Genomic DNA, 56,300 nt, shown 5'->3' on the forward strand with positions numbered 1-56,300 from the left:
GGTAATCCAGAATCAAAGGGCAAGCATCACTGATTTTCAGACGGCTTTTAACTCGTAAGCCGGTCGCTTCCAGTTGCGTAACTTCCTTTTCCAAGGCTTCCGGAGCCAGTACCACACCATTTCCGATAAAGCATTCCACCTCTTCTCTCAAAATGCCGGATGGAATCAAATGCAGTACGGTTTTCTGGCCATCGATGACCAGCGTGTGCCCGGCATTGTGACCGCCTTGAAAGCGTACAACAGCCGCAACGCGGTCTGTCAAGAGGTCAACAATCTTGCCTTTTCCTTCATCGCCCCACTGAGTTCCTACGACGACAATATTTTTTTTAGCCATTTTTTTCTCTTTATAACGAATGAATTACGGTCACCTGCCCTGGCAGGATTACTTAACGGAGATTGTCCAGGTGCCAGACGTTTGCGCCAAATAAGAAGCGCCACTCGGCAATTCTGAAAAATCATAAAAACGTTTAACGATGGTGTGCTTCGCTTTCAAACCGTCGATTTCAGCCAATAGGTCGGCATCGTATGCGTTTGGGGCATAGACGACATCCTTTTTCATCGACATCGGTTGATCCAACAGATCCAACACGCCACGCAGATCCAGGCTGAAACCGGTCGCCGGTTTATCGACACCGAATTCAGAACCAATACCGTCGTAACGGCCACCACGAGCTAATTGATACATCTTGCGACCAGCCGCATAACAACTGAAAATCATCCCGGTGTGATATTGATAACCCCGGATATCGGCCAAATCGACATGAATGGTCAAATTACCAAACGCGGTGAAATGTGCCAAAACGGCTTTGAAGTGGGTTAAATGGGCGGCCATATCCTCCGACACATCGGCCAACACATCCATTTTCGCCATCACATCCTCGGCACTGCCGCACATGGACAACAATGCTTTGAAGGCATCCGTCAAAGCCGGCGACAAGGAAAAAGAGGCAACAAAATCGTCGTATTCCGGAATTGACTTACGCAACAGAATATCCACCATGGTTTCCTGTTGGCTTGCACTCAACCCGACTTGATTCATCAGGGTATCCACCACCGAAACGTGTCCCAGACTGAGGGTCAAATCGTTCAAACCAATACCGTTTAACGACGACACCATCAACTCGATGACCTCGATATCGCTTTCCACACCGGAGTGACCGAACAATTCCGCACCGACTTCAATCGGGCTACGGGAACCTTTTGCTCGGTTATTTCGGGTTTTCAGAACTTCCCCAACGTAACACAGACGTTGAATGCCTTTTTGCTTGATACGATTCGTGGCGATACGGGCGACTTGCGGCGTCATATCGGCACGAACCCCCATCATCTTACCGCTTTCCTGATCGGTAAAACGGCAGGTGTCCACAGCCAGGTGTCGACCTTTCCCGGTCAACAGCGAATCCGTAAATTCCGCAATCGGCGGCAGTACCAAATCGTATCCGGACAGTTCGAAACCATCCAATAATTGACGGCGATAGTACTCGAGCTTTTTTGCCTCGTCCGGCAATAAATCTTCGAGCCCATCCGGCGTAAACCAAATATTTTGTTGCATCACAGTCTTCTTACGTAAAAATAAATAATAAAATCATGCCGATGGAAATGCTGATCAAGCCCATCCACCTTAGCTTCTTGTCATCCAGCTGTATCAACTCCGCCATCGTGCTTCGCCAAACACGGGGAAACACAAACGGTAATAGCCCTTCAATGACGAATACCAGCGCTATCGCGCTGAGCAGTGCCTCAAACATGAAACCGCTCCCATCTTCCCGAAACCGACTGTCGAGAAGGCATAAAAAAGGTGGTCTGAACCACCTTTATGTCACATCAAATTGTTTTGGGTTCAACCATTCGATTATTTCTGCTGGTTGAAGAATTTGAAGAAATCGGATTTCGGATCCACCACCATCATGTCCATCTTGTTGTTGAAGGACTGCTGATAGGCATTCAGGCTTTGATAGAATGCGTAGAAATCCGGATCCTTGGAATAAGCTTTCGCATAAATATCGGCGGCAGTTCCATCCCCTTCACCGCGCACTTTTTCAGCATCACGGTAAGCATCCGCCAAAATAATCGTTCTTTGACGATCGGCATCGGCTCGAATACGCTCGGCCGCTTCAGAACCTTGCGAACGCAAGTCTTTCGCCACACGGTTACGTTCGGCTTCCATACGTTGATACACCGAATCACTGACGTCTTGCGGCAAGTCGACCCGTTTGATCTTAACGTCAACAATGTCGATACCAAAGTTACTGACCGATTCACCGGTGTTCGCTTGGATTTCTTTCACAATCACGCGACGGTCCTGAGAAATCACTTCCTGAACGGTACGGCTCCCGAATTCGGCACGCAAGCCATCTTTGATGATTTGCGCCAAACGCAAATTCGCCAAACGGATATCACCGTTCATGGCAGTATAGAACTTCTTGGCATCACTGATACGCCACTCAACAAACGAATCCACCAATAGGTTTTTCTTTTCACTCGTCAAGTAACGCTCCGGCTCAGCATCCAATGTCTGCAAACGGGCGTCAAACAAACGCACGTTGTTGACGAAAGGTGTTTTGAAATGCAACCCAGGCTTCAAGTTATCATCGACGATTTCACCGAAACGGAAAACCAGTGCGGTTTGACCTTGCTGGACGGTAAACAAGGCATTACTGCCAATAAACAGGACAGCCGCGATAAAAATAGTAATAACGGATTTCATCTTAGCGAAGCTCCCTTGTTCTCAAGTAGTCACGAATGTTGTTTTGCGACGGGTTCCGGTTAGAAGCCGAACCGCTGTTGCTGCTACTGGACGAACCAGTGCCCGATTGAGACGACACATCGTCCGGTACTTTGAACGGTACATTATTGCCTTGGCCGGACATCATCTTATCCAACGGTAAGTACAATAAATTGGTGCCACTGTCGGCCGCGACGAAGACTTTCGAAGTCGAACTGAACACGTTAGTGATGGCATCCAGATACAAACGCTCACGCGTCACGCGCGGCGCTTTTTTGTATTCCGCCATAATGCTTTCGAAACGGCTGGCCTGACCAGTAGCACGTGCGATGACTTCATCATGATAAGCACGGGCTTCTTCGATTTGACGAGCGGCTTGACCACGCGCTTTCGGCAAAATGTCATTTGAATAAGCTTCCGCTTCGTTGATCAAACGCTCTCTGTCTTCTCGCGCCTTGACCACATCCGCGAACGCGGACTGAACCTGTTCAGGTGGCTGGGCATCCTGCAAGTTCAAGGAGGTAATCACTAAGCCAGTGTTGTAGGCATCCAAATTTTCCTGCGTTAACGCGCGGACTTTGGACACCACTTCATCCCGCCCTTCGGTCAATACGAAGTCCATGGTATTTCGGCCGACAATTTCTCTCAGCGCACTTTCGGTCAAATCACGCATGGTGATATCCGGTGCGGCGACGTCGAACAGATATTTTTTCGCGTCACTGACTTTGTACTGAACGGCGATACGAATGTCGACGATGTTCTCGTCTTTGGTCAGCATCAAGGCTTCGGATGGCACACTGCCGTTGCGGTTGCGGCTGTCGGAACGGTAACCGATTTCAGCCGTACGAATACGATCCACATTCACCAAGGTGACGGTTTCGATCGGCCAAGGCAAGTGCCAGTGCAGACCGGCCGTGGTTTCATGAGTGTAGGCCCCAAAACGTTTGACCACCCCTCTTTCAGGAGAGTCGACCGTATAGATGCCGCTCAATAACCAAAGCGCAATCAATACGATGACAATCAAACCGGTTCCTTTGGCGCCACCGAACTTATCGCCCGTGCCGCCTAAAAATTCCTGGGCTTTTTTTAAGGCTTCCTTCAAGTCCGGATCCTGGTTCGATCCATTCGGTTTTCTTGAATTATTAGGACGGTTGTTGTTCCCCGAGTTGCCCCATGGGTCTTGTCCAGGTTTTCCCGGCTCATTCCACGCCATTATTTTCTCCAGAAAATTGAAAATCAGTGCGTCATTTTAAATTTTATCGAACGAAATGTCATCAATTAATCCCCTTGGCTTCGGGATTAATTTATTTAATTGGACATGGTTTTTGAATCCATGCATTGAAAAGCGGACAAAGCCGTCAGTTTTTCGACGATATCACTTGATATTCGAGGATTTCATCCCACTTTTGAATCTGCTCGGACTCCATCTCGGTCAAGGACATCTTGAAGACGCTGTTACCGGCCTCATCGAACCCTTCTTCCAAAATGGTGCCCAAGGTATACAGCTCGGAACGGCGTTTGCCCGCCTTGACATCCAACACCAGGCGAACCGTCAGAAATCGCCCGCGGAAATAAGCCGCGACGGCGTCCATCATCAACTCGATACCGGATTTCTCCCGGGCGGAAATCCAAACCCGCTCCGGCAAGCCTTCGTCGTTGAGATCGACATGCGGCGCCACCACCGGTTCCAAGCGATCGATTTTATTGAACACCAGTAACTGCGGCACTTCTTCAGCACCGACTTCTTTAATGACCTCGGCCACATCCGCCATTTTTTCGGCGCGGTGCGGATCGGCGGCATCCACCAAGTGAATCAGCAAATCGGCTTCGCTGGTTTCTTCCAAGGTGGAGCGAAACGCTGCCACCAAGTCATGCGGAATGTGCCGGATGAACCCGACCGTGTCCGCAAAAATAACCGGACCGGCACCCGGCAGGTGCACCTTACGCAGAGTGGAATCCAATGTTGCAAACAAACGGTCTTCGGCATACACACCGGCTTGCGTCATCTGGTTGAACAAGGTCGATTTTCCGGCATTGGTGTAGCCGATAATGGTCACAGTCGGTAAATCCGATTTCTGACGCGAACGGCGCCCCAGATTTCGCTGCTGACGCACCTTTTCAATCCGGGCTTCGAGCTGTTTGATTTTGCCTTGCACCAAACGCCGGTCGGTTTCCAACTGGGTTTCCCCCGGACCGCGCGCGCCAATACCGCCTTGACGGTCCAAGTGACTCCAGCCTTTGACCAACCGGGTCGACATACGTTTGAGTTGTGCCAATTCAACCTGCAACTTCCCTTCATGCGACCGGGCGCGTTGCGCGAAAATATCCAGAATCAAACCGACCCGGTCCAATACCTGACAATCAAGAAATTGGCTTAAATTGCGTTCCTGAGCCGGGCTCAACGCATGATTGACAATCACCACATCCGCTTCGTGCATTTCCACCGCGAGCTTAATTTCCTCGGCTTTGCCTTTGCCGATAAAAAATTTCGGGTCGGGCGACTGGCGCTTGGTGGTAATCAATTCCTTGACTTCGGCACCGGCGGAATCCACCAGTTCATAAAACTCTTCCAGCACTTCACGATCGGATTCATGATAAAAATCCACATGTACCAGTATCGCTTTTTCCAGTACTTTCTGTTCGAGTTTTCCAAATAATTCCATGCGTTAACAGACTGCTTTCAAGCACGCTTGAGGTGTGTAGAGGTGATGATCAAAAAAGGTTCGAAGTGTATCCGTGAAAAACCTGACTATCCGAACGGCATCCGGTTTTTCACGACAATATTGGACAGGCTCCGCAATGGAGCCTTGTTCGATCTTACTCGGCCGGCTTCGCTTCGGAAGCGTCCGACGTATCAAATTCATAAGCCTTAGGGTCTCTCGCCGGCACGATAGTCGAAATCGCGTGCTTATAAACCATTTGCGTCACATTGCTGCGCAACAGCACAACAAATTGATCGAAAGAATCGACACGGCCTTGCAGCTTCACACCGTTTACAAGATAAATCGCCACATTGATTTTTTCTTTTCTCAGCGCGTTTAAGTATGGATCTTGTATTGGTAAAGCCTTAGCCACTTTTTTTGTCTCCATGATTATTTCCTATTTTTGTATGAAGCTATGTTCTTATAGTGTTACGAATCATTCGCCGGATTCGCTCTTCAGCGGCCTAAAATGATAACGCCCTTGTGTATTCGTTACCGCCCCTGAAAGAATCAGATAATAACATAAACACTTTTCAATTTAAGCATTTTTATCACATCTAGCCAAGTACTCTAAAACCTCCTCCACACTTTTGTCAAGATTTGTGTGGTAAGGGTCAATGACGTGTAAATCCGTCTCTTTGCGCAGCCAGGTAATCTGCCGTTTGGCGAGCTGTCGAGTGGCGACAATGCTCTTTTCCACAAAAGTTTCATAATCGTAGGTTTGTTCGAAAAACAACCAGGCCTGGCGATAACCGACACTGCGTATCGCCGGCAGATCACCGTGTAAACCGGGTTGCGAAAAAACGGTTTCGGCTTCCTTCAAGAAACCATCGTTCAGCATGGCATGAAACCGTTCCTCAATCTGCTGATGCAACTGCCCCCGGTCTTCCGGCAACAAAGCCACCTTGACCAACTTGAAAGCCGTCAAACCCGCCCCTTGTCCTTCCTTTTGCAATTCGGTCAATGGCCGCCCAGTCATTTCATAGACTTCCAGCGCACGCACCAGCCGCTGCGGATCATTCGGATGAATGCGCTCGGCCGCTTCCGGGTCCACCGCTTTCAAGCGGTCGTGCACGGCTTGTGCATCTTCCAGCCAGGCCTGGTGAATTTCAGCACGCAGGGCTTCATCGGCCGAAGGCAGTTGCGCCATGCCTTTTTGCAGCGCGTTGAAATACATCATGGTACCGCCCACCAACATCGGCAACCGCCCCCGTTCAAAAATTTCCGCCACCAAGCGATGCACATCTTCCACAAAGTCGGCGGCGGAATAACTTTCACTGGGGTCGAGAATATCGATCAGGTGATGCGGCACTTTGGCCAACTCCTCGGCGGACGGTTTGGCCGTACCGATGTCCATGCCACGGTAAATCAATGCGGAATCCACACTGATTATTTCCACCGGCAAACGCTCGGCCAAGGCCATCGACAAACGGCTTTTGCCGGACGCCGTCGGCCCCATAATCGCCAAACAGCATTTTTGCTCGATTAATCGCTCGACATTCAAGGCCGGCACCATCGACATCATGTCACTCACCCTACTGTCCCCTCATAAACAAAGCATCGAGTTGTTCCATCGACAACTGCACCCAGGTCGGTCGGCCGTGGTTACACTGCGCGGAACTCTCCGTGGCTTCCATATCGCGCAACAAGGCATTCATTTCATCCACCGTCAAATGACGGTTGGCGCGCACCGAACCGTGACACGCCATGGTGCTGAGAATCTGATTGATTTTTTCTTCCACCAGCCGGGTTTCACCCGCCACCGCCAAGTCGGCAATCATGTCGTTGACCAAATGGGCCACATCCGATTTCGCCAATAACGTCGGCACACGGGTCAATTTCAATTGTTCCGGTCCAAACGGCTCGGCCTCGAAACCGAGTTTGTCCAATTCATCACGGTACTCGTCCCAGATGGCGATTTGCGAGGTTTCCAAGCTCACCACGATGGGCACCAGCAAGGGTTGTGACACCAATCGGTCCTGTGTCCATTGCTGCTTCATGCGCTCGTACACTATGCGCTCATGCGCGGCGTGCATGTCTACCAACACCAAACCTTGTTCGTTTTCCGCCAAAATGAACACGCCATGAATTTGCGCCTTGGCATACCCCAACGGGTGCTGCTGCTGGGTCGCCGATCGAGCCGAGTCGATTTGCGCACTCGACTCGGCTTGCGCCGCTTGAAATTGACGAATCAATTGCTCGCCCGGTTCCATGGCATAGGCCGGCACCGGCTCGTTCACCCCGTAAACATTCTCGTTTGACGTGTCACGGGTTTGAAATTGCATCGCCGCCTGATAAGCCGATTCGTTTGGCGTTGTCGCTTCAAAACGACCCGATGCTATCCCAACCTTGCCGACCGGAGCGGCCGCCTCGGCATGACCGCCCGACACGCCCACCGGGCGCGTCACGGCTTCCCGAACCGAACGGCGCAGAAAGTCATACACCCAGCGACCATTGGCAAAACGCACTTCATACTTGGCCGGGTGCACATTCACGTCCACCAGTTCGTGCGGAATCTCCAAAAACAACACATACGCCGGGTGCCGACCGTGATACAACACATCGGCATAGGCCTGCTTGACGGCATAAGACAGCAAACGATCCCGCACGATGCGGCCGTTGACGAACACGTATTGCATGTCGGTTTGACTGCGGTTAAACGTGGCTTGGGCCGCCCAACCCGACAAACGAATGTCCTGCGCTTCAAACTCCAGCGCCAGACTCTGTTCCACAAAAGGGCCTCCCATCAGTTGTTTTAAGCGCTGGACCAAAGCCGTTTCGTCCGATGCGGCCTGCACATGGCGCACCACTTTCTGGTTGTGTGTCAATTTAATGGTAACGTCCGGACGGCTTAGCATCACCCGCTTGACCAATTGTTCAATGTGCATAAACTCGGTGCGCGCGGCGCGCAGGAATTTCTTACGGGCCGGCGTGTTGAAGAACAAATCCTGCACATCCACTTGCGTGCCCTGCGGGTGCGCCACCGGTACCGGTTCCGACCAATTGCCTTCGCCCTCACCACGCAATTGCCAGGCGGCTTCTTCCTCCTTGAAACGGCTGGTCAACGTCAACCGCGACACGGAACCGATACTCGCCAAAGCCTCGCCGCGAAAGCCCAGTGTCGCCACAGCGGTCAAATCCTTGGCGGTTTGAATTTTACTTGTGGCATGGCGGCTCACCGCCAACTGCAATTGCGATTGTCGGATGCCGGCACCATTGTCCGACACCACGATGCGCTTTTCGCCCCCTTCTTCAATCTGAATATCGATTTGAGTTGCGCCCGAATCGAGCGCGTTTTCCAGCAGCTCCTTGACAACGGAAGCGGGTCTTTCCACCACTTCCCCAGCGGCGATTTGGTCGGCGAGATGTGAGGGCAATAAAGCAATGTCTTGCGGTTTGTTTTGCGGCATGAAAATTCTTAGTCGGTTTGTTTATGAAAGCGTTGTAATCGATATCCGATATCTAAATCCGGTTCATGGATTCGGACGGTTTTATGCTCGTCATTATAGCGATTTATGCGGGGATTATCAGCGGGGTTTTGAAAGCGAAAAAAGCCGGTTTGCAAAGCCCAAAAACGACCAGGCCTGGTAAAAAAATGCCAAGCTCCCTGAGAAGGGCCTGGCGAACGTGATATTACGTGATATTCAAAAAATGAATGTGGGTTGATTAAAATACGGTGTTTACAAGGAAGCAATCACATCCTCGGAAACCGGGATACGCAGTTTTTTGCCAACGTATAGGCGGTCCGCTTTTTGGATGTTGTTGATTTTTTTCAGCTTGTAAGTGGAAATATTGTAGTTTTCGGCAATTTCAGACAAGGTATCCCCTTTCTGCACACGGTAGTGAACGTAAAGCTGCTCACCCCAGCGAGGTTTGGTGGCGTTGCGTTTCACAAAACGATCCAGCCCGCTGACGATGGAGCGCGCCATTTGTGTTTGGAAACGATCCGAATTCAATTTTCTCGCTTCACCCGGGTTCGAGATGAACGCCGTTTCAATCAACAGCGATGGCATATCGATGGATTTCAAGACCGCGAAGTTAGCGGACTGAACCGATTTTTTATGCAAATGGACGTTTTTCCCCATTTCACCCAGAATCACTTGCCCCAGTTTACGGCTGGCACGGATGTTCGCGGAACGTGTCAGATCGGACAGGACGAAAGCCACATCGGCGTCACGCCCTTTCAACTTCACATCCTGCAAGGAAGCGTTTTCGGATTTCGCCAAAATACGCGCCATCACACTGCTGGCACCCGTTGTGGATAAAATATAAACTGAACCGCCACGGGCTTTCGGATTCGGGAAAGCATCGGCGTGCAGCGACAAGAAAATGTCGGCGTCTTTCTGGTGAGCGATGCGAACACGTTTATGCAATGGGATGAACACATCCTTTTCACGCGTCAAGACCGCACGCATGCCAGGTTTGGCATCAATGTATTTTTTCAGTTTTTTCGCCAATCGCAACACCACGTCTTTTTCGCGAAGGTTGTTGTGACCGATGGCACCGGTGTCTTTACCGCCGTGTCCGGCATCGATGGCGACGACTAATTCTTTATTTTGCGGCGCAAAAATGTCACTGTCCTTATTCAACAGGCTTTGCGTCTGGGCATTGGTAGACATTTCTTTTTTCGCCGGCGTGACCTTGGCCACTTTCACCGTAGCTTTTTTCACCGTTTTCGGGGTTTCTTTTTGAGCGACTTTTTTCACCGCTTTTTCAGGCACTTTTTTGACAGCGACTTTCGTTACTGGCGTTGGTTTGGCTTTCGGCGCGGCTTTCTCAACTTTAGCGATGGTTTTAACCGGCTTGGATTCCGCTTTGGCTTTTTTCGCCAATACCGTCGATTGTTTGACGTTAGTCACGTCGATGACCACTCGCTCGGCACCGCGCTTGTTTTTTGCCAATGTGAAATAACGATAATCAAAGTCGTCGCGCAAATCCAATACCACACGAGTGCGCTTGGACTGGTTTTTGACGCGCGCCCCTTTGATGCGCGCGTCGAGGAATTTCATTTTCGAGAAGGTCAGTTGGTTATCCGCTTTGTAGAAATCGACCACAATACGGGCCGGGTTCTTCAACTCGGTGATTTCAAAACGGTGGTTTTTCTTGATTTCAAAGACCACACGGGTTTTATCGGTACCTTGACCCAAACGCATTTTGGTCAAGGACGCCGCCCAAGCGGTGGATGACATAACAATAACCATAACGACAACAAGCGCCGTAATGGTGTTTCTCAGGATGTTGGAGCTATTTTTTCTGATCATGGCACTACCCACTGTATTTTGTATTTTAAATATCACGTGACTAGTCATAATCAATTACCGTGCCAATTTTTTCGTCAGTTTTCTGACAAACGCTTCAAAAGCCGGTTTTATAGGGGTTATGGAGACTTTGCGTCCGGTATCTTCCGGAGCCAATTCAATGCGTAAATCCGCTTCCGGCAGAATTCCGGCGCCTTTGGACGGCCACTCTACCAAGGCGATAAACGGCGGCGTCATCAAGTCGCGAATCGCTAAAAATTCAAGCTCTTCCGGGTCGCATAAGCGATACAGGTCGAAATGCAGGATCGGGCCGTGTTCGGTCGGATAGGTTTCCACCAGCGTATAGGTCGGGCTTTTCACTTTTTGGTTCGGCAGAAAACATTGGATAAATGCTCGGGAAAAAAACGATTTGCCGGCGCCCAAATCGCCTTGCAGATAAACCACCAGGCCTGGCTGAAATGCGGATTCGTCACGACACAGCTGTGCACAGGCTTCGGCAAAGGCCTGAGTGGCAGCTTCATCCGCTAAATGCCATTCACATTTCACGGAAGTTCCGTCGTTTTTGCTAGAATGTGTCTCTGAATGAACCATTGGCAACCCCAATCCTGACTGTGACCGACCTTGGCGAACGGAAAGGATGTTTTATTAAACAATCGATGCGAGACCATTCTTCAAGATGCCGGAAGCGCCATTATACCAACTTGCCGAGAAGATTAAACACTGGGGCCAGGCGCTCGGCTTTGCCGACGTCGGCATCACCGATACGGATCTGTCTGCGTACGAAGCCGATTATTTCAATTGGTTGGGCGAGCATTACCACGGCGACATGGAATATATGGCGCGCCACGGCACCAAACGCACCCGCCCCGCCGAACTCGAACCCGGCACGGTCAGCGTCATCAGTGTGCGTTTGAATTATTTCGATCCGGACGCCCACTCCCCGGTCGAGCAATTGCAAGCCAACGGCCAGGCGTACGTTTCCCGCTATGCGCTGCACAAGGATTACCACAAGCTGATGCGCAAACGCTTGCAGCAGCTCGCCGCAAAAATTGAAGCCGAACTGGTGGAAAAAGCCGAATCGTTCCACTACCGGGCTTTTGTCGATTCGGCCCCGGTGTTGGAGCGCCCGCTGGCGGAGAAAGCAGGCCTGGGCTTTATCGGTAAAAACAGTCTGATTATTCATCCCCGCGCCGGTTCCTGGTTTTTCCTGGGCGAGCTTTACACCAACCTGCCGCTGCCGAGCGACCCGCCATTCGACAAACAAGGCTGCGGGCCTTGCACCGCCTGCATCGACGAATGCCCGACACAGGCCATCGTCGATAACGCCGTGGTGGATGCTCGCCGCTGCATTTCCTATTTAACCATCGAATACAAAGGTGTCATCGCCCCCGAGTTGCGTGAAAAAATGGGGAACCGTATTTACGGCTGTGACGACTGTCAACTGGTCTGCCCTTGGAATAAATTCACCGAAGCCACCGAAGAAACCGCTTTCAAGCCTAAACACGCGCTGGACTCTGCCAGTTTATTGGAACTGCTCGACTGGAACGAAGCCGAGTTCTTGAAGCATTTTGAAGGCTCGCCAATACGCCGAATCGGTTTTGAACAATGGCAACGCAACCTATGCGTCGCACTGGGCAATGCCCTGGAAGATAGCGACCTCAGCCGACGCATTGTACAAACGCTGGAAACCCTTTCGACCGATTCTGAGCTGGTTTTGGAGCACCGTGACTGGGCCCTGCAACGTCAAAAAGACGCCCTAAGCCTCTCCGGCAAAACGGCCAGGCCGTTATACCCTTTAGGAGGTGGCCGTTTTTCGAAACCATTGAAACCCGCCGTGGCGAAGAAGTACTATCTTCCAAAATAAGCCTTCAAGCTTCTTCCGATTCCTTTTTTTCTAAAAATCCAATAAGATAGATTCAAACCATTGACCGAAGGTTCCAGTATTCATGAAGCGTCTAAACTCTAATATATGGAGGCTTTTCTACCTGATACTCATCGCCAGTGTGGCCGTCTTCATCTCTTTGTCGGTTACCAAATACAACAGCATGAAAACCGAACTTTCCCGCGAACTCTCTGCGGACACCAGTTTGCTCAACCACATCATGCAAAGTACCTTGGTCGAAAACGAACTGCTGCTTGATTTGCTCGGTGCACAATTACTTCAAAACAACACCTATCAGGATCTGACAAAAACTCAACAACTGTTCGACAAAATGCTTTCGGCCAAACCTATTTTGGCGGGCTTTATCCTAGCCTCACCGCAAGGCGATATAATGGCCGCCACTTCCAACCTTAATATCCATGACATTTCCAATCTTTTGGAAAATGACATCACGCACGACTCATTCCAAAAAGCATTAAAAAGTCAAAAAATGATTCTCGGACGCACTTATTATACCCCCGCACTTAATACTTGGATTTTACCAATGCGCAAGGCACTGCATGATGATAGCGGAAAAATCATCGCCGTCATCACCACAGCTTTAAAAGTGGATGAAACCAACTTCCTCAACAATTTTCGTCTGGAAGAGTTCCGCCATGCCGATATCATCAGCGACTTGAACTATTACCGCCTGCTCGTGACTGGCATTTCGAAAAGCGATTATGACAAGTTCTATATGCACCCTCTGTCAAACAGATTACTGACAGACTTAAGACGCAAATACCGTGAACTCTATGGTTTAACGCTGGAAGAAATGAAACACTACTCAACCCCTTTCGCGTTCGATCTGGACTCAAAAGTTTTCAACAACAACATGTTAGGCAGCGTGGTCTATAACCAACGCTACGACCTTTGGGTCACCCTGTTCCAACCAATCAAAACCCTTATGCCCGAATTCAGTCGGGTAATGATGACTTACAGCACTTTTTTCCTGATTGCAATCATCATTACCTTCGCGCTGTTCCGAACCATCGCCAACTACGAAGAACGCACTCGCACCCGACTGCTGCATCAGGCCACGCATGATCCGCTCACCAATTTGCCCAACCGCTATTATCTGGACACCGAACTCAAACACCAACTGGAAAAAAACCCACACCATGAATACAGTTTGATGTTTCTCGACCTGGATAACTTCAAAAACATCAACGACAATTTCGGACACGAAACCGGCGATACTGTGTTGACCGAAGTATCGAAACGTTTCAAAGCCCTCTTGCACAAAACAGACTCGGTAATTCGCTTCGGCGGTGATGAATTCGTTATCATCGTGCATTCCACATCGAACGACGTATCAACACTGGCCCACAGCTTCATTAAGTCGCTTTCTCTGCCATTTCACATTGACGACATGCGCTTCAACCTTGGGATGAGTATCGGCATCGCACAATACCCGCAAGACGGCGACACCCTCAAAACCATTCTCAGCCGGGCAGACATGGCGATGTATCATGCCAAAAAGCATAAAAATGCCGTGGCATTCTTTTCCGAAACCATGCGTCAAAATACCCTGCACAAGGTTCATCTGGAACACAAGCTCCGTCAGGCCATCAAATACAACGAAATTTACGTGGTCTATCAGCCCCAATTGGACCGAAACCAAAAACTGCACGGCGTGGAGGCGTTGGCACGCTGGAAAAATACCACGTTTGGTGAAATATCACCGGCCGAATTCATTCCGATTGCCGAAGAAATCGGCTATATGCCGGAACTCGGTCATTACATTCTCGACACAGCTTTGCGACGTATGGCCGAATTCCAAAAAAACCACAACGTACGCTTCCGCCTCTCGCTCAATGTCTCGGCCCGCCAATTCATGAGTCATCGGTTCTATCATGACCTGACGGACGCCATCGAAAAAAATGGTTATCCCGCCGACCTGCTCACCATTGAAGTGACCGAGTCCTTGTTCATTGAAGATTTTGAATACGTCCATGACTTGTTGATTCGATTGCAACGGCGTGGCATCTGGTTATCGCTCGACGACTTCGGAACCGGCTTCTCATCCTTAAGCCTGCTGCGAAAACTGCCCTTTGATGAATTGAAAATCGATAAGAGTTTTATTGATAACGTGCTGAACAAACAATCCGACCATGGCCTGGTGGAAAGTATTATCGAAATCGGTCAGAAATTGAACATGCGCACTCTGGCCGAAGGCGTGGAAACCCTCGAGCAGCTACAACAATTATGCGATTATGGATGTGAATTATTCCAAGGTTACCATTTCTCAAAACCATTGAAATATAAACAGCTTGAAGAATTTATTTCAAGCCATTCCTAGAATTAAACCCTAGCCTAATCCCTTCTAGATACGGTCGAAAATCGACCCTTGCGAGGCCGTAAAAAACTTCTCATACATACGCGATGCATAGGTGTTGGTCATTCCGGCGATGTAATCGGAAATCACCCTTTGACGATCCCGTTCCGATTCGGCGCGGTCGTATTTCATAAAGGTGTTTCGCGGCAACAAGGCCTGCGGATTGGCGCGTAAGGACTTGAACAAATCCAAGGTAATCAGCTGGCCTTTATACTCCATGCCTTTTACTTCCGGCAAAGTGATGACGTGGACATACACGAAGGTTTTCAACAATTCCAACACCGTCATTTCCGCTTCGCCCAGCTTGGCCTGATAACGCAACAGCGGATGTTCGAACACTTCGTTTTCATCGATATGGACACTTTCCACCATAATGCCGACCATTTTACTGATGGCATGCTTACGGTCTTTGGAACGCGGACTGAACAGACGCTCCGTCATCACTTCATCCCACAATGGGTAGCGTTTGAAGTCCGGGTGCTCCATGACTTCGGCCTCCCAAAGCTCACGGTTCACCATCCCCATCGCCACCGCGTCTTCCAAATCGTGAATGCCATAGGCGATATCATCGGCCAACTCCATAATGGTGGTATCCAGTGCCTTATATTGGGTTTTGTGGAACCCTTTATCATTCGGCTTCAATTGTGTGAACAATTCTTTATCGGAGTCGGAAAACAAATCCAGTACCCACTCGAACTGGGCTTTCTCTTCCAAAAACACACTGGCTTTCGGCGGGTACCAACGGCTCATGTCCAGCGTTCTAAAGTCAAACGCATCCGGTTCCTGCATTTGGCTTTGATAGGCTTCATTCAGCGCAATCACTTCGTCATAAATCGCCGGGTATTTCAGAACGCCGAGCGTGGCGCGGCGTGACAAATCGATTCCGTTTTTCGGCGTATATTCTCCCAGGCGTGCCAGAATGCGTAAGGTTTGGGCATTGCCCTCAAACCCTCCATGCATGCGCATCATATAGTTCAAGGCCACTTCACCGCCATGACCGTAAGGCGGGTGCCCCAAATCATGCGCCAAACAAATGGCTTCAATCAGATAAAACGATGGCAACCAATCCAAATAATCCTTGCCATCGCCGACCGTAATCAACTGTTCCACCAGGCCTGAGCCAATTTGCGCCACTTCCATCGAATGAGTCAAGCGCGTGCGATAGAAATCGGACTCGTTCAAACCGAAAATCTGGGTTTTGGCTTGCAAGCGCCGGAACGAGGCCGAGTGAATCACCCGCGCCCGGTCACGTTGATACACAATGCGCGCTTCGCGGGAAGCCTGATTTTCCAGAAAATCGGTATAACGTTGTGTCCAATCTTTTTCTTCTTGAAGCGCGCGGTGCATGCCAACTCCTATAAACTTTATAAATTCGATTAATGAAACGAAAGTGCCTTACAGATGCCGCTATCATACTGAAAACCGGGACAGACCTCTAATAAAACATCCGAAATCAATTAATTAAGGCCCATCCCACGAATTTCAGCCCTGACATTTCGACGCCTTTTCGGCATTCATCCATTTAGTTTGACTATAAGTAAAATCACTTGTGAAGCCTGAGGGATTTGATACACTTAAGCTTTCAAGTTCATTCCGTTATAAAGGGATTTTCCATTATGCGTACCCTGGTTTCACGTTTTATTCTGGCGTCATTATTTACCACAAGCCTGGTCATGCTCAACGGCTGCGAGAACGCCGAGTTGCGCGAGTGTAAAGAAAAAGCCAGCCAGCTTTGGGACAGCACCAAAGACAACCCGAAAGACAATAAAGCTTACTGGGATGCCATTGAACGTTGTAAAGAAAAATACGGTTAACCCCCAACACATCAACCGCTAATCCAAAAATGAAATCCTTTAGAACCCTGCTCATCTACACGGCGAGCATTTTTGCCATTTCGCTCGCCTATTACTTTTATGCTCGCAACAGTCTGCCACCACAACGGGAAGATGAAACCTTTCTCACGGAAATCGGTGAAGGCTTCGGAGAAGTCGCACTTTGGCTGCTCTTGTTCATCTATGCCCGCACCCTACTGAAACTGCTGTTCGAAAAAGGCTCGGTCGCCGACCGGATGGTGCCGAACATGCTTTACCAGCCGACACAGTCCCTGGTTCAAAAACTTTTGGTGCCCTTGAATCGCACCCATGTCTATGTCGGCGTCGCCACCTTGGCGGTGACCTTCTTGCACATTTTGCTGGTTGGATTCCATTTTGAAATCCTGCTGTTTCAAGTTGTGATGCTACTGCTGTTTTGGCAAGGCCTGTTTGGCTTTTTCCTGCGTTGGAAATTTTCACCTCGTCAATTGCGCCAGTTTTCCTATCTGGTACACGCCCAATTCCTCACCGGCATTATGATTGGTATTTTTTCTTACGTCGGCCATCAAATGCTGGATTAGCAAAATTCCACTCAATCCCTCTTTACAACTGGGGTTATAAGGCGTATTTTAGTTTTTTAGCTTTCACGCCTGACACACCAAAAGAGAACTACGTGCCTAATAACGCCACACACGATTACAGTGTTTCCAAGGTGTTTGCCATCGCCATCGGCATGGCCGCCATTGCCGGATTCATCAACAGCATCATGTTGATTGAATTCGGCCTGCCCGTCAGCCAAATGACGGGCATTGCCTCCCATTTAAGCGACAGCGGTTTTCACCTCGATTGGGAAGCCTTCATCATCAGCTTATCCATTTTATTGAGTTTCATTGTCGGGGCCTTTTTGTCCGGCTTCATTATCGGCCACAGCCAATACAAAGAAGATAAAAGTTACGGCACCGCTCTGTTTCTGAATGCCATCATCCTGACCATCGCCGCCTTGATGGCGTATTCGATCAACATCCTGGCCCTGATGTTCAGCGCCTTGGCTTGCGGCTTGCAAAACGCCATGGTCGCCAGCTATAAAGGCCTGCAAATCCGTACGACTCACGTCACCGGCATCACCACCGATATCGGAGTCTCCATCGCCCACCGCTTTCGAACGCACACCCGGTTCACCTGGCGAACCTGGTTGTTATTCGCCATCCTGCTGGGCTTTATCCTCGGCGGACTGATCGGCATTTTTACATTCCATTGGTTCGGGTATTTATCTTTGCTGTTGCCGGCCGCCTTAAACGGTCTTTTAGCTTGGATATACTTTCATTCCCTGTTCAGAAAAGCCATGACACGCTGAAAACCGAGTTTTCACCAGGCCTGGGCCTTTTGACACCTGTGTACACTGGCTTTCATGTATTTTTCATGATGAGATGAAATGTATTTTGATACACTGAATTAACATTTTTAATTTTAGGGTACGCTGAAACGCATGTATTATTCCGAAAAATTCAACAGCATCACCCACCTGGTCGGCGCGGTTTTCGCGCTGATGGGACTGGGCGCCTTGATCGCGGTGGGTATTTTGCAGAACGATGCCTTGCTGTTTATCGGCTTCCTGACATTCGGCCTCACACTGGTCATGCTTTACAGCTTCTCAACGCTGTATCACAGCTTCAAGCACCCGCTGCCGAAACGCATTTTTCAAAAACTGGACCACATTTCCATTTACCTGCTGATTGCCGGCACCTACACCCCTTTCACGCTGGTGACCTTAATCGACAGCAGCGGTTTATGGATTTTGATTATCGTCTGGTCGCTGGCCATTATCGGCATCCTGCTAGACCTGTTCATCAAAGAACGCATCGAATGGCTACAACTCGCCATTTACCTGATTATGGGGTGGATGGTCATGTTTGATTTCAGCCACTTAAAAGAAGCTTTGCCGACGGCCGGCCTATACTGGCTGGCGATTGGCGGCATCGCCTACACGGCCGGTATCATATTTTACATTCTCGACGACAAGAACCTGCTTCGCCACGCCCACGGCATCTGGCACTTGTTTGTACTGGCCGGTTCCGTCTGCCATTTCATCGCCGTCATCGGCTACATTCGTTAAGCGAATCCCGACCAGGCCTGGCGGGATTTTCGGTTTCCCCTTTCGCCATTCATGCTAGAATAGCCGCTTTGTTTATCCGATTAAAAATTCACCAAGAAGGGTTTGATTTCGCACCATGAAAACATCATCGCTTTTACTCGCCACCACCCGTGAAACCCCAGCCGATGCTGTGGTCATCAGCCACCAGCTCATGCTTCGTGCCGGCTTGATTCGACCGCTGGCCGGCGGTTTGTACACTTGGTTGCCGTTGGGTGTCCGTGTGTTGCGTAAAGTGGAAGCGATTGTGCGTGAAGAAATGAACCGTTCCGGCGCGCAGGAATTATTGATGCCTGTGGTTCAACCACTGGAGTTATGGGAAGAGTCCGGTCGTGCCGAAGATTACGGCCCGGAATTGCTGCGCTTCAAAGACCGCCACCAGCGTGACTTTGCGTTGGGGCCAACCCACGAAGAAATCATCACCGATTTGGTACGCAAGGAAATCCGCAGTTACAAGCAACTGCCCGCCAATTTTTACCAAATCCAGACCAAGTTCCGTGACGAAATTCGTCCACGCTTTGGGGTGATGCGCTCGCGTGAATTCATTATGAAAGACGCCTACTCTTTCCACATGAATCGCGACAGTCTGCAAACCACTTACGACGAAATGTACGATGCTTACAACCGTATCTTTTCACGCATCGGACTCGACTTCCGTCCGGTTCAGGCCGACACCGGTTCCATTGGCGGCGACGGCTCGCACGAATTCCACGTGCTGGCCGATTCCGGTGAAGACGACATCGCTTTTTCCACCGAGTCCGACTTCGCCGCCAACGTCGAACTGGCGGAAGCCTTGGAACCACGTGGAGAACGCCCGGCGCCGAGCGAAGACCTGACCAAAGTCGCCACGCCCGGCAAGCACAGCATTGAAGAAGTCTGTGATTTCTTACAGGTCAAGAAAAAGAAAGTCCTGAAAACCTTGATTGTCAAAGGCGCTACCGACGAGAATCCAGTCGTTGCATTGGTGGTGCGTGGCGACCATGAACTGAATGAAATCAAAGCCGAAAAACTGGCATTGGTCGCCGAACCGCTTGAAATGGCCAGCGACGCGGAGATTCTGGACGCCGTTGGTTGCAACGCCGGTTCCATTGGTCCGGTTGGCTTGAACATTCCGGTCATTGTCGACCGCACTGCGGCACACGCCGTGGACTTTATCTGCGGCGCCAACGAAGACGGCTTCCATTACACCGGCGCCAACTGGGATCGTAACGCTAACCCAACCCTGGTCGCCGACATCCGTAATGTCGTCAAAGGCGATCCAAGCCCATGCGGAAAAGGGAAAATCGAAATCCGCCGTGGCATTGAAGTCGGCCACATCTTCCAACTGGGCAACAAATATTCCAAAGCCCTCAACGCCACCGTGCTGAATGAAAACAGCCGTGCGCAAGTATTGGAAATGGGCTGTTACGGTATCGGCGTCACTCGCGTGGTCGCGGCCGCCATCGAACAAAACCACGATGACAAAGGCATTATCTGGCCGGAAGCCATTGCGCCTTTCCAGGTGTGTATTGTGCCAATGCAGATGCACAAGTCGCCCCGCGTGGCGGAAGCCGCCAATAAGCTCTATGACGAACTGACCGCCAAAGGCATCGAAGTGCTATTTGACGACCGCAGCGAACGCCCGGGCGTGATGTTCAACGACATGGAACTGATCGGCATTCCACACCGCATCGTCATCGGCGAACGCGGTTTGGACAACGGCATGATTGAATACAAACACCGCACCGATGAAAAAGCCCAAGATATCGCCGAAGCGGAGTTTATGGATTTCTTGCTCGCCAAGCTCAACGCTTAAGCCCAGTTCGGCCTTACGCCCATTCATAAAAACCACCAGGCCTGGTGGTTTTTTTGTTTTGACGATAAAAAATACATTCTTTGGCTTCAAAAGTCGTAAGATTAGGCTCTTAATTACACAGGCGTCGTAAAAGTGTCCATCGAACATTATTCCATCTTTTTCATCACCACTTTTTTGTTGATTTTGGTGCCCGGTCCATCCGCGATGACCGTTGCTTCACAAGGGGCATCACTGCAATCCAAAAAAGCATTTTTAGGTGTCTTAGGCATTGCCACAGCGGATTTGCTTTTCTTCGCACTGTCTGCGACGGGTATTTCCGCGTTGATTGTTGCGTCCAGCTTAATGTTTACCATCATCAAATGGCTAGGGGTGGCGTTTTTGGTTTACCTAGGCCTGACAGTCCTGTTCAGTAAAGGTTCGGCCATTCAATTTAGCCCAAAAAAAACCGACCACCACGCGCTTAAGCTCTTCAGCCAAGGATTGGTAATTCAGCTTGCCAACCCCAAAGCGTTAATGTATTTCACCGCTCTATTGCCACAATTCATCAACCCGAACGAACCGTTATTCATGCAATTGCTACTCATTGGGTTAACCTTTTTCTTTGCCGACACCTTTGTTTACAGCCTTTACAGTTTTATGGGTGCCCATATGGCAAGACGCAAACTGAAAGCCTGGGTGATTCAGCTAATCAATAAAGTAGCCGGCCTGACATTGATTTACACCGGCATCAAAATGGCTATGCTGGAAAACCGCAACCCTTGATTTACGACACAATCAGATCTTTTTAATACTTGGTTACGCATTACGCTAAAAACCGCCAGTCCTGGCGGTTTCCCGAAAAATTTCTTCCCTCCTCTTCACCGTTACAACAAAGTAACATATAATATTACAATTATATGACAAGCTACATAACTGCTATACTTTGTTAACATTTGAATTGCAATATATTTTCAAAGCATGGCAATTACGAAAATAAAATATTGTGACGGCACCCATAAGATAAATAACAATGCATAGATTCACGCTTTCGCACTGGTGGGCACTACTGTTCATCCTCTTCTTCCCCTTTCTGGTGATGAGCCTTTATTCCGATTTTATTCGGGAATCGGAACTGAACTCACGACTGGGCTGGCTGGTGATGCTGGGCGGCTTTGCTTATTTGGCACGTCATCATGTTTACCCTTATCGTTTTTTACTCTTGATATTGGTTTTTATTACCTTTTCAGGCGCTATGGATTTACTCTATGCCGTGACTTTCGGTGGGGTTTTCACCTCTGCGTCATTCGAAGCCATTTCACAATCTGACCCCAGAGAAATTTATGAATTTCTAACCGTATACGCCAGTTATGAAAACGTGATGCTGTTGTTACTCTACCTGACGATTTCATACCTGCTACTAAAGCGCATGCTGGTAAAAACGTCTCTGATGCGTAAGGAAAAAGTTTTGGTGGGCTTAGCCATTGTCATGTTCATCGTTGCGATAGTGGAAGTACAGAAACGCAACCGGGTATTTGACACCATTCCCGGCTTTAATGGCGTTGCCATTGACTACCTCAATAACCGAGAAGGTTTTGAACAGAGCATTCAAGCCCGCGAGGAACTGGACACCCAAACTGATTTCTCAGCTTCCTCTAAAGACATTCCGCAGACTTACGTGATTATCATCGGCGAATCCATGAACCGAAATCACATGTCGCTATACGGTTACCCTCGAGCAACCACACCCATGTTACACGCCGTTCGTTCTGACCTGATTGCCTTTGAAAACATCGTCACGCCCTATGCGCAAACGGCCGCCTCGTTAAGACATGTCTTAACCGAAGCCAACACCGACAACCAAAAAGACATCAATCAATCGGTCAGCTTGATGGGCGTTTTCAACAAAGCGGGCTTTGAAACCTGGTGGCTTTCGAATCAGCAACCGATGCGTATGCCATTCGCGGCCTTAGCCAAAACAGCCGACCATAGCCATTTCATCAGCCATGATTTCCATGGCGTCGAAGTGGAACGCTATGACGGCTACCTACTGCCTTACATTCAAGAAGCCATTCAAGCCCCGGCGGAAAAGAAAGTGATTTTCGTCCACCTGATGGGCAGCCACTTGGACTATAACAATCGTTATCCGCCGGAAAAATCGGTGTTCCAGAACCGTGACAAGCTTCAAGCATACCGGCCAGACGTCAGCGACAGTCAAGTGAGCTACATTAACAGTTACGACAACTCCATTCATTACACGGATGAAATCGTCGGCACCACCATCGCCGATTTAACTACCGTTTCCAACGCAGCCGCCCTCTTGTTTTTCGCGGATCACGGCGAAGAGGTGTTTGATACCAAGGATTTCAAAGGCCATGGCCCGGATGGGGTAACGGTTTCTATGTTGGAAGTACCGTTTATCGTGTGGCGTAACAGCGCCTACCGTGAAACCTTTCCAGACGTTGACCAGATAATGGCAAACCATACCGGCCAACCGGGGCTATTGGATGATGTTTTCCATTTCGCGCAATGTTTGACGCAAGTGGAATCCTCGCTGTATGATGCGCAAAACGCTTTGTGTTCGGCGGACTTTCAACCGCGTAAACGCATCGCTTATGGACAAGACTACGATACCGAACTGAAAAGGAAAGCCCTTTGAAATCGCCTTACACCGGATGGTCGCGCATTTTCTACGCTGCTGGCTACTCTTACAAAGGATTGAAATCGACCTGGAAGCACGAAGCGGCTTTCCGCCAGGAAGCCGTTCTATGCTTATTGCTAACGCCCATTGCCATCTGGCTGGGCGACAGCCTGATGGAAATCATTGCCTTGATTGGCGTTCTGGTGTTTGTCTTGATTGTGGAAATGCTGAACTCCGCGGTGGAGTCGACTATCGATCGAATTGGTGAGGATTACCATAAACTGTCCGGCCGCGCCAAAGACCAAGGTTCCGCGGCCGTGTTTCTGTCGTTTTTTCTCGCCGTACTGGTCTGGGGCGGTTTCATCATTGACAAGCTGCTTGCCTAAGCAACAAAACTTCTAACTCGCTTCGTTAATTTCGCCCTGACTGTCTTCAGCCTGGCGCGCCTTAATGTAATCCGCGCCCCATTCGTACAGTAGTTCCAACACCGGCTTGAGGCGTTCACCCTGCCCAGTGAGTCGATAGTCCACTTTCGGCGGCACCACCGGATACACCGTGCGAATGACAATACCTTCCTCTTCCAGTTGCCGTAATTTTTGCGTCAACATTTTCTGTGTGATTGGCGGTATCAGGCGACGTAATTCGCTATTACGTTTGGGTCCTTGCATCAAGTACCACAAAATCAACCCTTTCCATTTGCCATCCAAAATATCAATCGCGACCTGGAAGGCGCATTGGTAAGTCTGATTATTGACAACAAAGCCACAGGTTTTTTCCGACATGGTATTTCCTATATTTTTCATAGTTACTTTTTGGTAAGTATATTACAAAAAAGTACATACTTACCAAAACAATACATAAATGATAGCATACTCTCACTTTGTAAAACTGACCTGACATTCATTAAAAAGGACCCCCTCATGGAAAAAACCTTCATGCAAGCCATGCAAGACCGTTATGCCGTTAAAGCTTTCAAACCGGAAGCGGACATCGAACCGGACACATTCGGGAAAATTTTGGAAGCTGGTCGCCTGTCTCCCAGCTCTTTTGGCCTAGAACCGACCCGTTTTCTGGTGATTAGAGATCCGGCCATCCGCGCCGAACTGAAAGCGGCTTGTGGCGGCCAACCGCAAATCGACACCTGCAGCGAGCTGGTCGTATTCGTCACCGTTAAGGAGTTTGACGGCATTACCGATTACGCCAAAAAACAGTTTGGCCGTTGGGGCTTGGACGACAACGCCATGCAAGGTGTCTTGAACTTTTACGGCAGTTACATCAGCCAATTCAATGAACAAACACTTCCTTATTGGTCCGGCAAACAGGCCTACATCGCTTTGGGGAACATGATGACCGCCGCCCAGGTTTTCGGCATCGGTTCTTGCCCGATTGAAGGCTTCGATAAAGACCAAACCATGAAAGCCTTGAAGTTGGATGCGAATCAATATGACCTGCACGTCATTATGGCACTCGGGGAACCGGCCGACCAAGCCAGACCGAAGCATCGCCTCCCTCTGACCGATTTAGTAACCTACCTCTAAACAAAACAGGGGGTATCGCCCTTTTAACCAGGCCTGGCCATTTATCATTAATGGCCAAGTAATAAAAACCAATTGTTTTGTAAATAAAAATTGACTTACTCCGCCGATTAGCGTCTAATTGGTTCCACATTCGGAAAGAAATTCTGAAATTCTTTGTTTATCTGCTCGACTTCGTTGTTTTATTCGTAATTCTCCGTTCTCCGTAGTTCATTAAGTAACAGTTTATTTTTCTGATGATTACGCCGAAAGGCATGCTTTTTTATAGATTTTTACAGGATTAAAATTATGTCTGAAACAACGACAGGTACCGTTAAGTGGTTTAACGAATCAAAAGGCTTTGGCTTTATCGAACAAGAATCCGGCCCGGATGTTTTTGCACACTTCAGTGCCATCACCGGTTCTGGTTTCAAAACGCTAGCCGAAGGTCAAAAAGTTGAGTTCACCGTTACCCAAGGCGCGAAAGGGCCTCAAGCGGAAAACATCACGGCACTGTAAGCGATCAGCTTAAGTGTTTTGAGACAAGAAAGCAGGACAGTGTCCTGCTTTTTTTATGCCCCGAAAAAACAGGCCCAACTCTATTCCACCAGATAAGACATCAAGTGAATGTAAAGTTTTTCCAGCACTTTGATATTGTATTCAGTGATTTCATGATCGCAGTCCGGGTGCTCCAAAGCAGCCTTGTTCACATACCAGAAACGTTTACAGGTTTGAATGGTCATCCGTAACTCATACGGCGTTGGGTTACCCGGTTCCGCCCAGTTACCAGGCATCATATCGATTTCCTTAGGCTGAAAACGACATAAGGTACCTTTCGGGTTTTCACGATCGGAGGTGGATGTTGATGTCCTCACATAATGCGGAGCCGCCGAAGGAACAGGCACGCTTCTCGCATCGTGAGGGTTTCTGACTCTTGGCATAGCAAGTCTCCCTAAAACGATTAACGATTTCACATACCTCGCTGACAGTATATAACCTAGTAAAGCAGTAGGAAATAAAAATTTTTCATCCCGTCATAGGTCATTACCCACTTTAAAAGAAGGGTTATAACGGTTTTTCACTGCAAAAACACCCTGTTAACCATATCGTTCAATGCCTTTTTCCGGTAGAATCAATCGCAAAATAATGAACGTCAAACACGTGAAAAGAGAGTAATTATGGATATTTGGCAGAAAATTTTTCTATATTTAGGCGCCGGCCTTGGAGCCGTTATGCTGATTGTTGCGATGATCGCACTCGGCACTGCCGAAAACGGCCAGCTTTCAGTGGAAGGCTTACAGCATTTATCGGGACAAATGACTTCTCTTTACGAAGTGGTGCGTTGGTTTGTCTACCTTTGGTTGATTTCCGGCATCGTCTTGCTGGTGCGTTTTCTAATGCGTATTTTCGGCCACCGCTGAGGTTCAACGCCTTGAGTTGAAAAACGCCAGGCCTGGCGGTTTTTGGTTTTATACGTCTTCTTTCAGAATCGCATAGGTACCGGTCGCGTAAGCTACCAATTTTCCTTCATCATGCAGTTCAATTGTCACAAAAGCTACCTTCTTGCCTTGGCGCTTCACTTCAGCCGACGCTAATAAATGCTTTCCAGAAGCCGGCTTAAGATAGTTAATTTTGATTTCCATGGTCACCGCCGTAAAGCCCTCATCCAAGCTTGAAACTGCAGCATACCAGCCGGTGTTATCCATCAAGGTCGAAATCACACCGCCATGCACAAACCCCATGTGCTGTAGATGATAGGGTTCAACGTGTAACTCCACTTCCGCCGTTCCCGTTGCATAGCTTTTCAATTCCGCACCGATGTGCTCCAAAAAAGGAAATTTAACGGCTTTCATTGCAAGATCGCACTCCCAAAATAAAAAGATAATTTTACCACGCTGACGCTCCCAACTTAAAAATGTCCCGGCCTGATTTAAGATAAACGTCTATAATTCATCTTACATTCAATTGAACTCCATCCATGCAAACCGGATAAAGATAAAACATGCAAATTCAATGGTACCCAGGGCACATGCACAAAGCGCAAAAAGAAGTGCGCGAAATCCTCCCGCAAGTGGATTTAATCATCGAAGTGCTTGACGCCCGCATTCCGTTCAGCAGCGAAAACCCGATGATCGCCAAGCTGCGCGGCGACAAACCAACCATCAAGATATTCAACAAATCCGACCTGGCCGACGCCGATAAAACCGCGAAATGGCAAGCCTATTTCGAACAGCATAAAAACATCAAGACTTTGGCTTTGAATGCTCAGCAATCGGATCGTAAAGCTCAGGTATTGGGACTGATCAATAAAATGTTTCCACGAGAGGAAGACTCCGTCAAGGTCATACACGCGCTGATTCTCGGCATTCCCAATGTCGGGAAATCCACCTTGATCAACACCCTGGCCAGCCGCCCGATCGCCAAAACCGGCAATGAACCGGCCGTGACCAAAATGTTGCAGCGCATTAAACTGGAAGACGGTATCACTCTGTTCGATTCGCCCGGCATGTTGTGGCCGAATATCGAAAACGAGCACTCCGGTTATCGCCTGGCGATTACCGGCGGCATCAAAGAAACCGCTTTCGAATTGCCCGACATCGCCAGTTACGCGGCGGAATATTTACTGACACACTACCCGCAACGCTTGAAAGAACGCTATCAGCTTGACGAGCTCCCGCTGCACGATCCTTTCCCGGACGTGGCTTTTTTGGAAACCGTCGGGCGCGACCGCGGCTGTTTGGTCAGCGGCGGGCAGGTGGATTTGGATAAGATTTCCCGCATTTTGATTACCGAAATCCGTGATGGGCAACTTGGCGCCCTGACCTTTGAAACACCGGAGATGATGGAGCAGGAATTACAACAGGTCGACATCAAGCGTGAACAAAAAGCGGCTAAAAAACAAGCCCGCCTCGATGCCCGCAAACAAAAGAAAAACAAACGCAACCGCTGACATCTTCAGCGCTTGAATACAAGGACGAACAAGCCATGCTCAGTTATCGCCACTCCTTTCATGCGGGTAATTTCGCCGATGTGCTCAAACACAGCGTGACGGTTCAAATCCTCAAGTATCTGACCCTCAAACCCAAACCGATTTATTATCTGGACACCCATTCCGGCGCAGGTGCGTTCACTTTATCCGACGATGAAGCGCAAAAAAACCGGGAGTACGAAAATGGCATCGGGCAACTTTGGCCCCTGCTCGATGAATTGGAAAACTGCCCAGGCCTGGTCAAGGACTATCTGGAGACGGTACAGCAATTCAATCCGCAAACCGAACTGCAAACATACCCGGGTTCTCCCTGGTTTGCGCAGCACCTGCTTCGCGCGCAGGACCGACTGGATTTTTTCGATTTACACCCAAATGAAAGCCAGATTTTGCGGAAAAATTTCGCCGGAGACAAGCGTATTCACGTTTACCCAAAAGACGGTTTCCATGCTTGCATGAGCCAATTGCCGCCCAAGGAAAAACGCGGTTATGTATTGATGGACCCGCCTTATGAAATCAAAACAGATTATGCAAAAGCGGTGGAAACCTTGATTAAAGCGCACAAAAAGTTTGCCAACGCCACCTATGCCCTGTGGTATCCAGTCGTAGAACGCCATCGCATTCAGTCCATGGAAAAGGCGTTTATCGACAGCGGCATCCGAAATATTCAGTTGTTTGAGTTAGGCATCGCCAAAGACGGCGATCAAGGCATGACGGCCAGCGGCATGATTGTGATTCATCCGCCGTGGAAATTGATGGAAACTCTGCAGGCCGGCTTGCCGTTTTTAAGCGAACGGCTTGGTGGTGCGCGCGGCCATTATCGCGCCGAACAGTTAGTCCCGGAATAAACGATCAGAACTGATACGCCAACTTCAGACCACTGCCCCAGCTGAGATCGAGTTGATATTGATTCTGGCGATTACCGTGGCGGTTGTAAAAGCTGAAACGGTAGTCGGCGGAATATTGTCCAAACACATCCAAACGCCAGTTTTTCGACGCCCGATAAGACAACATGACGTCGGCTTTCCAAGTTTGAAGTTCAACATATCCTTTTTCTTCAACCGGGCTGTCATCGGCCAACTTAGCCATAAACTGCCGGTACGACGCACCGGTACTGATGTTCCAGTTTTCCGCAAAACCATAAGCCACATAGGCGCGCGGGAAACCGAGCACCGCCGATAAGCCGTCCCAGCTTCGAGCTCGATACGCGACCCCAATCGCCGGATACAAGCGGCTTCGCACAGGATGGTAGTTGTAAATCAAACCACCCAAAAGCGACACGTCATTCTTCAGTTGATAGGAAACCAAGGCTCTCAGGTTGACGCTGTAAGAATCGTCGGTCTGTTCTTCATATTTGGACGACACCCCAAGACTGCTTAAGAACAGCATTTTCGAGTTGATACGGTGGTTGAACTTTCCGCCAATGCGCGCCCCGCGAAGGCCTTTTACCGGTTTGTCATGACCATTCCCAAAAGGCAGTTTATCAATGTCGTGCCAATCCAGACTCCAATAGGTATAGCCCAAGTACGCCAATTGGTTTTCAAGCAGAACATCGTAATAACGATCCGAGACTTCCCCGCCATAATCCTGAATGCCCGACGGATTGAAATAACCGGTTTCCAGCGTAATCTTCGGGGCCCAAGGACTTTTTTCCGCCATCGCGAGGGCCGGAACCCCTGCGGTTAAACACACCAACAAAGGTTTCGACATTTTAAACACGTTTATTCACCGTCTCTTTGATTTAGATATTGATAAGCGACTTTCAAGGCTTCATCGGCGTCCAAACCTTGATGCATAAAGTCGTAGGCGATTTGCTGCTCTTCACTGAGAAAGCGGTTTTCGAAATCGGAAATCAGCGTTTTCCAAGCCAGCTTGTCATTGGATTCTTCCGGAGTATGCGCTAACAACTTGGCCAGCGTCGCGAACGCCAGCGTGCTTTCATTCATTTGGTGCAGATAGGCGCGAAAATCATCGAACTCGTCTTTCAAATCCTGTACTTTCATTTCCGCCGACAAACCGCTGTTGAAAATGGAATCCACCGCGTTGATAAAACGCGCCACCTCTTTCTGGTTTCGATCGGATTGCGTCACCGCGAGGTTCAAAGCCATGCTGGCTTCCTGAAAGTCGGATTGGTCCGTCGATAAAGCGGAGCCGTCTTCCATGAAATTGAATTCGGATAATTGAGACGTTTCCATCGACACCAGAGCCGTCTGGGCGTCGGTCATGACCAAACGATGATGCGCCAACAATTGCCCACTGGTGACTTGAGCGATGTGACAACCGCAGAGATATTTACCGTTCTCATCCGGGCGCAGGTGAATGACTTCCACGCCTTCCAAGCAATAGACCTCTTCGGTTTGTTCGTTCTTGACGCGTAGACTGATTAATTGTTGTGGCAGGAACAAATCCGGGTCGTCGATGTAGAACCCCAACCCGGTCAAGTTGACATCCGCCCCTTCAAACGCCACGGAAAACGTCTCGTCCTCGTGGTTTGTCACTTGAAACGGCCGGACAAAACGTGCCGACTGCCGCTGCTCCAAGTCCATTTGAATCATATCGCTACAACCCTGCTCAGGTGCGAACTTTGCTCGCAATCTCTTTTTGATAACCCAATGCTTCGCAGTCGGCCTGCGGAATCCATCCCAGACAGCTACGCACTTTCAAAGACTGATAATTCCGCACAATCGGCATAACAGTCAAAATTCCCCAGGCCTGCTGATACCAACGCCAACCGATGGCAGACGGTTGCTGCGCCCACCACAGGTTATTGACACCGAAATGACGGGTTTTGAAAATCAAATGGAAGGCCAGGCGCCAATATTTCAATGCAAAGCGTAGTTTTGTTTTGTTCATGGCATCATTCTATCACAAGCGGGTTTAAGAGAGTTATCGGCCGTTTGCACGGCCTTTTGAGGTTGGAGGGTTAAAGGGTTAAATTAAAGCGTTTATTTTTTTGCGTCGTATTTCCGAATAAACTCTTCCAGCATTTTCTGGTCGACCATGCCGGTTCTCGCCGCAACCACCTCGCCTTTCGGGCTGACCATGTAAGTGGTTGGCAACCCTCTCAAAGGACCGAACGGAGTGGTTTTACCGTCAATGCGACCTTTTTGACGAACAATCGGAAACTTGATATCTTCCTGCTCCAAAAACGTCTTCACCTGAGACGGGCTGTTATCTTCATAGTTCACGCCCAAAACGACGGCATTTTTATCTTTATGGGCATCATAGAAAAAGCCTAACTCTGGCATTTCCACACGGCACGGCGGGCACCAGGTCGCCCAATAGTTCACCACCACCCACTTGCCTCGGAAATCGGACAGTTTTACCGTTTTACCATCCAGCGTTTCGAATTCAATGTCGGTCGCCGCTTGAACCGTTGATGACAAGGCCGCCATCCACACCATTGAAATTAAAAGAGAGAATTTAATCGGATTCATCCAGTTTTTCGCGTGAATCATCTTGCTTCCTTATGGTTTCATTTTTAATCGCAAGCAGGCTACCACAGCCCGCGAGACAGACTATGAATGCTTCGTTAATATCTGTTTGACGAACGGCAAGGTCATGCGGCGCTTTTCCACAAACGTCGCCTGTTCGAGAATTTTCAGCACCGACAGCAACTCCTGCAAGTCGGTGGAAAACTGTTTGATGAGGTAGTTGCCCACGTCCAATGGCAGTTCAAAGCCTAGCTTCAAGGCATGGCGTTGCATCGCGACCACCAGATCGCGCTTATTGTGCAATGGCTTCAAACGAATCGGCAACACCGACATCAACGCCTGAGTCAGATCCGACGTCACAATCGGCCAGTCCCCGATATTCTGCATGCCCGACAACACCACTTTATGCCCCAGTACCTTAGAACGCATCAACAGATTCGCCAAAGCATGCTCCCAAGATTCCTGCCCGATCACCTTTTCCACATCATCAAGGCACACCAACGGCGTGCGCTCCAGACCATGGAGCACATCTGGAATCAACGGCAAGGTCGTGTCACCCAACGGCAAATACACACTGGCGGATTTTTTTTCGGTCATAAAGCGGCAGGCTGCCTGCAGCAGATGGGTTTTGCCCACCCCACTCTCACCTTGAAAATAAAAGGCTTCACCTTCCTGACTCTTCATCAGCGTCTGTTGAAACCGGTTCAACGCCAAGACGGTCGCTTCGTCTTCGGTCACAAACGTGTCAAAGCAAACCTCTTCACGCAAACCGATTTTAAGGGGTAACTGTACAAACACTGTCGCTTATCTTCCTATCGGCCCGTCGACTTTATTCCCATTCCGCATTGACTTGCCCGATGACGGCATCATCACGAACCGACACCAAATTTGGCATGGCCGCCAACCGATTCACCAATCGAATGTATTCGCCTTGATAGACCACCTCGAACACCACCTGATGCTTCTCCACCGATGTCAGACGCACCTGATGAACAGTCGGTTTCATGGCTTTCAGTCGTTTTTCCAACTCCGTCAGTTGCTCGACCGAACGGATGTTATCGACCGTCAGGGTCAAAGACCCCAGAAACTCGGCCTGCTCACGATATGGTGCGGAATACAGTCGCAACAGTTCGGAAAAAGTGTCTTCAAAGTACCCTTGTTCCGGTTCCTCACGGGTCTCCCCCTGTAACAAGCTGATTCCGCTGCGATCAAACAATTGCCATTTATAACGTTCGGCACCGCTGATGGACGCCACCACCTGAAAGCTCAACAAATAACGGGCATCACTGGATTGTAAAATGTCAGCCACCCGTTGGTTGGAACCATCCGCATCCGGATAAACCCAATTAGTCGCATATTGCGGCGTTTCAATCGGCAACCCCAGTTGTAAGGCGGTATTACGGTAATTCAGTTTCGGTAAATAATCCAATGTCTCGCCGGTTAGCTTGACCAGGGTTCCGGCAATCAATTGCGACCCCATGATCAACGTCGTCGGGCGATTCGCCATCGGCCAAATCACCAGTCCCTGTTGCTGGAAATAACGGTAAAAACGCTGTTGGTCAAAGTCAAACACCAACCAGTTGCCGACCTTGACCCCTTCCTGCTCATAAGATTCATAGTGATAACTTTTCAACCAAGCCTTGGGCGATTGAACAAACGTCTCGGCTTCAGGCTGCGATAAAAAACTTGGATTGCCCGTCAAACGAATCAGTTCGATTCGAATCGCCTTCAATAAACTCTCGTCCAACGTCTGCTGAGCGCTTTTATCCGTCGCGTCATCCAACTGCAGCATTCGGACTTCAAACAAATCCGATTGCTCACCGGCATAACCGGAAGCGGCGAAGGTCATTAAAATAAAAAATACCGCCGAGACAAAACTTCTCATATTTACCTCATGATTTTTGGTTACAATATGTTATCCGATTTTGCGGTAAAACTCTGGTAAATTCGTCACAAGATTTCAGGTGTCGAATGCTTGCGAAGGTGCAAGTCACTCGCCGGGTTCACCGAAATTTACACCAACTTTATTCAACAGCAGTTTTAATCAAACCTATGACAACACAAAAGCCATCCATTAGCTATAAAGACGCCGGTGTCGACATTGATGCGGGTAACGCCCTAGTTGAAGCCATTAAACCGATTGCCAAAGCCACCTCCAGACCGGAAGTCTCCACCTCTCTCGGTGGGTTCGGGGCTTTGTTCGAGCTACCGATGGACAAATACAAAAATCCATTGCTGGTCTCCGGAACCGACGGCGTCGGCACCAAACTGCGTTTGGCCATTGAAAGCGGCAAACACGACCAAGTCGGTATTGACCTGGTGGCCATGTGTGTCAACGATTTGATTGTGCAAGGCGCCGAACCACTGTTCTTCCTAGACTATTACGCCACCGGCAAACTGGACATCTACACCGCACGCGATGTCGTCGCCGGTATCGGGGAAGGCTGCCAACAATCCGGTTGTGCCTTAATCGGTGGTGAAACCGCCGAAATGCCCGGCATGTACCCGGACGGCGACTACGACCTGGCCGGCTTCTGTGTCGGTATCGTCGAAAAAGCGGACTTGATTGACGGACGCAAGGTCAAAGCCGGCGACGTTTTGCTCGGTTTGGCGTCCTCCGGACCGCACTCCAACGGTTACTCTTTGATTCGCAAGATCATCGACGTCAACGCAGCGGACCTGTCACAGGACTGTGGTGGACAACCATTAATCGATGCTTTGATGGCTCCGACACGCATTTACGTCAAACCGATTCTGGAGCTGATGAAACACATTGATATCCACGCCATTTCACACATCACCGGTGGCGGTTTGCTGGAAAATCTGCCGCGCGTCATGCCGGAAAACACCCAGGCCAAGATCGACACCCAGAGCTGGGAGCGCCCAGCCGTATTCGACTGGATTCAGGAAAAAGGCAATGTCGACTTCCATGAAATGCACCGTACTTTGAACTGCGGCATCGGCTTGGTCGTCGTCGTCAGTGCCGACGACAAACAGAAAGCCATCGACACCTTAACCGCGCAAGGTGAAACCGTTTCCGTCATCGGCACCATTGAAGCCAGCGACTCAGAAACGCCTGTCGTCGAGCTGGCATAATCGCCATCCCGAAAGCCGCTTTGACCGGTTTTCGGGCCATGCTTTCATCACGTCTGTCACCGAAACCTTTTATGACATCAAAAATGCGCATTGCGGTTCTCATTTCCGGTACCGGCTCCAATCTGCAAGCCTTGATTGACCGTGCGCCGGATTCCGATTACGAAATCGCGCTCGTTTTGTCCAACCGCCCCCAGGCCGCTGGCCTGCAAAAAGCCCAAGCCGCTGGAATCCCAACCGTCGTCATCGATCACACCGAGTACGACTCCCGGGAAAGTTTCGACCAGGCTATGATTGAAGCCCTCGATGCCCAGCAAATCGACGGCATTATTCTGGCCGGATTCATGCGCATTCTGACACCGGCGTTCACCTTGCATTACCTGGGACGCATGCTCAACATCCACCCTTCCTTGTTGCCGAAATACCCAGGCCTGAACACGCACCAACGCGCACTGGATGCGCAGGATGCCGAACACGGCCTCAGTATCCATTTCGTCACCCCGGAACTGGACGGCGGCCCGGTCATCCTGCAAGCCAAAGTCCCCGTGGAAGCCGGTGACACGGCCGAGAGCCTGCAAAAAAAGGTACAAATCCAGGAACACATCGCGTATCCTTTAGTCACCAACTGGTTGGCACAAGGCCGTATTCAGTTACAAAACAACCAGGCCTGCTACCAAGACCAAACCTTGCAGGTACCGCTGCAATTGACCGAGCAAGAGCTATGAAATCATTGTCCGTTTTGGCGACCCGAACCCTATTCGCCGCCGCATTATTGCTCCCCTTCACGTCGCAGGCCGCGCAAATTCCAAGCTTTAAAGCGACCTTCGACATCTGGGTACTCGGCTTTAAAATCGGCCAAGCCCATCAGGAAATGAACTGCCAAAACGGCGACTGCCACCTGTCCAGCGAAGCCATTCCGCCAAGCTGGGCCAAAGCGTTCATCAACGAATCGGCCATCGAAAAAATTCACCTCAAGCAGAGTGACGAAGATTTCAAATGGCTGGAATACAAAAAATTCCTGACCCGAGAATACGACGACCGTACCGAAAAGAAAACCTACACGCTGATTCGCCGCGAAGACCTTGATAAAGTCGAGTATGTCGAAGATAAAAAGTTCTGGCCGAATCAAAAACAGATTTACGACGTCATTTCCATGGCGTACGGCATCCAATACCAAGTGATAAACCAACGCCCGATTGACAACATTTATTTGCAGGACGATAAAATCCAGCAGAAAATCACTTTCAGCACCATCAACGAATCGGATGAAATCGACCTCCCGTTTGAAGAAGCGGTACAAACAAAACTTTTTGCCTTCCATAATGGTAAAATTGAAGCAGAACTCTGGCTCTTGCCCGAACTTAATTATTTCCCGGCCCGCATCGTGATTCTCAACAAAGACGAAGACCGAAAAATTGAGCTGGAATTGAATCATAAGCCGACATTCAAATGAAACTTAGCGATAGAGACATCATCCAACACCTGAAAATTGGCAAAATCGGCATCGATCCGATGCCGGATCAAAACAAGATCAAAGGCATCAGCGTCGATTTACGATTGGCGAACAAGTTCCGCGTCTTCAACGACCACACGGCTCCTTTCATCGATTTGAGCGGCGCGTCGGACGAAATGCAACAACTCATGGACAAAGTCATGGGAGACGAAGTCGTGATTGACGATGGGCAGGCTTTCTTCCTGCATCCAGGCGAGCTGGCACTGGCCTCGACATACGAATCCGTCTCCATTCCGGACGACCTGGTCGGCTGGTTGGATGGCCGTTCCAGTTTGGCACGCCTAGGATTGATGGTACACGTCACGGCACATCGCATCGACCCGGGCTGGGAAGGCCAAATCGTATTGGAAATCTTCAACAGCGGCAAACTGCCATTGGCACTGCGCCCCGGCATGGACATTTGCGCCATCAACTTCGAAACCCTGTCCAGCGCGGCCATCAAGCCCTACAATAAACGTGCGGATGCCAAATACCGCAACCAGCAAGGGCCAACGGCCAGCCGCATCACACAAGACCAAGCCACCCAACAGGACGAACGTCAACTGGACTTGCTCTCCTGACCTTGAATCGCAAGGTTTTGTCACCACTCAATAAGGTTCAAACCAAAACGCATTTATCCGAAATCGGCCAGGCCTGGTCGGTTTCGGCATAATGACGGAAGGAATACGACATGAACATTCTGAATAAACTCTTCGGCAAAAATTTAACGGATGAACAACGTGACGCCATTGCTCAAGCCATCGACTCGGTGACGCTACCCGGCATCGACAGTGAGGCGTTGAATTCGAATGCATTGGAAGCCGCTCAGTTGAAAAAAACACACCTGACACTGGCATTAACGCTACCGTTTCCGGGCAAAAGCCTGTGGCCGGCCATTGAGCAACAACTGCAGCACGCCTTATTACAGCAAGACACCTTTGAAACGGTTGAAATAACCTTTACCACCGACATCAAGGCCCACGCCGTTCAAGGCGGCACTCAGCCGCTTAAAAACGTCAAGAACATCATCGCTGTGGCCTCGGGGAAAGGCGGTGTCGGAAAATCCACCACCAGCGTCAACCTGGCCTTGGCACTGCAACAGGAAGGTGCACAGGTCGGCCTGCTGGACGCCGACATTTACGGCCCAAGCATTCCGACCATGCTCGGCGTACACCAAAAACCGGAAACCAAAGACGGCAAAAGCATGGAACCCTTATCCGCTTACGGCCTGCAACTGATGTCCATCGGCTTTCTCATCAACCCCGACGACCCGATGATTTGGCGCGGCCCGATCGTCACCTCGACCCTGACCCAACTACTGAACGAAACCAACTGGCAGAACCTGGATTACCTGATTATCGATTTACCGCCCGGCACGGGCGATGTGCAGCTGACCCTTTCCCAGCAGATTCCGGTGACCGGTGCAGTGATTGTCACCACACCGCAGGAAGTCGCGCTGATTGATGCCCGCAAAGGCTTGAGAATGTTTGAAAAGGTCAACATCCCAGTGCTGGGTGTCGTGGAGAATATGAGTACGCATGTGTGCAGCCAATGCGGTCATGAAGAAGCCATTTTCGGTGAAAACGGCGGCCAGAAGCTGGCAGAGCAATTCAAGGTACCCTTCTTAGGGGCCCTGCCATTGGACAGCCAAATCCGCGCGCAATCCGACCAAGGCGCACCGACCGTGACCGCCATGCCGACCAGTGGTGCGGCGCAAAAATACCGCGACATTGCGCACCAGGTCAGTGCGCAAATCGCCACCAAACGACGCGATTACGCTTCGGCCTTCCCGAATATCGTGGTGGAGAACAGCTAGGTTCTATTCACGCTCATTCCGAAACGTCCGCAGCCAATGGCTCGAGTCGGGGAAAAACCAAAATAAAACTGGTACCGGCCTCCGCAGAGGAGGCCACTTCAATTTTCCCCTGACAGGCGTCCATAAAATTCGCCACCGAGTGCAATCCATGGCCGGTGCCTTTCGACTTGGTGGTGAACCCGAAATGAAACACCCGGTTCAGGTTTTCTTCCGCAATCCCGTCGCCGGAATCATGCACAATCAAACGGGTTTCCGATGCGTCCTGAAAGGTCTGTAACGTAATCAAGCGTTCCGGCTTGGCCGACACTTCGATCGCTTCCACCGCATTTTTCACCAAATTCAACAAGACCTGAAACAACTGGTTTCGCGACACTCGCAGAAAAATCGATGTATTGGTGTCCAGCACCTGGATACGAATGCCCTTTTCCGCCAGCAAGGCCTGGTTGGATTTCACCAATTCCTGAATGAGGTTATACAGGTTGACCGATTCGGTATATTGACTGACCGCCAACCCTTGTTGCTGTCGGTTGACTGAAGCAATCATCTGCTCCAAATCATGCTTTAAAACCGAAGACGTCGGCTGAAAACATTGCCCTTTCAAGTAACCGACATTTTCATCCAACGCGGTTAAAAAGGCCGTGACCTCTTCCGAAAGTACATCCGCATGCTGCGAAATCCACTGCGCCAAATCCGCCTGCATCTCCCCCAATTGCTGAACCCCGCGATCCATTTCCGCCTGACTCGCGTTCATACTGTTCAGCGTGTTCCCAAGATCATGAATCAATTCACTTTTGGCGCGCAACAGGCCTTCCTGGTAAGTGCCAAACTGTTGTTGCCGGTCATACTGTTTGCGCTCAGAGATGTCTTTCGCCACATAAAAAAACGTTTCCACGTGATTCTGTGTTTGCTTTTTTACCTGCGCAAATGCCCAACGCTGCTGGCCGGAAGCGTCAAAATAACGGGTCTCACCCACAAAATCCTCGGCGAACAAGCCGTCTCCATTTTCGTCATTCGACCAAAGCACGACCTCATGGATCGAACGTCCCAAAGCCTTGGCAAACTCCCAACCGGTTTCCGTTGAAAAGTGTTGGTTGATGGCTAAAATTTTGCAATTGGCATCGAATTGCACCACACTCAAGAGACTATTGAACAGCGCATTTTGTTGACGATATTGCGCCAGCGTTTGTCGTGCTTCATCCTGGACTTCCGCCATCAAACCGCGTTGCCGTGACAACATCAACACCTGCTCGATTATCTGATTTCTGAAATGAACCGGTAAGGACTTCTGAAACCAGATAACCTGGTTATCCGTCGCGTCTTGATAAATGCGGAACTGCTCTTCATTCAAACTCGAAAAGTCGATGACGAAATAGGTAGACCGACTCAACTCATGCAGTCGTTTCAGCAATGAAAAATGATTTTCATCGGTCAGAAGACTGCCATCCAGAAACACCATAAGGGGCGGTGTTTCTTCGAGCTGGCCTTTCACCAACTTGGCGATGACATCGGCCAACGCATCACAAAACACCGTGTCACGATGAAAACGCGATTCGAAATAAGATCGATACTCGGGATCCGAGCTCAAAACCAATGCCTGATCAGCAGGGTTCATTCGGTCACCACATGAAAAGGAAAACGCAACCGAATCGTGGCGCCCAGCCCCTTGCCTTCACTCTGGAAATCCATGTCGCCGCCCACCTCATCAATGAAGAATCGCACCAGACTCAATCCAACACCGGCGTGCCCTGTTTTCGATGAAAACCCGGCTTCGAAAATCTTTTTCATATCGGACGGCATCACACCAATGCCATTATCCGACAGCAGCACTTCCACCTGTCCATCGACCTCAGAAAACGTCAAACGAATGTCGCCTTGATAGCTGTTTTGCACCAAAGCTTGTGAAAACACCGCCTCCAACGCGTTACGCACAACCATGGTCAGCACCAACACCAACTGGTTATAGGGCAAATGGAAGGTCAAATCCTTGGAGGCCTGATAGTCGACATGAAACCGTATATTATCGGGCAGTTGACTCAGCTCCGGAATCAAACTCAAGGTATGATTGGTCATATCGCCGAGTGAAAAAACCGACACCTTGTCGGATGCCAACGCCAAACGCTGCAGGGAGCGCACCATTTGCGAAAGCTGTTGCGCCTCCACAAAAATGGTGTGCGTGACATCGTCATAAGTCGCCTTCTGCTGAGGCGCCACATCGAATTGTGTATTGAGGTAGGACACCAGACCGGATTGTGCGTTGACCTTATCCGCCAACACCGCCAACAAACCGTTCGAGGCTTCGAACATCGACGCCTCGAACAGATTTAACTTCACCTTTTCTTCAAGCGTATGTTTAAGCTTTTCCAACGCTCGATCCTTTTGCCAGGAACGCACGAAATTACGCGCGATTTGTTCGACTTCTTCGGCTTGAAAGGGTTTTCGAACAAACAACACATTCTCTTCGATTTCATCGGCGATGAGCTTCAGATCAACGTCCGAATAGGCCGTCACTATGACAATGTAAATGTTCTCATCCAGCGCACGCAACCGCTTGGCGGTTTCCAAGCCATTCAAACCCGGCGGCATTCGCATATCGATAAACGCCAGTTTGATGGGATCTCCGACCGCTAAGGCCGCCGTCACCAATTCGATGGCTTCTTCTCCCTGCGAGGCCGTCACCACCGAAAACGGAGACGGTTTGGACTCGCTCGCTTCCTTGTCAGGCACTTTGTCGAGAAAACGTTTTAACGAAAACCCGCTCGAGACATTCGGCGCAAAGATATTCATGTAGGCTTGAATTTGCCGACTGTCGTCGTCGACGACCAGAATCTTATCTTCCGCCATCGCGTCGCTCCCATTCATAAACCGCTTCCACTCTCGCTCCGCCGTCGTCAAATTGAAAATCCGAACACAGGAATCGCACAATGGTGATGCCCCGGCCGGAGAAAATTTCACTGGAGGTTTGCGTTGTTACGTCCTGAGCCCGGCCGGGGCCGTCATGCGACACCAGGATGCGCAAACGCCCTTTACTGTCCGACAAGGCTTCATGCTGAATATCAACCATCAAACGCCCTTCGGATAAGGTTTCCAGCGCTTTTTGCTTGGCTTCCGCAAACGCTAAAAAACCGTTCGACTGCTGCTTGATACAGGAATCCAACTGCAAAATCCCATGTTCAAGTGCGTTATTGTACAGTTCGGACAAAATGATAAAGATATCTTCTTTATAGGGCGTGATGGGTTGCATACCGATAATGGCATCGACAATCGACTCGATCGGGTGCGGATTACACCGCAGGTTAGCGGCGGAAAACACATAATTCAACGACCAATCGGATGGCGGAGGAATGCGCTCCAACACGGCCGACGCAATCATCTGGTTTGGCTGCATCAGAATATCGGCCAAGCTCAGCTTGATAATACTGACGTCGTCATTAAACACACAACCATGACAAAAGTCCTGTGCCGCATCCACCAGCCTGCCGATATCATAATGAGAGGTTTGCAAGGATTCGACCAAACGCGGCACACCAAACATCTCTTTACCATCGTCCATCGCTTCAACGATGCCATCGGTATAACAGATGAAATGCTCGCTCCCCGTCACATCCACCTTGGTAAAATCCACATCCAACTCAAAACTGTCCAGGACGCCAAGCGGAACCGAACTGGATTCAAACAAGGCATACTCGCCACTGGCTTCATCCAACATCACTACCGGCTGCATACCCGCATTAAACAAGCTGACCGAGCGCCGTTTCGGGAACACTTTCACCGCGACACAGCTGAAAAAGATATGCGCCGGCAAAATCGTTTTTAATTTATCGTTGATTACGAAAATGATCTCTTTAAGCGTGCGGCCCTTCTTCACCATGGAATAAAAGACTTCGGCCACCGGAATCGCGCCGATAGCGGCCGGCAATCCGTGCCCGGTAAAATCGCCCAGCAACGTAATCACATTCCCGGCCGGCGTAATCGTCGACAGGAACACATCACCGTTAAAAATCGACGCCGGTGACACATGCGCTTCCAGGCCTGGCACTTCTTGGCGCGGGCCATGGACGAACTTCTCAAAAATACGTTCGGCGGATTTGTGCTCCAGCGCCAAACTCATGTGCAAGGAAGACACCATCTCCTTGGATTGTTTCAAATCGTCGTAGAAGTTGACGTTTCGCAATAACGACGCGATCTTGGCCAACAACAGTTCTTCCGGATAAGGTTTCTGCAGAAAGTCGTCGGCACCGACGGATAAGATGCGTTGGATACTGTCGGGTTTGAAAGCATTCGTGACCACGAACACCGGTGCAAAGGTTTCTTTCGCCAACAACTTGATGCGTTGAACCAAGTCGGCACCGGACAAGACCGGCAATTTGATTTCCGTGATGACCAGGTTCGGTCGATGGTGTTCGTAGGATTCCAGCGCTTCAAGGCCGTCACCGGCCTCAAAAACTTGATACCCTTGCTTTTCAAGGGTCAGTCGAAGATAAAGTCGATTGGATTTGGAAGGGTCTACAATCAGAATGGAAGCCATGTAACCGCGGCTCCACAAATATCAGGATGAAATGGTGAAGAGCTGATCGAATTTCGCCACTTTCAGAATTTTCATGACTTCTTCATTCACGTTGACGAACTCGATTTTCGATGACTGTCCGCCCAGTTTTTCACGCAGCAACAGCAGCATCCCCAAAGCCGAGCTGTCCATATAGCTCGCCTTGGAAAGGTCAATGACAAACTTGGATGCACTGTTCAAGTTATCGTTCAATGTCTTATTGAACGCATCGTAACAACCGATATCAAAATTGCCTTCGACCATAATGGTCACGACGCCGGCCGACACTTGACTCGTTAAACTCATTGACCTACCCCCTCAGGAATTCTTTCGTGCTACCGAACGGCAGCCAAGTATTGCTTCATATTCTATGCCCATACCGTCATCTTTAAACAGGCATTGCAAACGGCGCAATACCTGCAAATTTTTAACGGGAATGTACAGGATTGTAACATTGATTATCCGTATAAGTTGACGCTTATTTCATAAAATTTATGAATGCCGATGAATTAATTCTAATAAACATTTCACCCCTGTCACGAATTTTTTTGAAAAAAATGTTACCCTGCCGTTTTTCATGAAAAATATTCACTGTAAATTGCGGTTTTTCGAGCGGATAGCCCACCCAAAAACATCAAAAACGCTTATAATTGACCGATTAATTTTTGAGAACCCAGAGTGAGAAAATGAGTCATCGAAGAAAAATATTAATCACCAGTGCTTTGCCTTACGCCAACGGTCCGATCCACTTGGGCCACCTTGTCGAATACATCCAAACCGACATCTGGGCGCGCTTTCAAAAAATGCGCGGCAACGAGTGTTATTATGTTTGCGCCGATGACGCCCACGGCACACCAATCATGCTGCGAGCTCAAGCCGAAGGCATCACACCGGAAGAACTGATTGCTCGTGTTTCGGAAGAGCACCAAGCCGACTTCGCCGGGTTCAACATCCAGTTCGACCATTATCACAGCACCAATTCGCCGGAAAACAAACATTTCGCCAGCTACATCTACAACCAGCTGAACGAAAAAGGGCACATTTCCCGCAAGACCATCAAACAATTCTACGACCCGGAAAAAGAAATGTTCCTGCCGGATCGTTTCATCAAAGGCACCTGTCCGAAATGTAAGACTGAAGATCAATACGGCGACAACTGTGAAGCCTGCGGCGCGACCTATTCCCCGACGGAACTCATCGACCCGAAATCCGCCGTCTCCGGCGCCACTCCGGTGGAAAAAGAAACCGACCACCTTTTCTTCGAGCTGTCTCACTTCGAGAAAATGCTCAAAGACTGGACGCACCACGGTCACCTGCAAACCCAAATCGCCAACAAGTTGGACGAATGGTTTGAATCCGGCCTGCGTGCCTGGGACATTTCCCGTGACGCGCCCTACTTCGGCTTTGAGATTCCCGGCGAAAAAGACAAATACTTCTATGTCTGGCTGGATGCGCCCGTGGGCTACATGGCCAGCTTCAAAGCCCTGTGCGATGCCAAAGGCATTGATTTCGACGCTTTCTGGCAAGCCGACTCCGACGCCGAGCTGTACCATTTCATCGGTAAAGACATCATTTACTTCCATGCCCTTTTCTGGCCGGCGATGCTGTCCGGTGCCGGTTTCCGGACGCCGAATGCCATTTATTCGCACGGATTCCTGACCGTGGACGGACAAAAAATGTCCAAATCCCGCGGCACCTTCATTATGGCCAACACCTACTTGAAGCACTTAAACCCGGAATACCTGCGTTACTACTTCGCCGCCAAACTGAACAGCCGAATCGACGACATCGACCTGAGTCTGGAAGACTTCGCCCAACGCGTCAATTCCGACCTGGTGGGTAAAGTGGTGAACATTGCCAGCCGTTGTGCCGGTTTCGTGGTCAAAAAATTCGATGGCCAACTCAGCCAGGCCTGGTCGGATTCCGCTAATGCGCTCTACACCTCTTTTGCCGATCAATCCGACGCGATTGCAGAGTTGTACGAAAAGCGTGAATACGCCCAAGCCATGCGTGAAATCATGGCGCTAGCCGATAAAGCCAATGAATACATCGACGAAACCGCACCTTGGGTCTTGGCCAAACAGGAAGGCAAAGAAGCCGAGTTGCACGAATCCGTCAGCCTTGGCATCAACCTGTTCCGCGTACTGATGACGTACTTGGCACCGGTTATTCCGGCCACCGCCGAACAAGCCGCCAGCTTCCTGAAATTGGACGGCTACCAGTGGGACGCCATCCAAACACCGTTGATGGGCCATGAAATCACCAAGTTCAAAGCCTTGATGACCCGTGTTGATATGGATGCCATCGAAAAAATGATCGACGCGTCCAAGGAAGACTTGAAAGCGCAGCCGACTCAAGCGAAGTCCACATCGAACAAATCGGACGCGCAAAACAGCTCCGATTCTCTAGACCCATTGGCAGATGAAATCACATTTGACGACTTTGCTAAAATTGATTTACGCATCGCCAAAATTGTCAACGCCGAACAGGTACCGGAAGCCGACAAACTCATCAAATTGACGCTGGATATCGGCTTGGGCGAACGTCAGGTGTTCGCCGGCATCAAGTCCGCTTATCAGCCGGAAGACCTGGTCGGAAAAATGACGGTAATGGTCGCCAATTTGAAACCGCGCAAAATGCGTTTCGGTTTGTCGGAAGGCATGGTGCTGGCGGCCGGCCCGGGCGGCAAGGACTTATTCCTGCTGAACCCGGACGACGGTGCCACACCGGGTATGCGCGTCAAATAAACACACGGTCGAAATCGATCGAAAAACGGTCAGCTTAGCTTATGACAGAATACATTCTCATTCTTATCAGCACGGTTCTGGTCAACAATTTCGTTCTGGTCAAATTCTTGGGGCTGTGCCCGTTCATGGGCGTGTCCAAGAAAACCGATGCCGCTTTGGGAATGGGCTTGGCCACCACCTTTGTCATGACGCTGTCGTCCGTTTTAAGTTACCTCATCAACACCTATCTATTGGTGCCGTTCGGGCTGGAGTTTCTTCAAACCATCGGCTTCATTCTCGCCATCGCCGCCGTGGTCGGTTTCACGGAAATGGCCATCCACAAAACCAGCCCGGTGCTCTACCAGGTGCTGGGCATTTACATTCCGCTCATCACCACCAACTGTGCCGTACTGGGTGTGGCGCTATTGAACGTCGGCGAACGCCACAACTTTTTGGAATCGGCCTTTTACGGTTTCGGCGCCGCCGTCGGGTTTACCCTGGTGATGGTTCTGTTTTCATCAATTCGTGAGCGCATCGCTTTCGCCGATGTGCCCAAACCGTTTCAGGGCGCGCCGATTGCCTTGATCACCGCCGGCTTGATGTCGATGGCCTTTATGGGATTCGGTGGTTTGGTCAAATGATAAGCGCGTTGCTGATTTTTCTAGGTCTGGCCATTCTGTTCGGCCTGCTTCTGGGGTATGCCGCCATTCGCTTCAAGGTGGAAGGCAACCCGGTCGCCGAACAAATCGACCGCGTCTTACCGCAAACCCAGTGCGGGCAGTGCGGCTTTCCCGGTTGTAAGCCTTATGCCGAAGCCTTGGCCAATGGCGAATCGGAGGTCAATCTTTGCGTGCCCGGTGGTCATGAAGTGATGATTCAAATATCTGAAATCACCCACCGCGAACCCAAAGAAATGGAAGCCGAGCCGGAAGAGATCGACACCAAAATCATCGCCAAAATCGACGAAGACCTTTGCATCGGCTGTGTGCATTGCATCAAAGCCTGTCCGGTGGACGCCATTGTCGGCGCCACCAAAATGATGCACACCGTCATCGAAAGCGAATGCACCGGTTGCGAAAAATGCGTGCCGGTCTGCCCGGTCGATTGCATCGACATGATTCCGGAAGAACCGACCCCGCAAACCTGGGCTTGGCCGGAACCGGCGCGTTCCGAAGAACCCTTGATTCAAACCCTCGGTCAGAAGGCATAAACCGATGACGACCGAAACCTTGAACTTCACGACGCTCAAAAACGCCAGTCTGCGACTGTTGGCCAAGCTTTATCCAATGGCCAAACGCGGGCTCTATCGTTTTCACGGCGGAGTCTTCCCGCGTTACAACAAATCCATGTCGTTGCGCCATCCACTTAAGCCGGTTTACATTCCAAAAACCTTGGTCTTGCCGTTGCAACAACACGTCGGGGTCGTGACGGAAGCCCAGGTTCAAGTCGGCGACCGCGTCCTCAAGAATCAATTATTGGCCGACACCGAAAAAGGCTTGGCTGCACCGATTCACGCGCCGACGTCCGGCACCATTACCGCCATTGAAGACCGCGTGCTTCCGCATGCTTCCGGTCTCAACGGACAATGTTTGGTCATCGAAACCGACGGTCAGGATGAGACCATCGACAACGCACTGCAAGTCGACGGCTCCCGTCCGCAAACACCCGACGAACTCAAAGCATTGGTCCATCGCGCCGGCATTGTCGGTATGGGCGGCGCCGGTTTCCCGACATTCGCCAAAATCCCATCGCAGCGCGGCCAGATTCAATACCTGCTGATCAACGGTGCCGAGTGCGAACCGTTCATCACCTGCGATGACGTTTTGATGCAGACCCAGCCCGAAAATATCATTCAAGGCGCTTTGATGGTCGCGGAAGCGCTGGGCGTCGAACGGATTATCTGCGGCATCGAAGACAACAAAGCGCAAGCGATTCAAGCCATGCAAAAAGCGGCCAACGGCACCGATGTCCAAATCGAGACCGTTGCCACCGTCTACCCGATGGGCAGTCAGGTACAGCTGACCCAGGAACTTACCGGTGTGGAATTACCCGCCAATACCCACGCGGTGGACGCCGGTATCCTGATGATGAACGTCGCCACCTTCGCCGCCATTCACGACGCCGTGACCCACGGCAATCCGCTGATCAGTCGTTTGGTCACCGTTTCAGGCGAAGGCCTACAGCAACCTTTCAATATCGAAGCCCTGCTCGGTTCCTCGTTTGAAGAACTGGCTCAGCTCGCAAAGCCCAAACACCCGCTCGATTATCCCTTGATTCAAGGCGGACCGATGATGGGCATTGCCATGAAATCCAATCAAGTGCCGGTCATCAAAACCACCAACTGCATTCTCGCCAATCCGCCGCAACCGATGGAAGAAGCCTTGCCCTGCATCCGTTGCGGCGAATGCATGGATGCCTGCCCGGTCAACCTGTTGCCACAACAAATGTACTGGTACAGCCGGAGCCATGAGTTCGATAAAGTCGAAAAACTCAAAGTGTTCGATTGCATCGAATGCGGTTGTTGCAGCTTCGTCTGCCCCAGCCAGATTCCGCTGGTGCAGTATTACCGTTTCGCAAAATCCGAAATCAAAAAAATCAAACAGGAAGAACAAGCGGCGGAATTGGCCAAGCAACGCCACGAGTTCAAGCTTGCGCGTTTGGAGCGCGAAAAACAGGAACGTGATGCCCGCTTGAAAGCTAAAAAAGAAGCCGTGAAGAAAAAAGCCGCTGCGGAACAGGCCGAGGCCAACACGTCCAGCGCATCCGTGGCCAAAAAACCGGCTTCCGCCGCAGCGGCAGCACAAGCGGCCGCGCGTGCTCGCCAAAAATCGGCTGAAAAAGACAGCGGGGTCGCCCCGAAATTGTCCGCGCGTGAAAAAGCCATTGCCGCCGCGAAAAAACGTACGGAAGCCGCTGAAAAGCAAGCCGAATCCCAAACGGCGGAACCGAAGAAGAAACCGGATCCAAAAGCAGCCGCCATGGCCGCGGCCAAAAAACGAGCTGCGGCCAAAGCGGCAGCTCAAAACTCAAGCAACAGCACATCTGACAGTGCGTCCAAACCGGAAGCACAAACGGACAGCCAACCGTCTGCCGCCGACAAACGCAAAGCCGCGATGGAAGCGGCTCAAAAACGGGCTCAGGCCAAAAAAGCCAATGAGCCAAAACCGAAAACGGAAACGGCTGACGCCCCCAAAGACACCCCGAAAAGCGCCGACGATCAAACGTCCGTTCAGGACAAACGCCAGGCGGCGATGGCGGCCGCAAAAAAACGCGCTCAAGCCAAACAGAAGGCGCAAGCTGCCGGACCTCAAGAAACGGAACAAGCGGAAAAACCGGTCGCCGAAACACCGAAAAACGCCTCTCCGGAAGCGCCGGATGCCAAACGAAAAGCGGCCATGGCCGCCGCCAAAGCCAAGGCGGCGGCACGCGCGGCCAAAAAACGCCAAGCCGATGACGCACATGACACAAGCAGCTCGGCCACTCACCAAACCGATAAGGACGGACACTGAAGATGACTCCGACAACGTCACCATTCGCCCATAATGCCAGCAGCGTACGAAAGCTGATGATGCAGGTGCAAATCGCTGCCATTCCGGCCCTGTTGGCGCACATCTACTTTTTCGGTTACGGCATCACCATACAATGGGGCTTGGCGGTACTGACACTCATCATCACCGAATACGCCCTGCTGAAATTACGCGGCCGCCCGGTGATGCCATACCTGACCGATTTAAGCGGCGTCATCACCGTCACCGGCCTGGTCTTCTGTATTCCGCCGGAATCGCCTTGGTGGGTGATTGTTTCCGGCGTGATTTTCGCGCTGGTCTTCGGCAAACACCTGTACGGCGGACTCGGCTATAACCCGTTCAACCCCGCCATGCTGGGCTATGCTTTCGTGTTGATTTCCTTCCCGGCGGAACTGACGCAATGGACCTTGCCGTCGGACGTTTCCGGCCACCATATCGGCTTTATGGAATCCTTCCAGATGATTTTCACCGGCCACACACCGAACGACTTAGGGCTGGACCAAATCACCGGCGCCACACCATTGGATCAGGTTAAAACCGCGCTGACACAAGGCACACCGGTGTTCGCCTCGCTCGACAGCGCCAATTTCAATGACAACCAAATTCCGTATGGCTGGGCGTCCATCAATATCGCCTTCCTGATTGGCGGTTTGTGGATGCTGTATTCACGCGCGATTCGCTGGCAGTATCCGGTCGGGTTTTTAGGTGGCTTGGCCGGCATCGCCTTTGTGTTTCACAGCCTGGACCCAAGCCAATACGCACCGGTGAGCTTTCACCTGCTGTCCGGCGGCGTGATGCTCGCGGCCTTTTTCATCATCACCGATCCGGTCACCTCCAGTACCACGCCGATGGGCCGTTTCATCTACGCCATCGGCATCGGCTTGCTGGTGTACATTATCCGTAACTGGGGCGCTTATCCGGACGGAATCGCTTTCGCGATCTTGATTATGAACATGTTTGTACCGCTCATCGACCAATACACGCAACCACGCGTGGTCGGCTACAAGAAATAACGTAACCTTAACGGAATAGGAAAACGCACGTGTCGGACACTGAAAACCAAACCGAAAACACGGAAACCCAACAATCCACCAGGCCTGGTCAAATGCTTTGGAAGCAAATGCTGCGTTCCGCGCTGATGTTGAGTCTGTTCACCCTGATTGGCGTCAGCCTGTTGCTGGTAGCGAAACTCCTGACCGACGAACCAATTCAGGAAGCGGAACGCGCCAACCTTCTGGCCACCGTCAACCAATTGCTGCCAACCGATGAATACGACAACGATCCCTTGCAAGACACCCTTCAAGTGCGCTCTCCGAAATATCTTGGCACGGACGCACCGGTCACCGTTTACCGCGCTCGCCAGAACGGCGAACCGGTGGCGGTCATTCTCACCACCGTCGCGCCGGACGGCTACAGCGGCGACATTAAAATCATGCTCGCCGTTTATCGTGATGGGCGCATCGCCGGGGTTCGCGTCTTGAAACACAAAGAAACGCCAGGCCTGGGCGATAAGATTGAATTGCGTAAATCCAGCTGGATATTATCCTTCGACGGTCTTAAACTGAGAGAAGACAATGTCCCGATGTGGGCGGTGCGCAAAGACGGTGGTCACTTTGACCAGTTCACCGGCGCCACCATCACGCCGCGCGCCGTGATTAAAGCCGTCCGCAAGGCGCTGACGTTTGTCCAACAAAAAGGAGATGCTTTGTATGAGTGATGCGGCTGTTTCATCCCCAAACACCTTGTCCGACAAACTGGCCGATTACAAACACATCGCCCAAAACGGTCTTTGGAACAACAACCAGGCCTTGGTCGCCCTGCTTGGCCTTTGCCCGTTGCTGGCCGTCACCAACAACACTGTCAACGGCATCGGACTCGGTTTGGCAACCATGGCGGTTCTGATCGTGTCCAACGTGCTGGTCTCCTTGATTCGCGACCATGTGTCCGACGAAATCCGCATTCCGGTGTTCATCGCCATCATCGCTTCGGCGGTGACCGTCATCGATCTGTTGATGGAAGCCTATCTGAACACCTTACACGGCATTCTGGGCATCTTCATTCCTCTGATTGTCACCAACTGCGCCATTCTCGGCCGCGCCGAAGCCTATGCCTCGAAAAACCCCATCGACAAATCATTGGTGGATGCTTTCTTCATGGGTTTGGGCTTTGCACTGGTGCTGGTGGTGCTGGGCGCTTTACGGGAAATCATCGGCAACGGCACCCTATTCGACCAAATGGATTTGATGTTCGGTGAATCCGCCCAAGCCATGACGCTGCATTTCTCCGATAATTATCACCCGGTTTTGTTGGCGATTCTGCCGCCCGGTGCCTTTATCGGGCTGGGCTTGCTGGTGGCGCTGAAAAATGCGATTGAACAACGCCGCGCGCAGAAAGCCCAAAACGCTTTGGGCGTCCAGGTCGCCGTCAATCCGCTTAAAGCTGACTGAAGCCGACTAAACCGATTACGAAAGCAACCAATCCACCGAACTTTTTTAACCCAAATTTGAACCATCCATGAACAAACAAAAGCGCCTTGAAATTTTCCAACGTCTGGCCGAAGCCATTCCCGAGCCGGAAACCGAGCTCAACTATTCCAACCCTTTCGAACTGCTGATTGCGGTGATTTTATCGGCGCAGGCCACCGACAAAGGCGTCAATATCGCCACCGCCAAACTCTTCCCGGTCGCCAACACGCCGGAAGCGATTTATGCCCTCGGCGAAGACGGCTTGAAGGAATACATCAAAACCATCGGCCTGTTCAACACCAAAGGCGCCAACATCATCAAAACCTGCAAAATGTTGATGGACCTTCACAACTCGCAAGTGCCGGACAACCGAAAAGACTTGGAAGCCCTGCCGGGCGTGGGCCGCAAAACCGCCAATGTCGTCCTCAACACCGCATTTGGCCAACCGACCATGGCGGTGGACACCCATATTTTCCGCGTCTCCAACCGCACCAATATCGCACCGGGCAAAACCGTGCTGGAAGTGGAAAAGAAACTGCTCAAAAACGTGCCGAAAGAATACATTATCCCGGCGCACCACTTATTGATTCTGCACGGCCGTTACACCTGTACCGCGCGTAAACCGCGTTGCGGCGCCTGCTGTATTTACGACTTGTGTGAGTTCAAAGAAAAAACCGCTTAATTCGCTGTTGCATAAAACCGAATTCGACCAGTCCTAGTCAGTTTGGGTTTTTCGTTTGCCATCGCTTCACGGCTCGGCGTAAAATGGGATTAAGCCGATTAGAACGAGGAGCACACCATGGAAACCTCTGCGCACGACCTGAATGCCCTATTCGCACAATTGGGATTGGATAATTCGGATGACGCCATTGAAGCGTTTTTGAAAAAACAGCCGCGCCTGTCTCAAGTCACGCTGTTGCATGAAGCCAGTCTCTGGACACCGGCACAAGCGGCGTTTTTGAAAGAAGCGGTGGAAGACGATGCCGATTGGGTGGATGCGGTGAATCACCTCGACACCTTAATGCGGAAATAACGGTTTTCGATAACCGCTTTATCGAATTCGCTCGATAACGCTCTATAAAATCGGGAACCACGGAGAGGTTTCCACCTGTTCGTACAGGCGGCGGAAATCTTTTTTCAGTTCGCTTTCCAGTCCTTTACGGCGCGCTTCCTGACAGCCCCCCAGTTTGTAGATTTCGGCATACAACGATTTTTTCATCGCCGATTCCGTATCACGCGGGTCATCCGTCAGAAAACGCTTAATGAAGTTATTGACGGTCAGATTATACTTTTCAATAAATAGGCGGTTAACCTTGGCTTCGTTTTGCGACGCACTCACGCCCCGGCAACGTTGATTGAAAAAGTCGTACTTCAACGCGGTTTCCACCAAGGCAATGTGCAGCGCCTCGCCTTTCAGTTCCGGTTCGGTCTCGGCGGATGCGGTATTCAAAGCAAAAGCTCCAAATACCCACACCATCAATACCCAGACGGGAATAAACGTCACGTTTTTCAGACCACTTTCCAAACCGTAATACCTTCCATATTTCGTTTTACTCGATAACGAAACTTTACCATAGAAGCGTGCGGACTACTATCTTCCCCTCCCGGCTCTTTGTCCTTCCCTAGGCTCCCAGCCAGAAGAAGACAGCGCCCGCCACATAAAGTCCGATACCGAAAGAGGTATGAGCCATCAGACTGCGAAAGCGGGTTTGAGTCGGCTGCGGCGTTTTGGCACCCATCACACCGAGGCCAAAAGCCGGCTGCATGACAAAGAACGGTACGATAACGGTTGCAACACCAAATAACAACGCGGGGAGCCAAGTCGGGTTTTGCAACCAGTCCGGCGAAATAATCCATAGAAAAATCCAGGCGAAAATCACACCAATCCCATAATGGGAGACCCAACCGACAACACACTCCAACGGCCGTTTTTCCGCCGTGGCGATACTCTCGTGCGCGAAGCGTCCGTTTCGCATATGACAAAGCCAGCGCCCCACAAAACAGTAATTCAAGGATGGTATCGCAAAAGCCCGTTTCACAAACAACGCCCACAAATCCATCACCAAGGTGGCACCAACACCCAAAAACAATCCCGCCCAAACAAATCCTTCCAGACTCATACCTTGCCCCACCGATTTTAAAAAAGATTTAGCATAACGGGTGCTCGGTAAATAACCATCACTTGCGATTGAGATTCACATTGTTTTCTTTTTTATTCATTGTGAGGGGATAACGAGAAATAACGCAGACAGGGTGCAGAAAGAAATAACTCAACCAGTAAAAGCATTCGGTGAATCGAGATAGGCTTTTTCGGCGTCAGAGCTGATGCGCCCCAGAATCGCATTACGGTGCGGGAAACGGCCGAATTGCCGAATCAATTCCCGATGGTGACGCGCGAACTTGAGGTTGTCTGTTAAACCGGCCGCCTCGAACAAACGGACCGATTCGTCTTGATCCGCCAAATGCTCGCTGTGCATCAACGGCATATACAAAAATGCCCGCTTGGCGGGTGTCAGTTGTTGGTCCAATCCTTTGGCGACGGCGTGTTTCGTCACCGCCACCGCTTGCTGCTCGGTCGTGAAGCTTTTCGGGTCTCCCCGAAACATATTCAACGGGAACTGATCCAGCACAATGCACAACGCCAGACAACCTTCCGGCGAGTCTTGCCAACTGGTCAGTTCGCCGCCCGCCGCACTTTCCCACAAGCTTTCAAAACGGTCTCGGATGGTTTGGTCAATCGCCGGGGTCGACAGAAACCAATGCTCGGCCATACTCGGCGAATACCAAAAATCAATGACGTCTGCCGGTGTCATGAGAAAGCTCCCCTACTCGGGTTAGACTTTTTTCAAAACGCCGATCACAAACAACAGCACGATGGCGCCAATGGTCGCCGTGATGATGGAGCCAATCAAGCCGCCCGCAGAAATCCCGACCAAGCCGAACAAAAAGCCGCCGACAAAGGCCCCGATAATGCCAATGACCATATTCCCCAGCAAACCGAAACCGCCGCCTTTCATCACTAAACCGGCCAGCCAACCGGCAACGGCGCCAATCAACAAAAACACAATCAATGCTCCAAGTTCCATACCCACCTCATTTTTATTTTTGTTTCAAATAGAATAAATCCAGCGGCTTCATTTAAGCAAAAATCCGCAGCCATGACTAGCTTTTCTTCTAGCGAACCAAACCACAAAACCATCAGGCCTGGCCATAATCCACAGATTCTAGCGTCCGCCCTCAGGCATAAAAAAAGCCCGCAAATGCGGGCTTTTATAACGAATCGCCGACGTTCGGTCAGTCTTAGCTGACAATCTCCAGCAACTCTACTTCAAACACCAGTGTTTCATAAGGCCCGATGGCGCCGCCGGAACCTTGTGTGCCATACGCCAACTCATATGGCACGGTCAAACGCCACTTGGAGCCGACCGGCATCATTTGAAGCGCTTCGGTCCAACCGGCAATCACGCGGTTAACCGGGAATTCGGCCGGTTGACCACGCTCCACAGAACTGTCGAACACACTGCCGTCAATCAAAGTACCGTGATAATGGGTTGAAACCACCGACTCCGCACTCGGCTTCTCACCATTACCTTCCACCAGAATCTCATACTGCAAACCGGATTCGGTCACGGTGACACCGTCTTTTTTGGCATTTTCGGCCAAAAAGGCTTCGCCTTCCGCCGCGGCCGCTTCAGCACGCTCAGCGGCTTTGGCTTGCATCAGGTCATTGATTTCCTGAAAGGCTTCACGAAATTGCGCATCCGCAATCGGGCTGGCTTTGCCCTGCAACGCATCTTTTAACCCTTCCGCCATGGCTTCCGCGTTCAACCCTTCAAATGGGTCGGCGGCCAATTGGTCGCCAAACTGACGGCCCAAGCCGTAACTGACAATATCCGGTGTGGTGGTATAAGACATAATTCAATACTCAAGTTACTTATCAATAAAGGCAGGCATCATAGCATAAATCGCTCAAACGCTGGGAATCGGTTACACTGAACGCGGGTGAAAACTCTCTTTCCAAACAGAAGGAACCGCAATGGATTCATTGGATTATCAAGCGTTACTGGCACCCGCCCTGGCGGAAGCCCAAGCCGGTTTTGAGGAAGGCGGCGTGCCAGTCGGCGCGGCGTTATTCGACCAAAACGGTCAACTGCTCGGCAAAGGCCGAAACCGCCGTGTGCAGGATGACGACCCGAGCGTTCACGGTGAAACCGCCGCCTTTCGCGATGCCGGACGCCAGCGTTGTTACCGCGACACCATTTTGGTCACCACGCTCACGCCCTGCTGGTATTGCTCCGGTTTGATTCGCCAGTTCGGCATCGGCACCGTTGTCATCGGCGAAAACGCAAACTTTGAAGGCCATTTGGATTGGCTAAAAGAAGCCGGCGTCAAGGTCATTTTGCTCGACGACGAGCGTTGCAAACAGCTCATGGCGCGTTTCATCGAACAATCACCGGACATCTGGAACGAAGACATCGGCCAATGCGACCACTGACCCGTTATAACGTTTTTCACCAGGCCTGGCCGTTTTAGCCATGACTGAAACCAAAAAAGCCACACATGAACTTTATCATGCGTGGCTTTTTTATTGAAACAACCGGAGCACAAAGCGCCCCGTCATTTTCACCGGATGGCTTTCGCTTATTTATAAACCGCTTCGCCTTTGGTGGCTTTCAACATCCAGTCGTCTTTTTCCAGCACTTCCATTTGCTCGTCGGCGATGGCGGTGGTGACGCGGTCATCTTCCGCTTCGGCGGCTTCGGCCAGTGCTTTAAACGCTTTAATCCAATGCGCCAGCATTGACTCCACATACGCCAGAACCGCTTTCTCGTCAAAACAGGTTTCCGTCAATGCCGGAAGCGTGCTCGCCGCTTTCAATTCATCCAAGTTCAACAATGGCAAAGCGCCTTTCTGCAGCAAACGCTCGGCCGCGTCGTCATACAGTTCCGACATACGCTCGTAATAGCCTTCCGTCATCTCGTGCATGGCTTTGAATCGCGTTCCCTGAACCAACCAGTGAATTTGGTGTAATTGTAGATAATAAGCGTGCGCATCCGCTTGGATGGTTTTTAGCTGACTGATAACAGACATATCCTTTCTCCGTTACATTGCGTTATATTTAATGAGTCTTCGATTTAATCTTGACAGAAATCCGGCCAAACGACAAGCGATTCACATCATAGTTAACACAAATAATTTTAATTATCATAATAGACTAAATTAAATGACGTTTGAGTTAGCTGTTTCAAAACCGTCGTTTAACGTTTCACCGCCACAGCCTGCACCACATGGCCCAGCCCGGTGTGGTTGGTGCCTTCCACAATCGAGCGTTCCAACTCCGTCAAATGCAGGAATTCCATCTGCGGTAACTCCTGCTCCAAAACGCTT

General features: G+C 50.5%; 62 protein-coding genes (2 of these 62 only partly in view). 30 read left to right on the forward strand and 32 right to left on the reverse strand.

Going from position 1 to position 56,300, the window contains the following annotated elements; translation table 11 throughout:
• From AYJ59_RS07875 to tsaE, 11 genes are all read right to left on the reverse strand, one after another.
• Positions 1 to 334: the beginning of an adenylosuccinate synthase gene (locus AYJ59_RS07875; RefSeq protein WP_127119785.1), read on the reverse strand. The gene continues 992 nt to the left of window position 1, outside the view; 334 of the gene's 1,326 nt are visible here — the first part of the coding sequence; it begins with the start codon at positions 332 to 334; its stop codon lies beyond the left edge, outside the window.
• 48 nt (positions 335 to 382) lie between these two features.
• On the reverse strand, positions 383 to 1,552 hold the full coding sequence (locus AYJ59_RS07880; protein ID WP_127119786.1) for an ATP phosphoribosyltransferase regulatory subunit: 1,170 nt from the start codon (positions 1,550 to 1,552) through the stop codon (positions 383 to 385).
• A gap of 10 nt (positions 1,553 to 1,562) precedes the next feature.
• A complete protein-coding gene (locus tag AYJ59_RS07885; RefSeq protein ID WP_029937940.1) occupies positions 1,563 to 1,748 on the reverse strand; it encodes a DUF2065 domain-containing protein in 186 nt (61 codons plus the stop codon).
• Between the two features lie 104 nt (positions 1,749 to 1,852).
• On the reverse strand, positions 1,853 to 2,707 hold the full coding sequence (gene hflC, locus AYJ59_RS07890; RefSeq protein ID WP_029937939.1) for a protease modulator HflC: 855 nt from the start codon (positions 2,705 to 2,707) through the stop codon (positions 1,853 to 1,855).
• A 1-nt stretch (position 2,708) separates the two neighbouring features.
• Positions 2,709 to 3,938, reverse strand: coding sequence for an FtsH protease activity modulator HflK (gene hflK, locus AYJ59_RS07895; protein WP_029937938.1), 1,230 nt, complete (start codon positions 3,936 to 3,938; stop codon positions 2,709 to 2,711).
• 145 nt (positions 3,939 to 4,083) lie between these two features.
• On the reverse strand, positions 4,084 to 5,388 hold the full coding sequence (hflX, locus tag AYJ59_RS07900; protein WP_127119787.1) for a ribosome rescue GTPase HflX: 1,305 nt from the start codon (positions 5,386 to 5,388) through the stop codon (positions 4,084 to 4,086).
• A gap of 154 nt (positions 5,389 to 5,542) precedes the next feature.
• Positions 5,543 to 5,815 (reverse strand): RNA chaperone Hfq, encoded by a 273-nt coding sequence (hfq, locus tag AYJ59_RS07905; RefSeq protein ID WP_029937936.1) that lies wholly within the window; start codon positions 5,813 to 5,815, stop codon positions 5,543 to 5,545.
• A 150-nt stretch (positions 5,816 to 5,965) separates the two neighbouring features.
• Positions 5,966 to 6,949, reverse strand: a complete 984-nt coding sequence (gene miaA, locus AYJ59_RS07910) for a tRNA (adenosine(37)-N6)-dimethylallyltransferase MiaA (RefSeq protein WP_443080232.1) — start codon at positions 6,947 to 6,949, stop codon at positions 5,966 to 5,968.
• 13 nt (positions 6,950 to 6,962) lie between these two features.
• Positions 6,963 to 8,837: a DNA mismatch repair endonuclease MutL gene (gene mutL, locus AYJ59_RS07915; RefSeq protein ID WP_127119788.1), complete on the reverse strand. Its 1,875-nt coding sequence runs from the start codon at positions 8,835 to 8,837 to the stop codon at positions 6,963 to 6,965.
• A gap of 270 nt (positions 8,838 to 9,107) precedes the next feature.
• The gene (locus tag AYJ59_RS07920; RefSeq protein WP_237260298.1) at positions 9,108 to 10,616 is read right to left on the reverse strand and encodes an N-acetylmuramoyl-L-alanine amidase; all 1,509 of its coding nucleotides are present in this window, start codon (positions 10,614 to 10,616) and stop codon (positions 9,108 to 9,110) included.
• A gap of 126 nt (positions 10,617 to 10,742) precedes the next feature.
• The gene (gene tsaE, locus AYJ59_RS07925) at positions 10,743 to 11,231 is read right to left on the reverse strand and encodes a tRNA (adenosine(37)-N6)-threonylcarbamoyltransferase complex ATPase subunit type 1 TsaE (protein ID WP_237260299.1); all 489 of its coding nucleotides are present in this window, start codon (positions 11,229 to 11,231) and stop codon (positions 10,743 to 10,745) included.
• A 130-nt stretch (positions 11,232 to 11,361) separates the two neighbouring features.
• Here tsaE and queG point away from each other — a divergent pair, with 130 nt between their 5' ends.
• Together queG and AYJ59_RS07935 are read left to right on the forward strand one after the other, a co-directional pair.
• On the forward strand, positions 11,362 to 12,549 hold the full coding sequence (gene queG / locus AYJ59_RS07930) for a tRNA epoxyqueuosine(34) reductase QueG (protein ID WP_127119791.1): 1,188 nt from the start codon (positions 11,362 to 11,364) through the stop codon (positions 12,547 to 12,549).
• 82 nt (positions 12,550 to 12,631) lie between these two features.
• Positions 12,632 to 14,908, forward strand: coding sequence for a bifunctional diguanylate cyclase/phosphodiesterase (locus tag AYJ59_RS07935; protein WP_127119792.1), 2,277 nt, complete (start codon positions 12,632 to 12,634; stop codon positions 14,906 to 14,908).
• 24 nt (positions 14,909 to 14,932) lie between these two features.
• Here AYJ59_RS07935 and AYJ59_RS07940 read toward each other — a convergent pair whose 3' ends face one another.
• Entirely contained in the window at positions 14,933 to 16,291 is a 1,359-nt protein-coding gene (locus tag AYJ59_RS07940) for an anti-phage deoxyguanosine triphosphatase (RefSeq protein WP_127119793.1), read from the reverse strand.
• Between the two features lie 269 nt (positions 16,292 to 16,560).
• On the opposite strand from AYJ59_RS07940, the gene AYJ59_RS07945 reads away from it, so the two are divergent.
• The 8 genes from AYJ59_RS07945 to AYJ59_RS07980 all read left to right on the forward strand — a co-directional run bounded on the left by AYJ59_RS07945 (position 16,561) and on the right by AYJ59_RS07980 (position 23,702).
• On the forward strand, positions 16,561 to 16,758 hold the full coding sequence (locus tag AYJ59_RS07945) for a hypothetical protein (RefSeq protein ID WP_029937927.1): 198 nt from the start codon (positions 16,561 to 16,563) through the stop codon (positions 16,756 to 16,758).
• Between the two features lie 29 nt (positions 16,759 to 16,787).
• Positions 16,788 to 17,336, forward strand: a complete 549-nt coding sequence (locus tag AYJ59_RS07950) for a hypothetical protein (RefSeq protein ID WP_029937926.1) — start codon at positions 16,788 to 16,790, stop codon at positions 17,334 to 17,336.
• Between the two features lie 92 nt (positions 17,337 to 17,428).
• Positions 17,429 to 18,109, forward strand: coding sequence for a YoaK family protein (locus tag AYJ59_RS07955; RefSeq protein WP_237260300.1), 681 nt, complete (start codon positions 17,429 to 17,431; stop codon positions 18,107 to 18,109).
• Between the two features lie 132 nt (positions 18,110 to 18,241).
• Positions 18,242 to 18,868 carry a PAQR family membrane homeostasis protein TrhA gene (gene trhA, locus AYJ59_RS07960; RefSeq protein ID WP_029937924.1) on the forward strand — a complete coding sequence of 209 codons (627 nt, stop codon included), beginning with the start codon at positions 18,242 to 18,244 and terminating at the stop codon, positions 18,866 to 18,868.
• A gap of 115 nt (positions 18,869 to 18,983) precedes the next feature.
• Entirely contained in the window at positions 18,984 to 20,699 is a 1,716-nt protein-coding gene (locus AYJ59_RS07965) for a proline--tRNA ligase (protein ID WP_127119794.1), read from the forward strand.
• A gap of 132 nt (positions 20,700 to 20,831) precedes the next feature.
• Positions 20,832 to 21,461: a LysE family translocator gene (locus AYJ59_RS07970; RefSeq protein WP_127119795.1), complete on the forward strand. Its 630-nt coding sequence runs from the start codon at positions 20,832 to 20,834 to the stop codon at positions 21,459 to 21,461.
• Between the two features lie 247 nt (positions 21,462 to 21,708).
• On the forward strand, positions 21,709 to 23,334 hold the full coding sequence (locus AYJ59_RS07975) for a phosphoethanolamine transferase (protein ID WP_127119796.1): 1,626 nt from the start codon (positions 21,709 to 21,711) through the stop codon (positions 23,332 to 23,334).
• Entirely contained in the window at positions 23,331 to 23,702 is a 372-nt protein-coding gene (locus AYJ59_RS07980) for a diacylglycerol kinase (RefSeq protein WP_127119797.1), read from the forward strand. The genes AYJ59_RS07975 and AYJ59_RS07980 overlap by 4 nt, the downstream gene beginning before the upstream one ends.
• Before the next feature lie 12 nt (positions 23,703 to 23,714).
• Here the strand turns inward: AYJ59_RS07980 and AYJ59_RS07985 are convergent, their stop codons facing one another.
• Positions 23,715 to 24,098, reverse strand: coding sequence for a winged helix-turn-helix transcriptional regulator (locus AYJ59_RS07985; RefSeq protein ID WP_127119798.1), 384 nt, complete (start codon positions 24,096 to 24,098; stop codon positions 23,715 to 23,717).
• Positions 24,099 to 24,236: 138 nt separating this feature from the next.
• On the opposite strand from AYJ59_RS07985, the gene AYJ59_RS07990 reads away from it, so the two are divergent.
• Entirely contained in the window at positions 24,237 to 24,854 is a 618-nt protein-coding gene (locus AYJ59_RS07990) for an NAD(P)H-dependent oxidoreductase (protein ID WP_127119799.1), read from the forward strand.
• 285 nt (positions 24,855 to 25,139) lie between these two features.
• Positions 25,140 to 25,349, forward strand: coding sequence for a cold-shock protein (locus tag AYJ59_RS07995; protein WP_029937917.1), 210 nt, complete (start codon positions 25,140 to 25,142; stop codon positions 25,347 to 25,349).
• A gap of 80 nt (positions 25,350 to 25,429) precedes the next feature.
• On the opposite strand, the gene AYJ59_RS08000 is transcribed toward AYJ59_RS07995, so the two are convergent.
• Positions 25,430 to 25,627 carry a hypothetical protein gene (locus tag AYJ59_RS08000; RefSeq protein ID WP_127119800.1) on the reverse strand — a complete coding sequence of 66 codons (198 nt, stop codon included), beginning with the start codon at positions 25,625 to 25,627 and terminating at the stop codon, positions 25,430 to 25,432.
• A gap of 435 nt (positions 25,628 to 26,062) precedes the next feature.
• Between AYJ59_RS08000 and AYJ59_RS08005 the strand changes: the two genes are divergently transcribed.
• Positions 26,063 to 26,251, forward strand: a complete 189-nt coding sequence (locus AYJ59_RS08005; protein WP_237260301.1) for a hypothetical protein — start codon at positions 26,063 to 26,065, stop codon at positions 26,249 to 26,251.
• Positions 26,252 to 26,299: 48 nt separating this feature from the next.
• On the opposite strand, the gene AYJ59_RS08010 is transcribed toward AYJ59_RS08005, so the two are convergent.
• On the reverse strand, positions 26,300 to 26,683 hold the full coding sequence (locus tag AYJ59_RS08010) for a PaaI family thioesterase (protein WP_029937914.1): 384 nt from the start codon (positions 26,681 to 26,683) through the stop codon (positions 26,300 to 26,302).
• Positions 26,684 to 26,832: 149 nt separating this feature from the next.
• On the opposite strand from AYJ59_RS08010, the gene ylqF reads away from it, so the two are divergent.
• Positions 26,833 to 27,780 carry a ribosome biogenesis GTPase YlqF gene (gene ylqF, locus AYJ59_RS08015; protein ID WP_127119802.1) on the forward strand — a complete coding sequence of 316 codons (948 nt, stop codon included), beginning with the start codon at positions 26,833 to 26,835 and terminating at the stop codon, positions 27,778 to 27,780.
• A 35-nt stretch (positions 27,781 to 27,815) separates the two neighbouring features.
• Positions 27,816 to 28,664: a 23S rRNA (adenine(2030)-N(6))-methyltransferase RlmJ gene (locus tag AYJ59_RS08020; protein ID WP_127119803.1), complete on the forward strand. Its 849-nt coding sequence runs from the start codon at positions 27,816 to 27,818 to the stop codon at positions 28,662 to 28,664.
• Positions 28,665 to 28,668: 4 nt separating this feature from the next.
• Here AYJ59_RS08020 and AYJ59_RS08025 read toward each other — a convergent pair whose 3' ends face one another.
• The 6 genes from AYJ59_RS08025 to AYJ59_RS08050 all read right to left on the reverse strand — a co-directional run bounded on the left by AYJ59_RS08025 (position 28,669) and on the right by AYJ59_RS08050 (position 33,135).
• On the reverse strand, positions 28,669 to 29,526 hold the full coding sequence (locus tag AYJ59_RS08025) for a hypothetical protein (RefSeq protein WP_127119804.1): 858 nt from the start codon (positions 29,524 to 29,526) through the stop codon (positions 28,669 to 28,671).
• Positions 29,527 to 29,537: 11 nt separating this feature from the next.
• On the reverse strand, positions 29,538 to 30,371 hold the full coding sequence (locus AYJ59_RS08030; RefSeq protein ID WP_127119805.1) for a PilZ domain-containing protein: 834 nt from the start codon (positions 30,369 to 30,371) through the stop codon (positions 29,538 to 29,540).
• A 16-nt stretch (positions 30,372 to 30,387) separates the two neighbouring features.
• On the reverse strand, positions 30,388 to 30,669 hold the full coding sequence (locus tag AYJ59_RS08035; protein WP_029937909.1) for a hypothetical protein: 282 nt from the start codon (positions 30,667 to 30,669) through the stop codon (positions 30,388 to 30,390).
• Between the two features lie 92 nt (positions 30,670 to 30,761).
• Positions 30,762 to 31,274 carry a TlpA disulfide reductase family protein gene (locus tag AYJ59_RS08040; protein ID WP_237260302.1) on the reverse strand — a complete coding sequence of 171 codons (513 nt, stop codon included), beginning with the start codon at positions 31,272 to 31,274 and terminating at the stop codon, positions 30,762 to 30,764.
• Between the two features lie 60 nt (positions 31,275 to 31,334).
• Positions 31,335 to 32,048, reverse strand: coding sequence for a DnaA regulatory inactivator Hda (gene hda, locus AYJ59_RS08045; RefSeq protein ID WP_029937907.1), 714 nt, complete (start codon positions 32,046 to 32,048; stop codon positions 31,335 to 31,337).
• Positions 32,049 to 32,079: 31 nt separating this feature from the next.
• The gene (locus AYJ59_RS08050; protein WP_127119806.1) at positions 32,080 to 33,135 is read right to left on the reverse strand and encodes a DUF2066 domain-containing protein; all 1,056 of its coding nucleotides are present in this window, start codon (positions 33,133 to 33,135) and stop codon (positions 32,080 to 32,082) included.
• A gap of 167 nt (positions 33,136 to 33,302) precedes the next feature.
• Here AYJ59_RS08050 and purM point away from each other — a divergent pair, with 167 nt between their 5' ends.
• The 5 genes from purM (at position 33,303) to apbC (ending at position 37,651) form a co-directional block, all read left to right on the forward strand.
• Positions 33,303 to 34,346, forward strand: a complete 1,044-nt coding sequence (gene purM, locus AYJ59_RS08055) for a phosphoribosylformylglycinamidine cyclo-ligase (RefSeq protein ID WP_127119807.1) — start codon at positions 33,303 to 33,305, stop codon at positions 34,344 to 34,346.
• A gap of 71 nt (positions 34,347 to 34,417) precedes the next feature.
• Entirely contained in the window at positions 34,418 to 35,068 is a 651-nt protein-coding gene (gene purN / locus AYJ59_RS08060) for a phosphoribosylglycinamide formyltransferase (protein ID WP_127119808.1), read from the forward strand.
• The gene (locus tag AYJ59_RS08065) at positions 35,065 to 35,796 is read left to right on the forward strand and encodes a hypothetical protein (protein ID WP_127119809.1); all 732 of its coding nucleotides are present in this window, start codon (positions 35,065 to 35,067) and stop codon (positions 35,794 to 35,796) included. The genes purN and AYJ59_RS08065 overlap by 4 nt, the downstream gene beginning before the upstream one ends.
• On the forward strand, positions 35,793 to 36,416 hold the full coding sequence (dcd, locus tag AYJ59_RS08070; RefSeq protein ID WP_127119810.1) for a dCTP deaminase: 624 nt from the start codon (positions 35,793 to 35,795) through the stop codon (positions 36,414 to 36,416). Before AYJ59_RS08065 ends, dcd begins: the two co-directional genes overlap by 4 nt.
• Positions 36,417 to 36,526: 110 nt before the next feature.
• Entirely contained in the window at positions 36,527 to 37,651 is a 1,125-nt protein-coding gene (apbC, locus tag AYJ59_RS08075; protein ID WP_127119811.1) for an iron-sulfur cluster carrier protein ApbC, read from the forward strand.
• A 13-nt stretch (positions 37,652 to 37,664) separates the two neighbouring features.
• Here apbC and AYJ59_RS08080 read toward each other — a convergent pair whose 3' ends face one another.
• From AYJ59_RS08080 to AYJ59_RS08095, 4 genes are read right to left on the reverse strand one after another with little or no spacing between them, the layout of a single operon-like run.
• Complete coding sequence (locus AYJ59_RS08080) at positions 37,665 to 39,263, reverse strand: sensor histidine kinase (protein ID WP_127119812.1); 1,599 nt, start codon at positions 39,261 to 39,263, stop codon at positions 37,665 to 37,667.
• Positions 39,260 to 40,510, reverse strand: coding sequence for an ATP-binding protein (locus AYJ59_RS08085; RefSeq protein WP_127119813.1), 1,251 nt, complete (start codon positions 40,508 to 40,510; stop codon positions 39,260 to 39,262). The genes AYJ59_RS08080 and AYJ59_RS08085 overlap by 4 nt, the downstream gene beginning before the upstream one ends.
• Positions 40,479 to 42,176, reverse strand: coding sequence for a SpoIIE family protein phosphatase (locus AYJ59_RS08090; protein WP_127119814.1), 1,698 nt, complete (start codon positions 42,174 to 42,176; stop codon positions 40,479 to 40,481). Before AYJ59_RS08090 ends, AYJ59_RS08085 begins: the two co-directional genes overlap by 32 nt.
• 21 nt (positions 42,177 to 42,197) lie before the next feature.
• Positions 42,198 to 42,500, reverse strand: a complete 303-nt coding sequence (locus tag AYJ59_RS08095) for an STAS domain-containing protein (RefSeq protein WP_029937897.1) — start codon at positions 42,498 to 42,500, stop codon at positions 42,198 to 42,200.
• A gap of 380 nt (positions 42,501 to 42,880) precedes the next feature.
• Here AYJ59_RS08095 and metG point away from each other — a divergent pair, with 380 nt between their 5' ends.
• From metG to AYJ59_RS08140, 9 genes are all read left to right on the forward strand, one after another.
• On the forward strand, positions 42,881 to 44,941 hold the full coding sequence (gene metG / locus AYJ59_RS08100; protein WP_127119815.1) for a methionine--tRNA ligase: 2,061 nt from the start codon (positions 42,881 to 42,883) through the stop codon (positions 44,939 to 44,941).
• Positions 44,942 to 44,982: 41 nt separating this feature from the next.
• Positions 44,983 to 45,561 carry an electron transport complex subunit RsxA gene (gene rsxA, locus AYJ59_RS08105; RefSeq protein ID WP_029937895.1) on the forward strand — a complete coding sequence of 193 codons (579 nt, stop codon included), beginning with the start codon at positions 44,983 to 44,985 and terminating at the stop codon, positions 45,559 to 45,561.
• Complete coding sequence (rsxB, locus tag AYJ59_RS08110) at positions 45,558 to 46,130, forward strand: electron transport complex subunit RsxB (RefSeq protein ID WP_068648478.1); 573 nt, start codon at positions 45,558 to 45,560, stop codon at positions 46,128 to 46,130. Before rsxA ends, rsxB begins: the two co-directional genes overlap by 4 nt.
• Before the next feature lie 4 nt (positions 46,131 to 46,134).
• Positions 46,135 to 48,429, forward strand: coding sequence for an electron transport complex subunit RsxC (gene rsxC / locus AYJ59_RS08115; protein WP_127119816.1), 2,295 nt, complete (start codon positions 46,135 to 46,137; stop codon positions 48,427 to 48,429).
• 2 nt (positions 48,430 to 48,431) lie between these two features.
• Entirely contained in the window at positions 48,432 to 49,460 is a 1,029-nt protein-coding gene (locus tag AYJ59_RS08120; RefSeq protein ID WP_127119817.1) for an RnfABCDGE type electron transport complex subunit D, read from the forward strand.
• A gap of 29 nt (positions 49,461 to 49,489) precedes the next feature.
• A complete protein-coding gene (gene rsxG, locus AYJ59_RS08125) occupies positions 49,490 to 50,164 on the forward strand; it encodes an electron transport complex subunit RsxG (RefSeq protein WP_225972418.1) in 675 nt (224 codons plus the stop codon).
• Complete coding sequence (locus tag AYJ59_RS08130) at positions 50,157 to 50,894, forward strand: electron transport complex subunit E (RefSeq protein ID WP_269467389.1); 738 nt, start codon at positions 50,157 to 50,159, stop codon at positions 50,892 to 50,894. The genes rsxG and AYJ59_RS08130 overlap by 8 nt, the downstream gene beginning before the upstream one ends.
• A gap of 67 nt (positions 50,895 to 50,961) precedes the next feature.
• Positions 50,962 to 51,594 carry an endonuclease III gene (gene nth / locus AYJ59_RS08135; protein WP_068648470.1) on the forward strand — a complete coding sequence of 211 codons (633 nt, stop codon included), beginning with the start codon at positions 50,962 to 50,964 and terminating at the stop codon, positions 51,592 to 51,594.
• 117 nt (positions 51,595 to 51,711) lie between these two features.
• Positions 51,712 to 51,945, forward strand: coding sequence for a DUF2789 family protein (locus AYJ59_RS08140; protein WP_029937888.1), 234 nt, complete (start codon positions 51,712 to 51,714; stop codon positions 51,943 to 51,945).
• A gap of 42 nt (positions 51,946 to 51,987) precedes the next feature.
• Here AYJ59_RS08140 and AYJ59_RS08145 read toward each other — a convergent pair whose 3' ends face one another.
• From AYJ59_RS08145 to AYJ59_RS08165, 5 genes are all read right to left on the reverse strand, one after another.
• Positions 51,988 to 52,437, reverse strand: coding sequence for a hypothetical protein (locus tag AYJ59_RS08145; RefSeq protein WP_127119818.1), 450 nt, complete (start codon positions 52,435 to 52,437; stop codon positions 51,988 to 51,990).
• Positions 52,438 to 52,534: 97 nt separating this feature from the next.
• The gene (locus tag AYJ59_RS08150; protein ID WP_127119819.1) at positions 52,535 to 53,032 is read right to left on the reverse strand and encodes a DUF2938 domain-containing protein; all 498 of its coding nucleotides are present in this window, start codon (positions 53,030 to 53,032) and stop codon (positions 52,535 to 52,537) included.
• Positions 53,033 to 53,182: 150 nt separating this feature from the next.
• Positions 53,183 to 53,725, reverse strand: a complete 543-nt coding sequence (locus AYJ59_RS08155; protein ID WP_127119820.1) for a DUF924 family protein — start codon at positions 53,723 to 53,725, stop codon at positions 53,183 to 53,185.
• A 21-nt stretch (positions 53,726 to 53,746) separates the two neighbouring features.
• Complete coding sequence (locus tag AYJ59_RS08160; protein ID WP_068648464.1) at positions 53,747 to 53,998, reverse strand: GlsB/YeaQ/YmgE family stress response membrane protein; 252 nt, start codon at positions 53,996 to 53,998, stop codon at positions 53,747 to 53,749.
• Positions 53,999 to 54,212: 214 nt separating this feature from the next.
• Positions 54,213 to 54,827, reverse strand: coding sequence for an FKBP-type peptidyl-prolyl cis-trans isomerase (locus tag AYJ59_RS08165; protein WP_127119821.1), 615 nt, complete (start codon positions 54,825 to 54,827; stop codon positions 54,213 to 54,215).
• A 121-nt stretch (positions 54,828 to 54,948) separates the two neighbouring features.
• Between AYJ59_RS08165 and AYJ59_RS08170 the strand changes: the two genes are divergently transcribed.
• Entirely contained in the window at positions 54,949 to 55,407 is a 459-nt protein-coding gene (locus tag AYJ59_RS08170; protein WP_127119822.1) for a nucleoside deaminase, read from the forward strand.
• Positions 55,408 to 55,553: 146 nt separating this feature from the next.
• Here the strand turns inward: AYJ59_RS08170 and AYJ59_RS08180 are convergent, their stop codons facing one another.
• Positions 55,554 to 56,003 (reverse strand): Dps family protein, encoded by a 450-nt coding sequence (locus AYJ59_RS08180; RefSeq protein ID WP_029937881.1) that lies wholly within the window; start codon positions 56,001 to 56,003, stop codon positions 55,554 to 55,556.
• A 167-nt stretch (positions 56,004 to 56,170) separates the two neighbouring features.
• Positions 56,171 to 56,300, reverse strand: partial view of an SAM-dependent methyltransferase gene (locus AYJ59_RS08185; RefSeq protein WP_127119824.1) — the end only. Its footprint extends 458 nt past the window's final position; 130 of the gene's 588 nt are visible here — the last part of the coding sequence; its start codon lies off the right edge, out of view; the stop codon is at positions 56,171 to 56,173.

Source organism: Thiomicrospira sp. S5, from assembly GCF_003991075.1.
Taxonomy (GTDB): Bacteria; Pseudomonadota; Gammaproteobacteria; order Thiomicrospirales; family Thiomicrospiraceae; genus Hydrogenovibrio; species Hydrogenovibrio thermophilus.

Bases quoted from the DNA above. Each gene is read 5' to 3' on its own strand.
- AYJ59_RS07880 (WP_127119786.1), bottom strand. From the start codon at position 1,552: ATGCAACAAAATATTTGGTTTACGCCGGATGGGCTCGAAGATTTATTG.
- AYJ59_RS07885 (WP_029937940.1), bottom strand. From the start codon at position 1,748: ATGTTTGAGGCACTGCTCAGCGCGATAGCGCTGGTATTCGTCATTGAA.
- hflC (WP_029937939.1), bottom strand. From the start codon at position 2,707: ATGAAATCCGTTATTACTATTTTTATCGCGGCTGTCCTGTTTATTGGC.
- hflK (WP_029937938.1), bottom strand. From the start codon at position 3,938: ATGGCGTGGAATGAGCCGGGAAAACCTGGACAAGACCCATGGGGCAAC.
- hflX (WP_127119787.1), bottom strand. From the start codon at position 5,388: ATGGAATTATTTGGAAAACTCGAACAGAAAGTACTGGAAAAAGCGATA.
- hfq (WP_029937936.1), bottom strand. From the start codon at position 5,815: ATGGAGACAAAAAAAGTGGCTAAGGCTTTACCAATACAAGATCCATAC.
- miaA (WP_443080232.1), bottom strand. From the start codon at position 6,949: ATGTCGATGGTGCCGGCCTTGAATGTCGAGCGATTAATCGAGCAAAAA.
- mutL (WP_127119788.1), bottom strand. From the start codon at position 8,837: ATGCCGCAAAACAAACCGCAAGACATTGCTTTATTGCCCTCACATCTC.
- AYJ59_RS07920 (WP_237260298.1), bottom strand. From the start codon at position 10,616: ATGTCATCCACCGCTTGGGCGGCGTCCTTGACCAAAATGCGTTTGGGT.
- queG (WP_127119791.1), top strand. From the start codon at position 11,362: ATGCCGGAAGCGCCATTATACCAACTTGCCGAGAAGATTAAACACTGG.
- AYJ59_RS07935 (WP_127119792.1), top strand. From the start codon at position 12,632: ATGAAGCGTCTAAACTCTAATATATGGAGGCTTTTCTACCTGATACTC.
- AYJ59_RS07940 (WP_127119793.1), bottom strand. From the start codon at position 16,291: ATGCACCGCGCGCTTCAAGAAGAAAAAGATTGGACACAACGTTATACC.
- AYJ59_RS07945 (WP_029937927.1), top strand. From the start codon at position 16,561: ATGCGTACCCTGGTTTCACGTTTTATTCTGGCGTCATTATTTACCACA.
- AYJ59_RS07950 (WP_029937926.1), top strand. From the start codon at position 16,788: ATGAAATCCTTTAGAACCCTGCTCATCTACACGGCGAGCATTTTTGCC.
- trhA (WP_029937924.1), top strand. From the start codon at position 18,242: ATGTATTATTCCGAAAAATTCAACAGCATCACCCACCTGGTCGGCGCG.
- AYJ59_RS07965 (WP_127119794.1), top strand. From the start codon at position 18,984: ATGAAAACATCATCGCTTTTACTCGCCACCACCCGTGAAACCCCAGCC.
- AYJ59_RS07975 (WP_127119796.1), top strand. From the start codon at position 21,709: ATGCATAGATTCACGCTTTCGCACTGGTGGGCACTACTGTTCATCCTC.
- AYJ59_RS07985 (WP_127119798.1), bottom strand. From the start codon at position 24,098: ATGTCGGAAAAAACCTGTGGCTTTGTTGTCAATAATCAGACTTACCAA.
- AYJ59_RS07990 (WP_127119799.1), top strand. From the start codon at position 24,237: ATGGAAAAAACCTTCATGCAAGCCATGCAAGACCGTTATGCCGTTAAA.
- AYJ59_RS07995 (WP_029937917.1), top strand. From the start codon at position 25,140: ATGTCTGAAACAACGACAGGTACCGTTAAGTGGTTTAACGAATCAAAA.
- AYJ59_RS08000 (WP_127119800.1), bottom strand. From the start codon at position 25,627: ATGATGCCTGGTAACTGGGCGGAACCGGGTAACCCAACGCCGTATGAG.
- AYJ59_RS08005 (WP_237260301.1), top strand. From the start codon at position 26,063: ATGCTGATTGTTGCGATGATCGCACTCGGCACTGCCGAAAACGGCCAG.
- AYJ59_RS08010 (WP_029937914.1), bottom strand. From the start codon at position 26,683: ATGAAAGCCGTTAAATTTCCTTTTTTGGAGCACATCGGTGCGGAATTG.
- ylqF (WP_127119802.1), top strand. From the start codon at position 26,833: ATGCAAATTCAATGGTACCCAGGGCACATGCACAAAGCGCAAAAAGAA.
- AYJ59_RS08020 (WP_127119803.1), top strand. From the start codon at position 27,816: ATGCTCAGTTATCGCCACTCCTTTCATGCGGGTAATTTCGCCGATGTG.
- AYJ59_RS08025 (WP_127119804.1), bottom strand. From the start codon at position 29,526: ATGTCGAAACCTTTGTTGGTGTGTTTAACCGCAGGGGTTCCGGCCCTC.
- AYJ59_RS08030 (WP_127119805.1), bottom strand. From the start codon at position 30,371: ATGATTCAAATGGACTTGGAGCAGCGGCAGTCGGCACGTTTTGTCCGG.
- AYJ59_RS08035 (WP_029937909.1), bottom strand. From the start codon at position 30,669: ATGAACAAAACAAAACTACGCTTTGCATTGAAATATTGGCGCCTGGCC.
- AYJ59_RS08040 (WP_237260302.1), bottom strand. From the start codon at position 31,274: ATGATTCACGCGAAAAACTGGATGAATCCGATTAAATTCTCTCTTTTA.
- AYJ59_RS08050 (WP_127119806.1), bottom strand. From the start codon at position 33,135: ATGAGAAGTTTTGTCTCGGCGGTATTTTTTATTTTAATGACCTTCGCC.
- purM (WP_127119807.1), top strand. From the start codon at position 33,303: ATGACAACACAAAAGCCATCCATTAGCTATAAAGACGCCGGTGTCGAC.
- purN (WP_127119808.1), top strand. From the start codon at position 34,418: ATGACATCAAAAATGCGCATTGCGGTTCTCATTTCCGGTACCGGCTCC.
- AYJ59_RS08065 (WP_127119809.1), top strand. From the start codon at position 35,065: ATGAAATCATTGTCCGTTTTGGCGACCCGAACCCTATTCGCCGCCGCA.
- dcd (WP_127119810.1), top strand. From the start codon at position 35,793: ATGAAACTTAGCGATAGAGACATCATCCAACACCTGAAAATTGGCAAA.
- apbC (WP_127119811.1), top strand. From the start codon at position 36,527: ATGAACATTCTGAATAAACTCTTCGGCAAAAATTTAACGGATGAACAA.
- AYJ59_RS08080 (WP_127119812.1), bottom strand. From the start codon at position 39,263: ATGAACCCTGCTGATCAGGCATTGGTTTTGAGCTCGGATCCCGAGTAT.
- AYJ59_RS08085 (WP_127119813.1), bottom strand. From the start codon at position 40,510: ATGAATGGGAGCGACGCGATGGCGGAAGATAAGATTCTGGTCGTCGAC.
- AYJ59_RS08090 (WP_127119814.1), bottom strand. From the start codon at position 42,176: ATGGCTTCCATTCTGATTGTAGACCCTTCCAAATCCAATCGACTTTAT.
- AYJ59_RS08095 (WP_029937897.1), bottom strand. From the start codon at position 42,500: ATGAGTTTAACGAGTCAAGTGTCGGCCGGCGTCGTGACCATTATGGTC.
- metG (WP_127119815.1), top strand. From the start codon at position 42,881: ATGAGTCATCGAAGAAAAATATTAATCACCAGTGCTTTGCCTTACGCC.
- rsxA (WP_029937895.1), top strand. From the start codon at position 44,983: ATGACAGAATACATTCTCATTCTTATCAGCACGGTTCTGGTCAACAAT.
- rsxB (WP_068648478.1), top strand. From the start codon at position 45,558: ATGATAAGCGCGTTGCTGATTTTTCTAGGTCTGGCCATTCTGTTCGGC.
- rsxC (WP_127119816.1), top strand. From the start codon at position 46,135: ATGACGACCGAAACCTTGAACTTCACGACGCTCAAAAACGCCAGTCTG.
- AYJ59_RS08120 (WP_127119817.1), top strand. From the start codon at position 48,432: ATGACTCCGACAACGTCACCATTCGCCCATAATGCCAGCAGCGTACGA.
- AYJ59_RS08130 (WP_269467389.1), top strand. From the start codon at position 50,157: ATGAGTGATGCGGCTGTTTCATCCCCAAACACCTTGTCCGACAAACTG.
- nth (WP_068648470.1), top strand. From the start codon at position 50,962: ATGAACAAACAAAAGCGCCTTGAAATTTTCCAACGTCTGGCCGAAGCC.
- AYJ59_RS08140 (WP_029937888.1), top strand. From the start codon at position 51,712: ATGGAAACCTCTGCGCACGACCTGAATGCCCTATTCGCACAATTGGGA.
- AYJ59_RS08150 (WP_127119819.1), bottom strand. From the start codon at position 53,032: ATGAGTCTGGAAGGATTTGTTTGGGCGGGATTGTTTTTGGGTGTTGGT.
- AYJ59_RS08155 (WP_127119820.1), bottom strand. From the start codon at position 53,725: ATGACACCGGCAGACGTCATTGATTTTTGGTATTCGCCGAGTATGGCC.
- AYJ59_RS08160 (WP_068648464.1), bottom strand. From the start codon at position 53,998: ATGGAACTTGGAGCATTGATTGTGTTTTTGTTGATTGGCGCCGTTGCC.
- AYJ59_RS08165 (WP_127119821.1), bottom strand. From the start codon at position 54,827: ATGTCTTATACCACCACACCGGATATTGTCAGTTACGGCTTGGGCCGT.
- AYJ59_RS08170 (WP_127119822.1), top strand. From the start codon at position 54,949: ATGGATTCATTGGATTATCAAGCGTTACTGGCACCCGCCCTGGCGGAA.
- AYJ59_RS08180 (WP_029937881.1), bottom strand. From the start codon at position 56,003: ATGTCTGTTATCAGTCAGCTAAAAACCATCCAAGCGGATGCGCACGCT.